55 protein-coding genes, 3 tRNA genes and 14 pseudogenes are annotated in these 54,899 nt (G+C 65.9%); 35 read left to right on the forward strand and 37 right to left on the reverse strand.

Annotated elements, in window-relative coordinates:
* The coding region (locus AC5FRZ_RS15915) for a GTPase (protein ID WP_493565133.1) at positions 1-84 on the reverse strand (84 nt) is incomplete at its 3' end.
* A gap of 202 nt (positions 85-286) precedes the next feature.
* Between AC5FRZ_RS15915 and AC5FRZ_RS15920 the strand changes: the two genes are divergently transcribed.
* The 9 genes and pseudogenes from AC5FRZ_RS15920 to AC5FRZ_RS15960 form a co-directional block, all read left to right on the forward strand.
* Positions 287-568, forward strand: coding sequence for a Gfo/Idh/MocA family protein (locus AC5FRZ_RS15920; protein WP_493565098.1), 282 nt, complete (start codon positions 287-289; stop codon positions 566-568).
* Positions 501-998, forward strand: a complete 498-nt coding sequence (locus AC5FRZ_RS15925; protein WP_493565099.1) for a hypothetical protein — start codon at positions 501-503, stop codon at positions 996-998. The genes AC5FRZ_RS15920 and AC5FRZ_RS15925 overlap by 68 nt, the downstream gene beginning before the upstream one ends.
* A 150-nt stretch (positions 999-1,148) precedes the next feature.
* Positions 1,149-1,430 (forward strand): Gfo/Idh/MocA family oxidoreductase, encoded by a 282-nt coding sequence (locus AC5FRZ_RS15930; RefSeq protein ID WP_493565100.1) that lies wholly within the window; start codon positions 1,149-1,151, stop codon positions 1,428-1,430.
* Positions 1,431-1,603: 173 nt separating this feature from the next.
* Positions 1,604-1,894, forward strand: coding sequence for a hypothetical protein (locus AC5FRZ_RS15935; protein ID WP_493565101.1), 291 nt, complete (start codon positions 1,604-1,606; stop codon positions 1,892-1,894).
* Positions 1,822-2,784, forward strand: a complete 963-nt coding sequence (locus AC5FRZ_RS15940) for a Gfo/Idh/MocA family protein (protein WP_493565102.1) — start codon at positions 1,822-1,824, stop codon at positions 2,782-2,784. The genes AC5FRZ_RS15935 and AC5FRZ_RS15940 overlap by 73 nt, the downstream gene beginning before the upstream one ends.
* Before the next feature lie 140 nt (positions 2,785-2,924).
* Positions 2,925-6,090 (forward strand): annotated as a pseudogene (locus AC5FRZ_RS15945) (PKD domain-containing protein).
* A gap of 70 nt (positions 6,091-6,160) precedes the next feature.
* Positions 6,161-7,442 (forward strand): annotated as a pseudogene (locus tag AC5FRZ_RS15950) (TIGR00341 family protein).
* A gap of 64 nt (positions 7,443-7,506) precedes the next feature.
* Positions 7,507-7,929 (forward strand): annotated as a pseudogene (locus AC5FRZ_RS15955) (SIMPL domain-containing protein); the annotation flags it as partial.
* 94 nt (positions 7,930-8,023) lie between these two features.
* Positions 8,024-8,122 (forward strand): annotated as a pseudogene (locus AC5FRZ_RS15960) (SIMPL domain-containing protein); the annotation flags it as partial.
* Between the two features lie 148 nt (positions 8,123-8,270).
* On the opposite strand, the pseudogene AC5FRZ_RS15965 reads toward AC5FRZ_RS15960, so the two are convergent.
* Positions 8,271-8,999: pseudogene (locus AC5FRZ_RS15965) on the reverse strand (DUF1028 domain-containing protein).
* A 106-nt stretch (positions 9,000-9,105) separates the two neighbouring features.
* On the opposite strand from AC5FRZ_RS15965, the pseudogene AC5FRZ_RS15970 reads away from it, so the two are divergent.
* From AC5FRZ_RS15970 to AC5FRZ_RS15980, 3 genes and pseudogenes are all read left to right on the forward strand, one after another.
* Positions 9,106-9,461, forward strand: a pseudogene (locus AC5FRZ_RS15970) (cell division protein SepF).
* A 93-nt stretch (positions 9,462-9,554) separates the two neighbouring features.
* Positions 9,555-10,517, forward strand: a pseudogene (locus AC5FRZ_RS15975) (ABC transporter ATP-binding protein).
* Complete coding sequence (locus tag AC5FRZ_RS15980; protein ID WP_015761596.1) at positions 10,514-11,281, forward strand: ABC transporter permease; 768 nt, start codon at positions 10,514-10,516, stop codon at positions 11,279-11,281. Before AC5FRZ_RS15975 ends, AC5FRZ_RS15980 begins: the two are co-directional and overlap by 4 nt.
* A 272-nt stretch (positions 11,282-11,553) precedes the next feature.
* Here AC5FRZ_RS15980 and AC5FRZ_RS15985 read toward each other — a convergent pair.
* A pseudogene (locus AC5FRZ_RS15985) lies at positions 11,554-11,944 on the reverse strand (DUF5611 family protein).
* A gap of 26 nt (positions 11,945-11,970) precedes the next feature.
* The gene (locus AC5FRZ_RS15990; RefSeq protein WP_493563565.1) at positions 11,971-12,864 is read right to left on the reverse strand and encodes a DUF7093 family protein; all 894 of its coding nucleotides are present in this window, start codon (positions 12,862-12,864) and stop codon (positions 11,971-11,973) included.
* 116 nt (positions 12,865-12,980) lie between these two features.
* On the opposite strand from AC5FRZ_RS15990, the gene AC5FRZ_RS15995 reads away from it, so the two are divergent.
* On the forward strand, positions 12,981-13,274 hold the full coding sequence (locus AC5FRZ_RS15995) for a DUF6432 family protein (protein WP_170092825.1): 294 nt from the start codon (positions 12,981-12,983) through the stop codon (positions 13,272-13,274).
* 85 nt (positions 13,275-13,359) lie between these two features.
* Here AC5FRZ_RS15995 and AC5FRZ_RS16000 read toward each other — a convergent pair.
* Positions 13,360-14,530: pseudogene (locus AC5FRZ_RS16000) on the reverse strand (MBL fold metallo-hydrolase).
* A 78-nt stretch (positions 14,531-14,608) separates the two neighbouring features.
* Here AC5FRZ_RS16000 and AC5FRZ_RS16005 point away from each other — a divergent pair.
* Complete coding sequence (locus AC5FRZ_RS16005; RefSeq protein WP_493565103.1) at positions 14,609-15,223, forward strand: transcription antitermination protein; 615 nt, start codon at positions 14,609-14,611, stop codon at positions 15,221-15,223.
* A gap of 125 nt (positions 15,224-15,348) precedes the next feature.
* Here the strand turns inward: AC5FRZ_RS16005 and AC5FRZ_RS16010 are convergent, their stop codons facing one another.
* Positions 15,349-15,636, reverse strand: coding sequence for a DUF7577 domain-containing protein (locus tag AC5FRZ_RS16010; protein WP_493563562.1), 288 nt, complete (start codon positions 15,634-15,636; stop codon positions 15,349-15,351).
* Between the two features lie 96 nt (positions 15,637-15,732).
* Between AC5FRZ_RS16010 and AC5FRZ_RS16015 the strand changes: the two genes are divergently transcribed.
* On the forward strand, positions 15,733-16,284 hold the full coding sequence (locus AC5FRZ_RS16015; RefSeq protein WP_493565104.1) for a DUF6735 family protein: 552 nt from the start codon (positions 15,733-15,735) through the stop codon (positions 16,282-16,284).
* Between the two features lie 12 nt (positions 16,285-16,296).
* Positions 16,297-17,034: an endonuclease NucS gene (gene nucS, locus AC5FRZ_RS16020; RefSeq protein ID WP_493565105.1), complete on the forward strand. Its 738-nt coding sequence runs from the start codon at positions 16,297-16,299 to the stop codon at positions 17,032-17,034.
* Positions 17,035-17,315: 281 nt separating this feature from the next.
* Here the strand turns inward: nucS and AC5FRZ_RS16025 are convergent, their stop codons facing one another.
* From AC5FRZ_RS16025 to AC5FRZ_RS16075, 11 genes and pseudogenes are all read right to left on the reverse strand, one after another.
* Entirely contained in the window at positions 17,316-18,062 is a 747-nt protein-coding gene (locus AC5FRZ_RS16025; RefSeq protein ID WP_170092819.1) for an MBL fold metallo-hydrolase, read from the reverse strand.
* A 52-nt stretch (positions 18,063-18,114) separates the two neighbouring features.
* Positions 18,115-18,498: a rhodanese-like domain-containing protein gene (locus AC5FRZ_RS16030; RefSeq protein WP_493565106.1), complete on the reverse strand. Its 384-nt coding sequence runs from the start codon at positions 18,496-18,498 to the stop codon at positions 18,115-18,117.
* An 87-nt stretch (positions 18,499-18,585) separates the two neighbouring features.
* A complete protein-coding gene (locus AC5FRZ_RS16035; RefSeq protein WP_493563559.1) occupies positions 18,586-19,155 on the reverse strand; it encodes an NUDIX hydrolase in 570 nt (189 codons plus the stop codon).
* Positions 19,152-19,694, reverse strand: a complete 543-nt coding sequence (locus AC5FRZ_RS16040) for an NUDIX hydrolase (protein WP_493563558.1) — start codon at positions 19,692-19,694, stop codon at positions 19,152-19,154. The genes AC5FRZ_RS16035 and AC5FRZ_RS16040 overlap by 4 nt, the downstream gene beginning before the upstream one ends.
* On the reverse strand, positions 19,691-20,128 hold the full coding sequence (locus AC5FRZ_RS16045) for a hypothetical protein (protein ID WP_493565107.1): 438 nt from the start codon (positions 20,126-20,128) through the stop codon (positions 19,691-19,693). The genes AC5FRZ_RS16040 and AC5FRZ_RS16045 overlap by 4 nt, the downstream gene beginning before the upstream one ends.
* A complete protein-coding gene (locus AC5FRZ_RS16050; protein WP_170092814.1) occupies positions 20,128-20,541 on the reverse strand; it encodes a DUF5809 family protein in 414 nt (137 codons plus the stop codon). Before AC5FRZ_RS16050 ends, AC5FRZ_RS16045 begins: the two co-directional genes overlap by 1 nt.
* A gap of 23 nt (positions 20,542-20,564) precedes the next feature.
* A pseudogene (locus tag AC5FRZ_RS16055) lies at positions 20,565-20,950 on the reverse strand (DUF5810 domain-containing protein).
* 34 nt (positions 20,951-20,984) lie between these two features.
* Positions 20,985-22,127, reverse strand: a complete 1,143-nt coding sequence (locus AC5FRZ_RS16060) for a M14 family metallopeptidase (RefSeq protein WP_493565108.1) — start codon at positions 22,125-22,127, stop codon at positions 20,985-20,987.
* Between the two features lie 51 nt (positions 22,128-22,178).
* Complete coding sequence (gene rimI / locus AC5FRZ_RS16065) at positions 22,179-22,670, reverse strand: ribosomal protein S18-alanine N-acetyltransferase (RefSeq protein WP_493563557.1); 492 nt, start codon at positions 22,668-22,670, stop codon at positions 22,179-22,181.
* 317 nt (positions 22,671-22,987) lie between these two features.
* Complete coding sequence (locus tag AC5FRZ_RS16070; protein WP_493565109.1) at positions 22,988-23,992, reverse strand: GNAT family N-acetyltransferase; 1,005 nt, start codon at positions 23,990-23,992, stop codon at positions 22,988-22,990.
* A 531-nt stretch (positions 23,993-24,523) separates the two neighbouring features.
* Complete coding sequence (locus AC5FRZ_RS16075) at positions 24,524-26,500, reverse strand: aconitate hydratase (RefSeq protein WP_493565110.1); 1,977 nt, start codon at positions 26,498-26,500, stop codon at positions 24,524-24,526.
* A gap of 263 nt (positions 26,501-26,763) precedes the next feature.
* On the opposite strand from AC5FRZ_RS16075, the gene AC5FRZ_RS16080 reads away from it, so the two are divergent.
* The 3 genes from AC5FRZ_RS16080 (at position 26,764) to AC5FRZ_RS16090 (ending at position 28,324) form a co-directional block, all read left to right on the forward strand.
* Positions 26,764-27,228: a deoxyuridine 5'-triphosphate nucleotidohydrolase gene (locus AC5FRZ_RS16080; protein WP_153554706.1), complete on the forward strand. Its 465-nt coding sequence runs from the start codon at positions 26,764-26,766 to the stop codon at positions 27,226-27,228.
* A 394-nt stretch (positions 27,229-27,622) separates the two neighbouring features.
* Positions 27,623-27,886 (forward strand): HalOD1 output domain-containing protein, encoded by a 264-nt coding sequence (locus AC5FRZ_RS16085; protein ID WP_372480071.1) that lies wholly within the window; start codon positions 27,623-27,625, stop codon positions 27,884-27,886.
* Between the two features lie 51 nt (positions 27,887-27,937).
* Positions 27,938-28,324: a methylglyoxal synthase gene (locus tag AC5FRZ_RS16090; RefSeq protein ID WP_153554704.1), complete on the forward strand. Its 387-nt coding sequence runs from the start codon at positions 27,938-27,940 to the stop codon at positions 28,322-28,324.
* Between the two features lie 84 nt (positions 28,325-28,408).
* On the opposite strand, the gene queC is transcribed toward AC5FRZ_RS16090, so the two are convergent.
* From queC to AC5FRZ_RS16110, 4 genes are read right to left on the reverse strand one after another with little or no spacing between them, the layout of a single operon-like run.
* Positions 28,409-29,107, reverse strand: coding sequence for a 7-cyano-7-deazaguanine synthase QueC (gene queC / locus AC5FRZ_RS16095; RefSeq protein ID WP_153554703.1), 699 nt, complete (start codon positions 29,105-29,107; stop codon positions 28,409-28,411).
* A complete protein-coding gene (folE, locus tag AC5FRZ_RS16100; RefSeq protein ID WP_493565111.1) occupies positions 29,100-29,726 on the reverse strand; it encodes a GTP cyclohydrolase I in 627 nt (208 codons plus the stop codon). The genes queC and folE overlap by 8 nt, the downstream gene beginning before the upstream one ends.
* A gap of 8 nt (positions 29,727-29,734) precedes the next feature.
* A complete protein-coding gene (locus tag AC5FRZ_RS16105; protein WP_170092803.1) occupies positions 29,735-30,511 on the reverse strand; it encodes a 7-carboxy-7-deazaguanine synthase QueE in 777 nt (258 codons plus the stop codon).
* The gene (locus tag AC5FRZ_RS16110; RefSeq protein WP_153554700.1) at positions 30,512-30,967 is read right to left on the reverse strand and encodes a 6-pyruvoyl trahydropterin synthase family protein; all 456 of its coding nucleotides are present in this window, start codon (positions 30,965-30,967) and stop codon (positions 30,512-30,514) included.
* Between the two features lie 79 nt (positions 30,968-31,046).
* On the opposite strand from AC5FRZ_RS16110, the gene AC5FRZ_RS16115 reads away from it, so the two are divergent.
* Complete coding sequence (locus tag AC5FRZ_RS16115) at positions 31,047-31,733, forward strand: hypothetical protein (protein ID WP_153554699.1); 687 nt, start codon at positions 31,047-31,049, stop codon at positions 31,731-31,733.
* 8 nt (positions 31,734-31,741) lie between these two features.
* Here AC5FRZ_RS16115 and AC5FRZ_RS16120 read toward each other — a convergent pair whose 3' ends face one another.
* Together AC5FRZ_RS16120 and AC5FRZ_RS16125 are read right to left on the reverse strand one after the other, a co-directional pair.
* Entirely contained in the window at positions 31,742-32,326 is a 585-nt protein-coding gene (locus AC5FRZ_RS16120) for a mechanosensitive ion channel domain-containing protein (protein ID WP_493565112.1), read from the reverse strand.
* 239 nt (positions 32,327-32,565) lie between these two features.
* The gene (locus AC5FRZ_RS16125; protein ID WP_493565113.1) at positions 32,566-33,585 is read right to left on the reverse strand and encodes an NADP-dependent oxidoreductase; all 1,020 of its coding nucleotides are present in this window, start codon (positions 33,583-33,585) and stop codon (positions 32,566-32,568) included.
* A gap of 140 nt (positions 33,586-33,725) precedes the next feature.
* On the opposite strand from AC5FRZ_RS16125, the gene AC5FRZ_RS16130 reads away from it, so the two are divergent.
* Entirely contained in the window at positions 33,726-34,262 is a 537-nt protein-coding gene (locus tag AC5FRZ_RS16130; protein WP_170092799.1) for a GNAT family N-acetyltransferase, read from the forward strand.
* A gap of 70 nt (positions 34,263-34,332) precedes the next feature.
* A pseudogene (gene trpB / locus AC5FRZ_RS16135) lies at positions 34,333-35,488 on the forward strand (tryptophan synthase subunit beta).
* 76 nt (positions 35,489-35,564) lie between these two features.
* Here trpB and AC5FRZ_RS16140 read toward each other — a convergent pair.
* The gene (locus AC5FRZ_RS16140; protein ID WP_493565114.1) at positions 35,565-35,807 is read right to left on the reverse strand and encodes a hypothetical protein; all 243 of its coding nucleotides are present in this window, start codon (positions 35,805-35,807) and stop codon (positions 35,565-35,567) included.
* On the opposite strand from AC5FRZ_RS16140, the pseudogene AC5FRZ_RS16145 reads away from it, so the two are divergent.
* From AC5FRZ_RS16145 to AC5FRZ_RS16160, 4 genes and pseudogenes are all read left to right on the forward strand, one after another.
* A pseudogene (locus AC5FRZ_RS16145) lies at positions 35,689-35,967 on the forward strand (pyrrolo-quinoline quinone); the annotation flags it as partial. The gene AC5FRZ_RS16140 and the pseudogene AC5FRZ_RS16145 overlap by 119 nt on opposite strands.
* Positions 35,876-36,790 carry an outer membrane protein assembly factor BamB family protein gene (locus AC5FRZ_RS16150; RefSeq protein WP_493565115.1) on the forward strand — a complete coding sequence of 305 codons (915 nt, stop codon included), beginning with the start codon at positions 35,876-35,878 and terminating at the stop codon, positions 36,788-36,790. The pseudogene AC5FRZ_RS16145 and the gene AC5FRZ_RS16150, both read left to right, overlap by 92 nt.
* 169 nt (positions 36,791-36,959) lie before the next feature.
* Positions 36,960-37,475 (forward strand): DUF6789 family protein, encoded by a 516-nt coding sequence (locus tag AC5FRZ_RS16155; protein ID WP_372480062.1) that lies wholly within the window; start codon positions 36,960-36,962, stop codon positions 37,473-37,475.
* Positions 37,476-37,529: 54 nt separating this feature from the next.
* On the forward strand, positions 37,530-38,249 hold the full coding sequence (locus AC5FRZ_RS16160) for a creatininase family protein (protein WP_153554692.1): 720 nt from the start codon (positions 37,530-37,532) through the stop codon (positions 38,247-38,249).
* A gap of 71 nt (positions 38,250-38,320) precedes the next feature.
* Here the strand turns inward: AC5FRZ_RS16160 and AC5FRZ_RS16165 are convergent, their stop codons facing one another.
* The 4 genes and pseudogenes from AC5FRZ_RS16165 to AC5FRZ_RS16180 all read right to left on the reverse strand — a co-directional run.
* Positions 38,321-38,776, reverse strand: coding sequence for a DUF5790 family protein (locus AC5FRZ_RS16165; RefSeq protein ID WP_372480060.1), 456 nt, complete (start codon positions 38,774-38,776; stop codon positions 38,321-38,323).
* A 98-nt stretch (positions 38,777-38,874) separates the two neighbouring features.
* Complete coding sequence (locus AC5FRZ_RS16170; protein WP_493563553.1) at positions 38,875-39,435, reverse strand: DUF7544 domain-containing protein; 561 nt, start codon at positions 39,433-39,435, stop codon at positions 38,875-38,877.
* A gap of 14 nt (positions 39,436-39,449) precedes the next feature.
* Complete coding sequence (locus tag AC5FRZ_RS16175) at positions 39,450-39,977, reverse strand: DUF7544 domain-containing protein (RefSeq protein WP_493565134.1); 528 nt, start codon at positions 39,975-39,977, stop codon at positions 39,450-39,452.
* Positions 39,960-40,298, reverse strand: a pseudogene (locus tag AC5FRZ_RS16180) (dihydroneopterin aldolase family protein); the annotation flags it as partial. The gene AC5FRZ_RS16175 and the pseudogene AC5FRZ_RS16180, both read right to left, overlap by 18 nt.
* Positions 40,299-40,388: 90 nt before the next feature.
* Between AC5FRZ_RS16180 and azf the strand changes: the two are divergent.
* Entirely contained in the window at positions 40,389-41,156 is a 768-nt protein-coding gene (azf, locus tag AC5FRZ_RS16185; protein ID WP_493565116.1) for an NAD-dependent glucose-6-phosphate dehydrogenase Azf, read from the forward strand.
* Positions 41,157-41,243: 87 nt separating this feature from the next.
* Here azf and AC5FRZ_RS16190 read toward each other — a convergent pair whose 3' ends face one another.
* The 3 genes from AC5FRZ_RS16190 to AC5FRZ_RS16200 are packed head-to-tail and all read right to left on the reverse strand — an operon-like array spanning position 41,244 to position 42,612.
* Positions 41,244-41,489, reverse strand: coding sequence for a DUF8593 domain-containing protein (locus AC5FRZ_RS16190; RefSeq protein WP_170092791.1), 246 nt, complete (start codon positions 41,487-41,489; stop codon positions 41,244-41,246).
* Between the two features lie 60 nt (positions 41,490-41,549).
* Positions 41,550-42,158: a DUF309 domain-containing protein gene (locus AC5FRZ_RS16195; RefSeq protein WP_372480058.1), complete on the reverse strand. Its 609-nt coding sequence runs from the start codon at positions 42,156-42,158 to the stop codon at positions 41,550-41,552.
* A gap of 37 nt (positions 42,159-42,195) precedes the next feature.
* Positions 42,196-42,612, reverse strand: coding sequence for an Ig-like domain-containing protein (locus AC5FRZ_RS16200; RefSeq protein WP_493565117.1), 417 nt, complete (start codon positions 42,610-42,612; stop codon positions 42,196-42,198).
* Between the two features lie 84 nt (positions 42,613-42,696).
* Here AC5FRZ_RS16200 and AC5FRZ_RS16205 point away from each other — a divergent pair, with 84 nt between their 5' ends.
* Positions 42,697-43,572 (forward strand): phytanoyl-CoA dioxygenase family protein, encoded by an 876-nt coding sequence (locus AC5FRZ_RS16205; protein ID WP_493565118.1) that lies wholly within the window; start codon positions 42,697-42,699, stop codon positions 43,570-43,572.
* An 11-nt stretch (positions 43,573-43,583) separates the two neighbouring features.
* Here AC5FRZ_RS16205 and AC5FRZ_RS16210 read toward each other — a convergent pair.
* A tRNA-Arg gene (locus tag AC5FRZ_RS16210) sits at positions 43,584-43,656 on the reverse strand.
* Positions 43,657-43,843: 187 nt separating this feature from the next.
* Between AC5FRZ_RS16210 and AC5FRZ_RS16215 the strand changes: the two genes are divergently transcribed.
* The 4 genes from AC5FRZ_RS16215 to AC5FRZ_RS16230 all read left to right on the forward strand — a co-directional run bounded on the left by AC5FRZ_RS16215 (position 43,844) and on the right by AC5FRZ_RS16230 (position 47,408).
* Positions 43,844-44,311: a hypothetical protein gene (locus AC5FRZ_RS16215; RefSeq protein ID WP_372480055.1), complete on the forward strand. Its 468-nt coding sequence runs from the start codon at positions 43,844-43,846 to the stop codon at positions 44,309-44,311.
* 147 nt (positions 44,312-44,458) lie between these two features.
* The gene (locus AC5FRZ_RS16220; protein ID WP_170092787.1) at positions 44,459-45,907 is read left to right on the forward strand and encodes a single-stranded DNA binding protein; all 1,449 of its coding nucleotides are present in this window, start codon (positions 44,459-44,461) and stop codon (positions 45,905-45,907) included.
* Between the two features lie 55 nt (positions 45,908-45,962).
* Positions 45,963-46,400 (forward strand): histone, encoded by a 438-nt coding sequence (locus AC5FRZ_RS16225; RefSeq protein WP_153554681.1) that lies wholly within the window; start codon positions 45,963-45,965, stop codon positions 46,398-46,400.
* Positions 46,401-47,408 carry a histone deacetylase family protein gene (locus tag AC5FRZ_RS16230; RefSeq protein ID WP_493565119.1) on the forward strand — a complete coding sequence of 336 codons (1,008 nt, stop codon included), beginning with the start codon at positions 46,401-46,403 and terminating at the stop codon, positions 47,406-47,408. It begins immediately after the preceding gene.
* Here AC5FRZ_RS16230 and cca read toward each other — a convergent pair.
* Positions 47,387-48,737 (reverse strand): annotated as a pseudogene (gene cca / locus AC5FRZ_RS16235) (CCA tRNA nucleotidyltransferase). The gene AC5FRZ_RS16230 and the pseudogene cca overlap by 22 nt on opposite strands.
* A gap of 92 nt (positions 48,738-48,829) precedes the next feature.
* Between cca and AC5FRZ_RS16240 the strand changes: the two are divergent.
* The 3 genes from AC5FRZ_RS16240 (at position 48,830) to AC5FRZ_RS16250 (ending at position 51,387) form a co-directional block, all read left to right on the forward strand.
* A tRNA-Asn gene (locus tag AC5FRZ_RS16240) sits at positions 48,830-48,902 on the forward strand.
* 124 nt (positions 48,903-49,026) lie between these two features.
* A tRNA-Ile gene (locus AC5FRZ_RS16245) sits at positions 49,027-49,102 on the forward strand.
* Between the two features lie 1,514 nt (positions 49,103-50,616).
* Positions 50,617-51,387 carry a hypothetical protein gene (locus tag AC5FRZ_RS16250; protein ID WP_493565120.1) on the forward strand — a complete coding sequence of 257 codons (771 nt, stop codon included), beginning with the start codon at positions 50,617-50,619 and terminating at the stop codon, positions 51,385-51,387.
* A 283-nt stretch (positions 51,388-51,670) separates the two neighbouring features.
* Here the strand turns inward: AC5FRZ_RS16250 and AC5FRZ_RS16255 are convergent, their stop codons facing one another.
* From AC5FRZ_RS16255 to AC5FRZ_RS16270, 4 genes are all read right to left on the reverse strand, one after another.
* Entirely contained in the window at positions 51,671-52,705 is a 1,035-nt protein-coding gene (locus tag AC5FRZ_RS16255) for an adenine nucleotide alpha hydrolase family protein (protein ID WP_493565121.1), read from the reverse strand.
* Between the two features lie 359 nt (positions 52,706-53,064).
* Entirely contained in the window at positions 53,065-53,469 is a 405-nt protein-coding gene (locus AC5FRZ_RS16260; protein ID WP_493565122.1) for a hypothetical protein, read from the reverse strand.
* A gap of 1 nt (position 53,470) precedes the next feature.
* Entirely contained in the window at positions 53,471-53,950 is a 480-nt protein-coding gene (locus tag AC5FRZ_RS16265) for a hypothetical protein (RefSeq protein ID WP_493565123.1), read from the reverse strand.
* A gap of 94 nt (positions 53,951-54,044) precedes the next feature.
* Complete coding sequence (locus AC5FRZ_RS16270) at positions 54,045-54,185, reverse strand: SAVED domain-containing protein (protein ID WP_493565135.1); 141 nt, start codon at positions 54,183-54,185, stop codon at positions 54,045-54,047.
* Between the last annotated feature and the right edge of the window lie 714 nt (positions 54,186-54,899).

Raw genomic sequence — 54,899 nt, forward strand, 5'->3', positions numbered from 1 at the left:
CTCGCGCATCAGCGTCGACTTGCCGACGTTGGACCGGCCCACCAGGACGATCTCGCTGTCCCGGTTCGGTCGCTGTTCGAACATACCCGCGGTAGACGGCGGAGCCTGAAATCCTCGCCGGTCGCGAACGACCGGGCTACTCGTCCCGGCCAGCGATCGGATTAACACCTGCTGTTGTTCTCATCGGTGGATTTAACAGTATCTTCGATGATACTCTCGATACTCGCAGTTGATCGCCGGGCCGCCGTCGCGACGAGTGGCGGTCGAGTCGGACACGAACACCATCATGGAGACAGTTACCATCGGCATCATCGGCGCGGGGAATCGAGGCGAAGAACACATCCAGAAGTATCGCGGCGTCGAGGGCGCGACCGTCAAGGCGATCGCGGACATCGACACGGCGGCCGCGGGAGAGCTGGCCGACGAGTTCGGGATTCCGGACGTCTACGAGGACTTCGAGGCGATGCTCGACGATCCGGAGATCGACGTAGTCAACGTCTGTGTCCACAACAACCTCCACGAGCCGATGGCGGTCGCCGCCTTCGAGGCCGACAAGCGTCTTCTGTGAGAAGCTGGCCGGCAGCTACTCCGACGCCAAGAACATCGTCGACGCGGCCGAGGCGGCCGACAAGCTCCTGGCGGTCCAGAACGTCGAGTTGCTGACGCCGGAGACACAGGCGGCACGGACCTTCGTCGAGTCGGGCGATCTCGGCGACGTGTCCTTCGCTCGGTCGGTGTACTCCCGGCGGCGCGGCCGCCCTACGTCGACGGCTACGGCACGCCCGCGTTCGTCTCGAAGGAGTCGGCCGGCGGCGGGCCGGTCTTCGACATCGGCACCTACAGGGATCGGTCGCAACCTCTACCTGCTTGGCAATCCCGCCGTCGAGCGCGTCAACGGCCAGACGTTCGACTACACTGAGGACAGCCTCAGCGAGGAGCGACCGGCGACAACGCCGATCTCTATCGAGAGCGTCTCGAAGAGTCCGGCCACGACGTAGAGGACGCCGGCACCGGCGCTGCTCGACTCGCCGACGGCTCTCGCCTTGAAGTGCGGGCCGCCTGGCACTCCTACCAGCCCGACGAGCGCGGCGTCGTCGTCGGCAGCAAGGGCGGGATCGCCCTTCGGTCCGGTCGAACTCCTGACGACGATGAACGACTACGAGACCACCGTCGAGATCGACGTGGACGGCTTCGAGGCCCGCCACGGACTGATCCGGGGCGAGAGCGGCTACGAGGTCGACGAGCGACCGAACCAGTACGACCACTTCGTCGCGGCCGTCCGCGGCGAGGTCGACCAGATCCGGACCGACGAGATCGCGCTCAACTCCATGCTCGTGATGGAGGGGATCTACCTCTCGGCCGAACAGGGCCGCGAGGTCACCGCCGAAGAGATCGCCGAGGCGTCGGTGTCACGATCCGTCGACCTGTAGGGTACGGCCACCGTTGTTTGGACTATCGAACGAATCTATTTACCGTGCCCCGTCGTACCGTGTGCCATGGCAACGAACAGACTCGGCGTCGGCTTCGTGGGTGCCGGTTTCATCACGCGGGAGTTCCACGCGGCGACCTTCGAACGCATTCGCGACGCGGACGTGACGGGGTCATGAATCCCACGGTCAGCAAGGCCGAGGCGGTCGCGGACGCCTGTCGCGAGGCCGGCAGTGGGGACCCGATCGCGACCGGCGACGTGCGCGAACTGGTGGCCCACGAGGACGTGGACGCGGTCTGGGTGACCTCGCCCAACCACACCCGCGTCGAGACGGTCGAAGCGATCGTCGAGGAGGTCCAGCAGGGCAGGGGCCGACCCTCGCAGGCATCGCCATGGAGAAACCGCTCGCCCGCACCGTCGGCGAGGCCCAGCGCATCGTCGACCTGGTCGAGGGGACCGACCTGAACCACGCCTACCTCGAAAACCAGGTGTACATGCCCGGCGTCGACCGGATGAAGGAGCTACTCTGGGACTCCGCCGAGGGTGCCGGGCGACCGTACCTCGCACGCTCGGCCGAAGAACACCCCGGCCCTCACTCCTCGTGGTTCTGGGACCCCGAACGGCAGGGCGGCGGCGTCCTCTCGGACATGATGTGTCACTCCCACAAGGTCAACAGACACCTCCTCAGTCGGCCCGGCGAAGACGATCTGGAACCGATCGCGGTGACCTGCGACATCTCGACGCTGAAGTGGGGACGGGACGACTACGCCGCCGAGTTGGCCGAAGAGTACGACGTGGACTACCACGAGTCGCCCGGCGAGGACTACGCCTCCGCGAGCGTCTTCTACGAGACCCCCGAGGGCGACCTCGTCGTCGGCGAGGCGACCAACTCCTGGTGTTTCGTCGGCTCGGGACTGCGCATCACGATCGAACTGCTCGGCCCGGAGTACTCGGGGACCATCAACACGCTGGAATCGGGCACCGACGTGTTCTTCTCGGACCGGGCCGCGGAGGAGCGGGCTACGTCGTCGAGAAGCAGGCCGCCGACCGCGGGCAGATGCCGGTCCTCCCGGAGGGCGCGACCTACGGCTACTTGGACCAGAACGAGCACGTCGTCTCGGCGTTCCGGGCCGGCGAGAACGCACGCCTTCGGGACGGACTGGACGTGGCGAAACTCGTCGCGGCCCCTCCTACCGCGGCCGAGCGGGGCGAACGCGTCGACTTCGACGACGCCGACCTCGCCGACTACGTCCCCGAACCGGCCCGCGGCGAGTTCGCGGCCGGCCCGGCCGGCGTCGAGCGGTGAGGTGACGGGCCGGCTGCCGAAGCCGACGCCACGTCTCAGCACGAATTAATTAAACTAGTAGGTGCACTAGTGATAAATCTATATATGGAAATATCCCGTAGCTGACGATAGAATCAAGGCTCCTGTTCGAAGAATCTGATGGTTGGTTGGGGGCATCGCAACGGAATCAGCACGCAGTTTGGGGATACTATGAGACACACACGACGCGATCTGTTACGGAAAGCATCGGCACTGTCGGCGCTCGCACTCGGTGCGAGCCGACCGCAACAGCACACTCGGGCCACTGCGACGCGCCCGACTGGGATTCGAACGCAACCTACAGCGGCGGCGATCAGGTCGTCTACGACGGCGCGCTGTGGACCGCCGAGTGGTGGACCCAGCGCGAACCCGACGCCGACCTCGGGGCCTGGACCCGCGAGCACGACTGTGACAAGGACAACGAGGAGCCGACGGCGTCGTTCACGATCGACGGCCGCTCGCCCGCGCCGGGCGAGACGGTCAGTTTCGACGCGTCGGCGTCGTCGGACCCGGACGGCTCGATCGCGTCCTACGAGTGGGACTTCGACGACGGGGCTCTGCCACCGGTGAGACCGTCACGCACAGCTTCGACGCAGCGGGCGAGTACACGGTCACACTGGTCGTCCGAGACGACGAGGCACCGGCCACGGCGACCAAGACCGTCACCGTCGGCGAGGGATCGAACGTGGCACCCGACGCCACGTTCACCGTGGACCCGGCCGAGCCCGCCACGGGCGAGACGGTCAGCTTCGACGCGGCCGACTCTTCGGACTCGGACGGCTCGCTCGCGAGCTTCGAGTGGGACTTCGGCGACGGCGCGACGGCGACCGGCGAGTCCGTCACCCACACCTACGAGACGGCGGACGACTACACCGTCTCGCTGACCGTCACCGACGACGACGGTGCCAGCGACTCCAACGACACCACCGTCACGGTCTCTGCGTCCGGCTCGGACGGCGGCAGCTGTGACGGCGTCGACGCCTGGGACGCGGACGGGACCTACAGCGGCGGCGATCAGGTCACCCACGACGGCGATCTGTGGGAAGCCAGCTGGTGGACCTCGGGTGACGAACCCGGCGCAAGCGAGTACGGCCCCTGGGAGAACGAGGGTGCCTGTGGCGAGGGCAACGAGACGCCGACGGCGTCGTTCACGACGGACGCGAGCACGCCCGCACCCGGCGAGGACATCACCTTCGACGCCTCTGCGTCCTCGGACCCGGACGGCTCGATCGCGTCCTACGAGTGGGACTTCGGCGACGGCTCGACGGCCACCGGCGAGATGGCGACCCACGGCTACGCCGAGGCGGGCGAGTACACCGTCGAGCTGACGGTCACCGACGACGCGGGCGCGACCGACAGCACGGCGACGACGGTGTCGGTCAGCGACGCCGACAACCCGACCCAGATCACGATCGACAGCAGCATCGACGGCTGGCTCGGTGTCGAACCGGCAGCCATCGAGGGCGAGCGGAACCCGACGATCTCGCTGACCGCCGGTGAGTCCTACGCGTTCACCTACAACAACGTCGACGGGATCCCCCGACCTCGTGATCCGCAACGCCGCGGGCGAGGAAGCACTGGCGACCGAGCGAGTCGGCCAGGACGGCCAGAGCCGCACCCTGGAGTTCGAGGCCACCGAGGAGATGGTCGAGTACATCTGTACGGTCCATCCGGAGTCGATGGTCGGCGACCTCGCGATCGACGGGAACGCCCCGCCGATGGCGGGCCTGACGGTCGATACGGCCAATCGGACCCCGGCCAGGAAGTCACCTTCGACGCCTCAGAGTCCTCGGACTCGGACGGCTCGCTCGCGTCCTACGAGTGGGACTTCGGCGACGGTTCGACGGCCACCGGCGAGACGGCCAGCCACACCTACGCCGAGGCGGGCGAGTACACTGTCGAGCTGACGGTCACCGACGACGGCGGCGCGTCGGCGGTGACCCGCACCGACATCACGGTCGGCTCCGTCAACGAGGGGCCGACGGCGTCGTTCTCGGTCGATCCCGCCTCGCTGTCACCCGGCGAGGAAGCGACCTTCGACGCCTCGGAGTCGGCCGATCCGGACGGTTCGATCGCCTCCTACGAGTGGGACTTCGGCGACGGTTCGACGGCCACCGGCGAGACGGCCAGCCACACCTACGCCGAAGCGGGGCTCTTACTCCGTCGAGCTCGACGGTCACCGACGACGGCGGCGCGACCGCCACCACGACGACGACGGTCCAGGTCGGCGACGGCAGCGACGTCACCGCCGAGACCACGCTCGAAGAGTTCTACCCCGCGTACGACGAGGACTTCAATCCGGAGTACACCGAAGGCGGCGTCCAGGGACTGCTCAAAAACGAGCGAACGGCGACGCCAGCGAGTACGGTGCCGACGTCGACGCGATCCAGAACAACGCCGGGGACGGCTCGATGCAACTCGGTTCGCTCGGCGACCGCGGGCTCGAACTGGTCAAGCAGTTCGACGCGGCGGGCGTGCCCCGAGAGAACAACGCGCGGATCATGCCCTGGGTGGTCGGACTGCCCGAGGAGACCGAACCGATCCCGTTCAACGACGGCGGCGGACGGGACGGCGGCCTGACCGCCGACGCCGGGCCGGTGTCGCCGGACAACGATCCCTCGGTGCTGATCCAGGACGCCTGGCCCAGCGGCGAGCGGTTCGACGACGACTACCTCCAGCCCGATCGGGTCGAGTGGAGTAGCGGCGTCAGCGACAGCCAGTACAACAACAGCGACAACCCGATTATCGAGGCCACGACGGAGAAGGTCCACCCGGTCACGGGCGAGACCCTCGGCGACGGCTTCACCGCCAACGCCCCGGTCGAGGCGACTGCCGAACTCCACGGCGACGGCTGGCTGTTCGACACGTCGCTGATCTTCGAGAACCGCACCGAGGTGCCGCTGCTGATCGACGGTGCGATCATGTGGTACGTCGCGCCGTCGAAAGAGGCCACGGGGCTGGACCAGTTCTCGTACGACAACGCACAGCGCAAGAACTTCTCGGTGGGCCACCCACAGCGCGACGTGATCGAGGTGGCGCTGCCCGACGGGGCCAAGCCGGGTCCCTTCGAGGGGACCGACGCGCCGCTGTCGGCGTACGGCATCCGGGTCACCCACCACGACAACCCGTACATGTACCGGGTCCTCTACCCCAACCAGAAGTTCTCGATGACCTACGGGAACGTCACGGGCCCCAGCCAGTACGACTGGCCCGTCGACGATCTGGTCGACGTGATGCTCGACACGCTGCACCTCGAATTCCGCACGCAGATGGACAGCCTCGAACAGAACACCGGCTGGTCGACGCACTCGACATGCGGAACCGCTACGGGAACTAGACGCCCACGGCACTCGCTCTCGACGCGCGGACCCCACCGTCTTTTGCTCCTCGGGCTCACAGCAGGTGACGTGCGACTCGTACAGGTCACGATACCGGCGGGCAAGCGCGACGCTATCCTCCAAGCTCTTGACGACGAGGGGATCGACTACGTCGTCAACGACGAGACGAGCGGTCGGGAGTACACCGGCGTCGCGTACTTCCCGCTGCCCAGTGCGGCCGTCGAGCCGGTGCTCGAACAGCCCGAGCGGTCGGGATCGACGAGGACGGGTACACGGTGATCGTCGACGCCAACACCGTCATCTCCCGCCAGTTCGACGAACTCCAGGAGCGGTACGACGAGGAAGAAGACGAGGACCGGATCGCTCGCGAGGAACTGACCGCCAGAGCCAGCGACATGGCACCCGCCTTTTCGACGTACGTCGTCATGACGGTCGTCAGCGCGCTGATCGCGACGGCCGGGCTCTTGCTCGACTCGCCCGCCGTCGTCGTCGGCTCGATGGTGATCGCGCCGCTGATCGGCCCGGCGATGGCGACCAGCGTCGGTACCGTCATGGACGACCAGGAGATGTTCCGACGGGGCGTCAAACTCCAGTTGATCGGGCTCGTGCTGGCCGTCGTCAGCGCCGGCCTCTTTGCCTTCCTCGTGCGTTCGGTCCACCTCATCCCGCCGCTCGCGGACGTCACGTCGATCCCGGAGATCCGCGAGCGCGTCGCCCCGGACTTCCTCTCGCTGGTGGTCGCGCTGGGTGCGGGGTCGCGGGCGTCGTCAGCCTCTCGTCGGGCGTCTCGACCGCGCTGGTCGGGGTGATGATCGCCGTCGCGCTGATCCCGCCGGCTGCGACGGTCGGCATCGGCATGGCGTGGGGCCAGCCACTGGTCTCGCTTGGCTCTGCGGTGTTGCTCGCCGTCAACGTCCTCTCGATCAACCTCGCGGCGCTCGTCGTGCTGTGGTACAAGGGGTACCAGCCGAGCCAGTGGTTCCGGACCGACGAGGCAAAGAGCGCAACGGCCTCCCGGATCGGCGTGCTCGTCGTCGCTATCCTGGTCCTCTCGGCGTTTCTCGGCGGTGTCACGCTCGATACGTTCGAGCGGGCAAACACGGAAGAGCAGATCCGGGCCGAGGCCGGCGGGATCGTCGCCGAGGCCGGCGCGACGTTGCTGGAGATCGAGGTCCAGCAGACCAACACCGCGGTGTTCCAGCAGCCGACCCGCGTCGTCGTCACGGTCGGCGTCCCGCCCGGCGAGGCGTTCCCGACGCTCGCAGACGACATCGACGCGGTGGCCGACCGGATCGCCGACCGCGACGTGACGACGGAGGTTCGTTTCGTCACCGTCGACCAGGCCGGCTGATCGTTCAAACGGCGTTTTGACCGTCCCCGAGGGCTTTGAAGGTGGGGGTCGTCGGTGACCGTGTATGCGACGTTCAATCCCCGCGATCGCCGTGCTGGCGACGCTCGTGCTCCTCAGTGGCTGTACGGGCGCGCTCGGTGCCGGCGACAGCGCACAGACAGCCGCCACCGACAACCGAACCGTCGACGTGGGCGCGACCGGCGCGGTCAGCGCCCAGCCCGACCAGGCCGTCGTGCGCGTCGGCGTCGAGACCCGCGCCGGCGACGCCGCGACCGCTCGACAGCAACTCGCCGACAACGTCACCCAGCTTCGAGATGCCCTCGCCGACGTCGAGGGCGCACAGGTGCGGACCAACGGCTACGACATCGGGCAGGACTACCGCCGCCCGCCCGCCGAAGAAGAGGATCCCGAGCCCCGATACGTCGCCCGCCAGTCCTTCGAGATCACTGTCAACGACACCAGCAAGGCAGGCTCCGTGATCGATACGGCCGTCGCCAACGGGGCGAACAATGTCGACAACGTCGAGTTCACGCTGTCGGCCGACCGCCGTGACGAGCGAAGAACAGGCCCTGGAGGGCGCGATGGACCGCGCCCGGACGAAGGCGACGACGATCGCCGAGCGGGCGGACCTGACGATCGAGGGCGTCGAGACCGTCACGACCGTCGACCGAGGCTACCGGCCCTACGCCGCCGAGGCGACGGCGACCGCGGCCACAGACGGTGCCAGCACCGACATCGACAAGCGGACCGGTCACGGTGACGGCACAGGTCCAGGTCACCTACGAGGCCGCCGAGTCGGCCTGACGCCGTCGTCCGACCGGCCACCGATCACGACCCGCTGCCGTCCGTCTCTTCGTCGGGACTCTCGTCCTCGTCGTCCGTTGTCTCTTCTGCTCTCGCGCGCCTGCTCGTAGCTCTCTCTGGCCAGTTCGTACGTCTCGCGCAGGTCCTCGATCAGCGTCTCGGTCGCGTCGACTCGCAGGTCGTCGTAGTAGGGATCTGCGGGCCGGTCTTCGGTCGTCGCGACCAGCAGGGCCGCGCTCTGGACCTGTAGCTCCGTGCGCTTGTCGCCCCGGCCGCGTGGCCCGCTTCGAGCGCATCGATCAGCCGCTCGGCCAGCGGCGCGTCGCCGTCGCGCCCGTCCTCGTAGGCCGCGGCGGTGTCTGTGAGCACGTCGGCCCCGGTCAGCAGGTTGCCCGCGACGGTGTAGTCGTCGCCGATCTCGTGGCCGAACCACTCGCCACACTCCGCGCCGGAGAAGGCGAACTCCCCGTCGGCGTCGACGCCGTGGAGCTGTCGTTCGGGCTCGCCGTCGTCTGCGTTGAGCAGCGACTGCAAGGCATCTTCGACGGCCAGCCCGTCGTCGACGTACTCGATCCCGCGTCGCCCGAGGTCGACGTTGACGCGGCTCTGTGTCGCGACCGCGCCGTTCTCGCTGACGAACGGACACAGCGTCCCGACCGCGGCCAGTCGGGTCGTCACCGCGACGCCGAAGCGGGTCTGTTCGTCGTCGTCCTCGTCGGTGTACTCCTCTCGGACGCAGATGCTGAAGGTCACAGGCCCCTGTTGGTCGCGACCGGCAAAAGCGGTCGGGCGATATCTCGGTGGCCGAATCGTTCCGTCTGACGTAAAGCCTAAACCACCGGCGACCCCCACAGTGGGTATGGGACTGATGAGCAAGATACTGGGCGAGTCGGGCTCTTCGCGGGCCACCGAGGACTACGTCGAACTGTCTGCCGACGACCTCGACGACGCGGTCGAGGTCGACCGACAGGTCCGAATCGCACGCATCGGCGAGAAACAGGACGTCGTCGAGATCAAAGACGCCGTCTACGACGGCGACATCGTCGTGGCCGACATCACGCGCCACAGCACGCAGGACCGCACGATGGAACACATCACCGACGAACTCAAACGGGTCGTCAACGAGGTCGGGGGCGACATCGTCCAGAAAGACGACGACCAGCCATCATCACGCCGGCCGGCGTCGGGATCAGCCGCGAACGTCTCGGCCAGTAACTCGCTCTTCCTTTCGCCGTCGTTCTGTCGCGTACGATCTACGCCACCGAGCGTTTCACGCCCCTTAACCGCCTCGAACGACTGGTGAGGGTAATGACTGCACCCGCAATTCGCACCCGCGAGTTGACGAAACGCTACGGTGACGTGCAGGCGCTGGACGGACTCTCGCTGACGGTCGAGTCCGGTGAGTTCTTCGGCCTGCTCGGACCGAACGGTGCCGGGAAGACGACGTTCATCAACACGCTCGTCGGACTGGTCGACGCCGACGGCGGCGAGGCGACGGTCTTCGGCCACGACGTCGAGGCCGACTACCGCGAGGCACGCGACGCCATCGGGCTCGCCCCCCCAGGAGTACAACGTCGACCGCTTCTTCCCGATTCACGAGGTCCTCGAACACAAGGCTGGCTACCACGGCGTCCCCGAGGCCGAGGCCGAGGAACGGGCCGAGGACGCCCTGAAGACCGTCGGCATCTGGGACAAACGCGACACTCGCTTCGACTGGCTCTCCGGCGGGATGAAACGGCGGTTCATGCTCGCCCGCGCGCTGGTGTCGGACCCAGACCTGCTGATCCTCGACGAGCCGACGGCGGGCGTCGACGTACAGCTGCGCCACGACCTCTGGGAGATCATCAACCGCATGAACGACGGCGGGACGACGATCCTGCTGACGACCCACTACATCGAGGAGGCCGAGCGCCTCTGTGACCGGGTGGCGATCGTCGACGACGGCCGGAAGGTCGAGGTCGCGACCCCCGACGAGCTGATGGAACGGGGCACCGACACGGTCGAGATCGGCCTCGAATCGCCGCCCGCGACCGCCCCCTCCCTCTCTGTCGAGGGCGCGCGAGACGCCCGCATGGAAGACGAGACGCTGCTCGTCTCCGCGGCCGGCGGGAGAGCTCCCTCGCCCCGGCGATCATGCGCGAACTGGAAGGGGCGGGCCACACCGTCACGTCGCTCGACGTGCGCCGGGCCTCCCTCGAAGAGGTGTTCGTCGACATGACGCGGGCGGACCACGGCGGCGACACCGAGGTCGAGATGGAGGTCGACGCGTGAATCGAACCGCCACGCAACTCCTGACGCTCGTCCGCCGGGAGGTGTTGCGGTTCGTCAGGCGGCCGTACAACACTTTCTTGCCGCCGATCATCACGAACGCGCTGTACTTCGCCGTCTTCGGGGTCATCCTCGGCAGCCGGATCGGCGAGATCGCGGGCGTCAGCTACATCCAGTTCGTCTTGCCGGGCCTGGTCGTCCTCGGCGCGATCTCGGACAGCTTCGAGAACGCGTCGTTCACGATCTTCCACGGCCGCTGGAACGAGTACATCCAGGCCGTCACGACTTCGCCGATGTCCCATCGCAGCGTCGTCGCCGCCTACGTCTCGGCCAGCGCACTGCGCGGGATCGTCACCTCGCTGTTGATCGTCGGCGTCGGGCTGGTCTTTACGTCGGTCTCGGTGGCTCACCCGCTGTACCTGATCGCGTTCGTCCTGGTCATCACGACGCTGTTTGGCGGACTCGGCGTGATCGGCGGGCTGTGGGCCAGCGACTTCGACTACCTGACGGTGATGAACCAGTTCATCCTCCGGCCGCTGGTGTTCTTCGGCGCAGTCTTCTACTCGCTGGAGGTGTTGCCGCCGCTGTGGCGGACCGTTTCGCTGTTCAACCCGATGGTGTACATGGTCAACGGCGTCCGGTACGGCATGATCGGCGTCACCGAGATCGAGCCCACGACCTCGCTGCTCGTGCTCACCGGGGCCGCCGTCGCCGTCCTCGCCGTCGACCTCGCGCTGTTCAAACGGGGCTACGGGCTCACCGAGTGATCTGCTCGCGGGCCAGGGCAGGGACTCGCGAGCGACGAGAAAGAGCGTCCCCCGATCGACGGGCGACGCCCCAAACTATGACAGGGCCGTGGCGGGCTGGCCCTACCCGCGCCAGCCGGCCACGCACGCGCTCTGTGCGCTGTGACCCGGATACTTCTCGATCGCCTCCGGGCGTGGCGTATGGTACACTTTGGCACGGGAGTACTTGAACCTGACGGGCAGCGTGGCTGTCCGCGACCGATCGATAGCGTGCGACGAGCTGAGAAGAGTCCTTAGACGCTGTCGGGCTTTTCGGCGTCGTCTTCGACGGAGCGTTTCATCGAGTCTCGGCGGGCCTTGGCGTCGCGCCCGGTCGCCTCTTCGAGGAAGTCGTTCTTGGCCGTGACGGCCTCCTGTGCCGCGTCGGCGTTGCCCTCGGCGATGACGTCCTCGGCGTCGCGCTCGTCGATGTGGAGCGCGAGCTTGTCTTTCTTGCCGCTGTACTCGACGGTGCCGGCGACGACGCGATCGAAGACCGGATTGTCGGGGTCGTCGACGACCAGCAGGTCGCTCCTTGCGTTCTTGCGTGTCGGTGATTTCGCCGAAGTAGTCCTCGACGAACGCCTCCATGTCGGGAACCCGATCTTCGAGGTGCTCGCCGCGTCGCATCTTGTACTCTCGCATAGAAGTCGATTTGTGCTGGCCCTGCCTTACTCTTTTCGCGTTTCGTCTTCTGGCTCGTGGACGAGTGTGCCGCGGTGACACTCCGGACAGAAGTCGCCACGCCGCAGCGACGAGGACTCGACCAGCGTCGTAAAGTCACACTCCGGACAGCGGAACTGGCCGTCGGGGACGGTCAGCGTCGTCGTCTCCGTGGCCTGCTCTTCGTCGTCCTCGTCGATCGTCCCGATCGTGTCGGGCTGCCACTCGTCGTCGCCCGTGTCGGGCTCTTCGGGCCACTCGCCGGGCTGGCGGCCGCCCTGCTCGACGGGATCGTCGTCGTCCTCGTCGATGATCATGGCGTCGTCGGCGTCGGGGTCGTCCGCGTCGATCTCCTCGGTATCGACGGCCGAGGACCCGCTGCCCAGTTGCTCGTCGCCGTCCTGCTCGTCGATCTCGGGGTCGACCGTGGGGTCGGCCAGTTCCTCGTCGACGGCCTCCTCGGACACCGGCTCGTCGGATTCGGCGTCGATGATCTCCGCGCCGGTATCGGGCTCTGCCTCGGGTGTCGATGGTGTCTCTTCGCCGCCGACGATCTCCGAGGCCGACAGCTCTTCGCCCGCCGCCGGAACGTCCTCGGTGTCGTCGGGCTCCTCGTCCGACGGCTCGCTCGCTTCGGCCCCGTCGGACTCGGACTCGCTTTCGGCGTCCGGCGTCGTCGCTTCGGCCTCCGACGCCGCCGTCTCTTCGGTCGTCTCGACGTCGTCGGGTGTTTCGATCGCCGTGACCTCCTTGTTCTCGGAGACGACGCGCTCGGTGCCACACCGCTCGCAGGTTTCGACCTCTCGGATCGTGATGACGACTTCGCTACCCTGCTCTTCGCGGTCGCGCTCGACAGTCGTTTCTCCGTACGCGTGCCCAAGCACGGAGCATTTGAGACCCATTGTCACGACATGGCCCGCTCCGAGTGATAAGCCTACTGCTTGGGACGACTGCGAGTTGCCCGCCCGACTTCTCGCTCGGGGACAAACACAAGGGGGTTCCACGACTATCTCCCGGTATGAGAGCGAAACCGGAGTACCGCGACCGTCCCGACACGCAGGTCGCGGTGCTGGATGCCCTCGCAGATCGCCCCGAGGACGGGATGACCGTCTTCGAACTCCGGTCGCGGGTCGACGCCGACATCGACCACCTGGAGGACGCCCTCGCCGAACTGAAGGCGGACACGCTCATCGAGGTGACACGGGACGGCGAGCGGACGGTCTTCTCGCCCCGGTCGGGCGTCGTCGGCGAGCACGAACCGACCGACGAGGAGTCACTCGTCGACGTGATCCGGCGTCGCTTCTCGCTGTAGCCCTGCTATACGGCTCCAGTGTCGTCGTTTCCGGGGACCGCACATCGTCTGCCATCGATCCGGTACGGACCGACGACGACCCCGATCAATCCGCCGTCGCGGCGCAGTTGTTCGGCCCCAGTTCCCACTCGAAGGCGTCGTCGTCGCTCGGCGTCCGTCGGCCGAGGTTGGCTGCGACGATGGCCTCGGCGTTGGCCGGACGCGGCGGGACGTTCTCCGTGACGCGCTCGACGAACGTCGCCTCGTCGACCGCGAAGGCCCACAGCCGTTCTCGGAGCTTGGCCCAGCGTCGCCGCGTAGCTGCCGTCGTCGTTCCGGATCGTTCGCTCGCCGACGTGACCCGGCGCGATCAGTGTCTCGTCGTCGAACGCGTCCAGCCGTTCGGTCAGCGTCGCGTACAGTTCTCGGGCGAACGCCGCCGCGTCGTCGCTCGCTTCGAGGTCGGGGCGGGCGACGCTCTCCAGAAAGAGGCTGTCGCCGGTCAGCAGTACGTCCCCGACCGCGATGCCGGTCATCCCCGTCGTGTGGCCCGGCAGCGCGACCGTCCGGAGCGTCGTCTCGCCCAGGCTGCGCGTCTCGCCGTCGGCAAGCGTTCCGATGTCGTCGACGACGCCGCGCTCGTGGGCTCTCGCGGGCAGCAGCGCCTCGCCGCCGGTCGCCGCCGCGACCGACCGCAGGCCGCTGACGTGGTCAGCGTGGACGTGGGTGTCGATCACGTACTCGATCGTCGCGTCCCGTCGTGTCGCGTCCGCGGCGTACCGATCGGCGAACGCGCGCAGCGGATCGACGACGGCCGCCACGCCGTCCGCGACGATCTGGTAGCCCAGACAACCCGAGGCCGGTCGCTGGTACTGGACGATCGTCGCCTCGTCCGCGTCGAGTTCGTGTGCCTCGTACACGCGCGCCCAGCCGTCCATCCCGCCCGCGAGGTTGTGCGCGTCGACGCCGGCCTCCGTCAGCAGCCCGGCGACGTAGGCACTCGCCTCCCCGCGGGCACAGACGACGGTGATCGGCCCCTCGCCCGCGACCTGTGCGGCCAGCTCGTCGACCGACCCGCTGACCTGTGCCTGCAGGGCCTTCGCGAACGAGTGCTGTGTCGCCGTCACCGACGGCCCGGCGATGTGCCATCGCTCGTACTCGTCGCGGTCGCGCACGTCGAGCAACCGAACCGCCTCGCCGTCGGCCAGCCGTCCGGCCAGCGTCTCCGGGGTGATCGTCGACGGCTCGACCGGTGGGTCGGGAAAGGACTCGGACATAGCCGTGCGTACGACCCCACGAGTGATAAGATGTGACACGGGCCCCGAGGTTAAGGTGTGTCGACGCGTCGTTCCGGTATGGACGCCGACACGTTCGTCGAGCGGGTCCGTGCGGACAGCGCGACCAAACTCGACCGGCTCGGTTCGGAGAAGGTACTGCTCGCGGCGACGGACGCGAATCTCGAACCTGCCGCCGTCCGCGCGACGCTGTCCGGACGCGAGGCGGGCCGTCGAGCGGTCTTCGACGCGTGGGCCGGCGAGGCAGACAGCCCGGCGGCGGACGCCTTCGAACGGGCCAGCGAGCGCGCGGCAACACGATACGGGACTCTCTCGGCCGACCTCGACGAGCCGCCGACGGAGACGGCGTGGCCGGTCGTCGAACACCTGCGAGGGCTCGCGGCCGACGCCGAGCGGGCGGGTGCGCTGGTCGCGACCGGTCTCGTCGGTGATCGGACGACCCTCCAGGTGATCAACTTCTTCGTCAACGAGGGCGACGACGCCACGGCCGACGCGTGTCGCACCGTCCGGTCGTCCCACGGCGAGGATGCCGACGACGGCGCGGCGCTAGTGGTCGCACTCGGAGTCGAGCCCGACCGCGCCCAGCGGGCGGCCGCCGAGACGATCGCCGTCGCGTACGACGACTACGCCCAGCGTCTCGACACCATGGGGCTGGACCCGCGACCGGTGTGTTGACGCGGGGCTCGGATTCGCCCGGAGCGCCACTTTCGGGACGGCGATCATACTGCCGGCTGTACCTTCGTGAAGAGCTTCGCCACCCCGGGGTGGCGAAATCGTTCACAGATGTACAGCCGGTCGTATCAGTAGGGCTGTTGTTGCTCGCTGGGGTGCTCGACGTGGAGCCGCGCACTCGGTAGCTCGGCGACGCACTGCCGACAGAAGCGGTACGCACGGTCGTTTTCGGTGCCACACTCCGGGCACCGACAGACGCTCCGGTCGGCTCGATCGGCCACTTCGACCGACGAGGTGTCGGACACGCCGTCGGCGGCCGGCTCGGATCGGCTCGACCGGTAGGCATACAGCAGTGTCAGAAGGTGCGCGAAGAGCAGGCCCGCGATCGCGGCGTACACCCACTCGGTCCCCAACATACGTACGACTACGACGGGTACGTACTTGAGGATTGTGCCATTCAGTGTCACGATCGGCGGCGCGGGTTTATCAGCGAACACGCGCCCAGCGACGCCATGGCACACCGCGCACTGGTCGCCTACCGGGACGGCGACGGCTACCGTCTCCACTACGCACACTGGGGGACGGGGCTGGCCGCTGCGATCACGCCCGAGACGCCGTTCGGTGGCCGACGGGACCGCTTACGGGTCCCGCCCGTTCCCGACCGGATCGCCCACCAGTTCGACCTCGCTTCGAGCCGGGACGACGCCGTCGGGACACGCGTCGATCCGCGACCGCTGGCCCGGCAGCTGGCCCCTGCCGACGTGCTGGCGGCCGTCGACCCGACGATCGAGTCTCTCGTCGTCGTCGGACCCGCCGACGAGACCAGCACCTACCTCGTCTGTCCGCTCGGTCTCGACGGCGGTGAGCCCCTCGCCGTCGCCGGCCCGACGGCCGACGAGGACCGGCTCCGTCGAACGCTGGTCACCGCCAAGGACCGACTCGGCGAGCTTGTCGACGCCGGGGAACTGTCTCCGGAGCGCGCACGCCGTGCGCTCTGGGAGACGCTCGCGCGACTGGCACCGCTGTACCCGATCGACGACGCGTCCTTTTTACGACCCGACTGACTACGGCCGAGCGTGACGACCCACGGGGACGCGACCGAGACGCTGTCTGACCCGGACGTCGACGCCGCCGGTGACCTCGTCGAGCGGGGGATCGACGCGGGAGCGCTGGTGACGCTGTTTGGCCGTTGTCGGGTCGACTACGACGGACGCGCGACGAGTACGCTGGGTCCGGGCGACCGCCACGTCATGCTCAAACCCGACGGGGCGGCGCTGGTCCACACCGACGAGGGCCAGCAGCCGGTCAACTGGCAGCCGCCGGGCTGTGAGCACGCGGTCCGCGTGGTCGAGGGCGAGTTCGTCGTCGAGAGCGAGCGGTCCTCGCCCGACGAACTGCTCGCGATCGCCTTCGAGTCGCTGGCCCACGTCGGCGTCTTCGACGTGACCGACCCCACCGACCTGTCGCTGACTGGCACGGAGGCGGATCTGCGCGAGCGGATCCTCGACGATCCCGACCTCCTCGAACCCGCGTTTACCCCGCTCGCGACGGAGCGGTCGACGCCCGCCGGTGCGATCGACATCTACGGCGAGGACGCGGACGGGCGGACCGTCGTCGTGGAGCTGAAACGACGGCGCGTCGGACCGGACGCGGTCGGACAGCTCGACCGGTACGTCCAGGCGCTCGGGCGCGATCTCCACGACGAGGCCGAGATCCGGGGGATCCTCGTCGCTCCGTCGGTCACCGACCGTGCCCGCGAACTCCTGGCACAGAAGGGACTGGAGTTCGTCTCGCTGGCACCGCCGGAGAACTGATACTGTCGGCTGTCACTGGTACAAGATCGTGGCCCGTCCAGCCAACGAACTCCTCGAAAGACGTGTAGCCGATAGTGTGGCTGTCTCGACGGGCTCTTGTGGGTATCGAGACTCCTCGACCGGGTACCGTCGCCGAGTCGATGCCGGCTCTCGAACACGCTGGCCTTTTTACCGGTGACCCGCTACCCCTCGTCGGTGGCAATGACGAAACGTTACCCCCTCTGAGCCCTTTCTGACGAGAGCTTTCACCAGAGCCACCACTCTCGACTCGCGAGGGGCGGTCACTGCTCGTCGAGTACGACCGGGACGCCAGCGGCCGCCACGTCGGCCGCGAAGGCCCGCGAGTCCGTCGCCAGCGTCGAGAACGTGTTGTAGTGGACCGGCATGACGAGGTTCGGCTCGATGGTCGCGGCCAGCCCCGCGGCCTCGTGGCGGTCCATCGTGAACCGCTGGCCGATCGGCGGGCAGAACAGCGACACGTCGACCGAGCGATGGCCCGGCAACACGTCGGTGTCCCCCGGCCAGAACGCCCGCGTCCCCTCCACGTCGACGAGGAATCCACAGCCGAATCCCTCCGGGTGGTAGGGAGTCCCGTCCGGGCGCGTGTGGGGGCCGTCCGGCTCGTTGTGGGCCGGCGTCGACCAGACGGAGACGCCGTCGACCGAGAGGCTCGTCGTCGCGTCGACCGTCCGCAGTTCGTAGGGTAGTTCGGTGATCGGCGCGAGCCCGCGCTCGCGGTCCTGCCCGTCGATCCCCTCGAAGGCGACGACGGTCGCGTCCTCGCTCGCCACCCGCTCGATGCCGTCGGGGTCGTAGTGGTGGACGTGGCTCACACAGATCACGTCCCCGTCCTCTGGCCGGTAGTCGCGTCCCGGCGGGTGGTTCAGTCCCTCCTCGTCGGGCTCCCACTCGCCGGTGAGGACGCCGTACCGTCCCGGGTCGAAGTAGACGACCGTCTCCTCGCCCGCGAGCCGGATCGTGGCGTAGCCGAGCCACTCGACGGCGAGCCCGTCGTGTCGAACAGTCATTGCCTACGGTACGGCGGGCAGAACACATAAGTCGGCCGTTGACTGGCCGGCGCTAGAACGGCGCGTCTGGCCCCTCGTCGGCGGGCGCTCCCGCGTCTTCCTCCGCCGTCTCCGCCTCGCTGCGTCCGCTCTCGATCGGCCCGTCCCACGCCGACAGGCCGGGGCCGAAGCTCTCGGCTCGGCCGGAGAACTCCTCGTAGGAGGCGATCAGCCGCGCGGCCTGGACGCTCGACTTTCCGTGTGGACAGACCGTCACGACCCGCTCCGCGCCAGCGAACTGCTCGATGTCGTCGACCAGTTGCTGGAGCGGGACGTTCTCGCTGCCGGGGATGTGTCCCCGCTCGTACGCGCCGGGCGAACGGATGTCCACGACGCGCGCGTCGGTGCCGTTTTCGAGTATCGCTTCCAGCTCCTCGTGGCCGATTTCCCCGTCCATTAGCGAACGCTGGGTGCTGAGATCCCTTACGCCTCACGGTCGATACTTGCACTGTGTGGCTGTTCTGGGAGCGTGCGTCGCCGACGACTACAGCAGTCCGTCCTCGCGAGCGAGCAGGATCGGCGTGAGCGCGAAGCCGTTGACCGGCCCCTCTCGGGACCGCAACACGTCGACGGCCTCGTCGACGGGGACCGTCAGGGTCTCGATGATTTCGCCCTCGTCCGGGTCGGGCTCACCCGCCACCAGGCCCGTCGCGAAAAAGACGTGCCGGACGTAGCGGGTCCATCCGGAGGGGACGTACGAGTCGACGTAGCTGAGTTCCTCGGCGCGGTAGCCGGTCTCTTCGCGGAGTTCGCGGCGGGCGGCCGCGATGGGTTCCTCGCCGTCGTCGATCCCGCCAGCGGGGAGTCCCAGCGACCGCAGCCGGAACCGCGGGCGGTACTGCTCGACGAAGACGAGTTCGTCGTCCTCGGTCGGCGCGACGACGATGACGGCGTCGGACGGCTCCAGCCAGTAGTAGTCCGCGAGCGCTCCGTCCGGCCGCTCGACCCGGTCGTAGCCGGCCTCGAAGAAGGGGGTCTCCCAGACGACGACGCTCTCTCGGACCGGCCACTCGGGATCCGGTCGGTCCCAGGGATCTCGTGGCTCCTCGCTCACAACAGCCCCTCCGCTCGCGCGAGCAAGATCCCCTCGATCGTGGCGTCGTTGGCCGGTTCGTTGCGGGCCACGTCCAGTGCGTCCGCGATGGGGACGGTCGTGACTGTGAGGAACTCGTTGTCGTCGAGGTCCGGCTCGACCGGTTCCAGTCCCTCGGCGAAGACGATCCCTCGCCGGTGTCTGAGGACGCCGGTCGAACACCAGAACTCCTCCAGCAGCGAGACGCCAGCGGCCTCGAAGCCGGTCTCCTCGCGGAGTTCGCGCCGGCCAGCCTCGGTGTAGGACTCGCCGTCCTCGACGATGCCCGCCGGCAGCTCCAGACACTGCTCGCGGATCGTCGGCCGGTACTGATCGACCAGGAGCAGTTCGTCGCCGCTGCGAGCGACCACGACGACGGCGTCGGGTAGCTCCGCCCAGTAGTACGCCTTCTCGCTCCCGTCTGGCTGTTGGACGCGATCGTAGCCGCCGGTGTACCAGCCAGTCTCGTACTCGGTCTCGGAGTCGACGATCGGCCACTCGTGGGTCGGCTCGCGTGTCATGGTCGGTCCTGTGTGACGCCGATACGATAAAGCGTCCCGTTGTGTGCCAGCCGCACCGACTCGCCGTCGGCCGCCCGTGGGTTGCGCTGGCGCAGCGCCGCCAGTTCGTCGAACGGCGAGTGCGTGAACGCGCCCTTGATCCCGACGGGGCCTCGCCAGTAGGGTTCGGAGTAGCCGGTCTGATTCGCGCCCGCGTCGGCGATGGCCGCCGTCGTGAACGGGTGGGTCCGTTCCGAGAGCGTGTCGCCACCGACGGCCGTCGCGTTCGGTCCGGCGGTGACGTTCGTCTCGTTGGCGTCGACCTCGCCGACCGGCGTCGCACTCACGTAGTAGGGATCGCCGCTGCGAAGCAGCGACGGCGCTGCCCCCAGCGCGAGCAGGAGGACCAGGACGACCCCGATGCCCAGCAGGAGATTCCGGGTGACCGTCCGCATCAGACCACGTCCTGGTAGATCCGAGCGACGGCCTGTCGACGCAGCGTCGCGACGGCGGCCGCTTCCTCCGCCTGGAACGTCGCCGCGACGGCCTGCTCGGCGAACGGCGGGGCGTGCCAGGCGACGTTCTCGACGTTGTCGGCACCGACGACCTCGACCTCGTGGTCGGCCGACTCGCGCCACTCGTCGAACGCCTCACGGGTACCCACTCGCACCTGCAGGGCCTCGCCGAACATGGCTTCGCGGGCCGTCTCGACGACGTCGCTGGTCACCCGCTCGTCGTACTCCTCGCTGTCGAACGCCATCGACTTGGCGACGGCCTTGACGACGACCTGTGCCGTCGAGCCAAGCGCCTCGTAGCGCTCGCGTGCCTCTCGGGCGGTCTCCGGTAGAAACGTCCCCTCGGTGTGCATACCCCCGCTTGGTCTGGCGGGGACTACTCGGTTTCGTCTGCCGACTCGGACCGCTCCGCGTCCGCCTCTCGCATCGCCTCGGTCATCTCGCGCGCTTCTTCGAGAATCTCGCTGCCTCGTCGTCGAGCTCCCCGCTGGCGCGCTCGCGGGCCTGCTGGGGATCGATGCCGTGGCCCTGTCCGTGCTGGTGGTCGTGGCCACCGGCCTCGAAGGGGAACTCCGTCTCCGCGGCCAGTTCGACGACCTCGGCGGCCAGTTCGTCTTCGCCGTGGTCCCCCCAGTCGGGGACGTGTTCGTCGAGCCAGTCCTCGTGGTCGCCGCCGCCGGTCAGCGCCGTGAACGCGAGGTGGTTCGCCAGGTGGCCGGCGTCGGCCTGTGGCTCCTCGCAGACGGGGCAGGCATAGCCCATACGGAACGAAAGCACACCCGGACCAATAGGCGTTTCACTCGATCGGTGCGACGAACTGCCGCGTCGCGCGGTCGGTCGCCCGACCCAGCCCCCGCCACCGGTCCGGTGTCGCCCGGTTCCCCTCGGTCCCGAAGTAGGGTACTTCGAGCGTTCGCGAGGACGTGGCTCCGGCACGGTCGAGAAACGCCGTGAACGTCGACCCGGCACTTCGCCCACCTGGCTCGGCGAACCCCGCGTCGGCCGCGAACGCCATTGTATCGTCGGTCCGATCACAGGCCTCGTCGAGGAATCGGGCGAACCGCCGGTCGGCCGCCGTCGCGTCCTCGGGCGAGCAGGCGAAGAACACGCGATCGTGCGGATCGCCCCACTTGTACGGCGAGTGGAAGTCGAGCGCGAGCGCGACGTCGCCCGCGAGGGTCTCCACGTACTCCGTGATCGCGGCCGTCGTCGGGTACAGCGGCTCGATGTCGCCGAGCACGCCGTTCGAGCGCCCGTAGTCCCGGTTGTGATCGTGAGGGAGTCTGGCCTTGCCCTGGTCGCCGCGCTGGACGCCGTCGAGGTCGACGAGTGGCACGACGTGGGCGCACCACTCCGACGGGGGGTCCGCTGCCAGTGCCCCGAGCCACCCTTCGAGCGCGTACGAGGCCGGGGACTCGCAGGCGTGGTGGCGGCAGGCGCCGACGACGTGGGTTTCCGCCGCTGTATCGCCGATCCGTAGGAGCGGCACCGCTCGGCCGTTCGCCGTCGTGGTCAGCCGCTCCCGGTGGACGCGTTCGTGCTGCTCGATCGAGCTCCACCACCGCTCGAAGTCCGCGCGGACGTACGGTACCGAGAACGCGAACGCGGCCCGCTCGTCGGCCCCGAACCCGTAGCGAAAGCCACGCCGGTCGTCGGTGGCGTCGGCACCGAGCCACGACCAGGTCCGCCGGTCCCGACTGACTGCTGGTCCCCAGGGCCCGACGACCTCGCGATCGAACGCGACGTCGACCGTCCGCTCGGTATCGCTCTCGACGGTGACGTTCCAGTAGAAGAACCACTCGTGGCCGGCGTCGCGGGGATCCGGTGCGAGTGTCACTGTCCGGTCTTCGATCGTCACGTCGGTCGCGTTCGCACCGGGGTACCCACCGACCACGCGGAGGCCGTCGTGCTCGGCGAGGACTGTCGCCTCGGTGTCCATGCGAAGCGTTCGTCGGGTGGGGGCGAAAGCGTTGGCGGTCTCCTCGCGGTCTCACTCCGGCTCCAGCGCCCGGATCATCACCAGCGCGTCCTCGCCGTTGCCGTAGTAGTTGGGGATCGTCCGGCGGTGTTCGAAGCCGAACGACCGGTACAGCGAGCGTGCGGCCGTGTTACCGACTCGGACTTCGAGCTTGACCGAGCCCGTTCCGGCGTCTTCGAGCACGTCGATGGCACGCCGGAGCAGTCGTCGACCGATCCCCTGCCCGCGGTACGCTTCCTCGACCGCGAGGTCCTTGACGTGGCCCAGCGGCGTCCCGTGGTTGGGGACGGTGTCGGCGACGACGTAACCGAGCAGTTCGGGCTCGTCGTGGCGTTCGTCGACGGCGACCAGAAAGCCGGGTTCGCCGACGTAGCTCTCGAACGCGGAGAACGGCCAGGGCTGTGGGAACGCGGCCGACTCGATCCGATGGACCGCCAGCAGGTCCGACCGCGTCGCGGGACGGACCGTCGGCGGCTCCGTATCGCTGTCGGGAACGGTCGTCACTGCCGCTCTCTACGTCGCGGGCTCACTAATGGATGGCGGCCTCGGGGTTCCCGGTGACTGATACTGCCGGCTGTCACTTCGTGACGAGCTTCGCCACCCGGGGTGGCGAAATCATTCACAGATGTACAGCCGGTAGTACGACAGACCCTCTATTCTTTGGTCCTGGGACACGGGACATGTTCGCTCCTGCGACCGGCGTGTACGTCTCACATCGTGCCAAAAAGCTCTTAACTATCAAGGACGCAAGAGTAAACGCACCCAACTGGGTGCTACCCCCACATCCCCCCAACCATCCCACCCCACTTTCGTTTTCGCCGCTAGAAGAAATCGCTCACGTACACGTCTCGCGCCCCGAACGTCCCGCTCAGCGCAGCCACGGCGTCGTCGGTCGCAGTGACGACCTCGCGGGCCGCCGCCGTCTCGATCGACAGCGTTCCGACGTACAACTGTGCCAGGACGGCCGAGTCGACCACGAGACCGGGCTCGTCGGTCGTCGCTCCGGGTTCGAGTCGCCGGCACGTCAGGTCCGGTTCGACTCGGAACTGCCCGTCGTTGCGGGACGCGAGCGGATCGGTCACCTCCACCGTCACCGCTTCGGCTGGCCCTCGCTCGGCGGGGAGCGTCTCGATCGCCGTCGGTACGTCGACGACGTACCCGCTCGCTCCCGGCTCGACCGACGCCTCGACGGCGTCGGGGTCGGCGGCCTCTCTGAGCAGCCGCCGTTCCCGCGGACACGCCCACTCCACGCGGTCGGCCTGTGGAGCGTGGCGTTCGAGGAAGCCAAGCAGCTGTCGGCGCGCCCGCTCGCTCCGGGTGGCCAGCTCCTCGACGGTCAGCGTCTCGGCGTCGCGGTCGAGCCTGTAGACGACGTAGCCCGCGGGCCCGTCGTCCTCGTCCGGCGTCCAGGTGTAGGCCCACGCGTCGTCGAGCACCCGCTCGCGCCACCACCGCTCGGTTCGTCGGAGCGCCAGCTCGTAGTCGCTGGCGTCAGCCTCCCACACCGCTTCGAGGCGTCCGAAGTCGTCCGGTCCGACGCGCTCGAAGCGTCCCGCCGGGCCGGGATCTGCCATCGCCGCCGGTGGGAAGGCGTAGGCCGTCTCGGTGTGGACCAGTCCCCACCCACGCTCCCGGTAGTAGTCGATCGACGCGGGCCACAAGACTGCGTAGGACAGTCCGCGGTCGGCGAACTCCGCGACGGCCGCACGGAGGAGTCGCCGTCCGTATCCCTGCCCGCGGTGTTCCGGCGGCGTGACGAACCCCCCTGATCCCGCCGATCGTCCGCCACGCGCCCGCGAGACGCACGTCGATCTCCAGCAGCGCACAGATCGAGCGGAACCGCCCGTCTTCGACGTAGGCCCACCGCTCGCCCAGCGCCCGCGGCACCGTCTCGTCCGGGTCGGGGACGCCGCCGTCGCCCCAGACGTGGTCCTTAATTCGCTGGTGTGTCGCCCGTTCGTCCTCGGTGACGCTGCGGAACGTGCCCATGGTGTCGAGGCGGCGGCGAGGTCAACAAGCGTTGGGATCTACCGATCCGTGGGCGTCTCGTCGCCGCATGGCCGTCGCTTCCCGTCACCGGACTCCGACAAAAATGTGCGCGGTTCGTGTCGTCCCGATCGGACGCGGTTCCTGGCTGCTCCGATCACGAGGGCGAGGTTCTTCGCTACGCTCAGAACCTCGCTCGCCTCACGGCGCGTGCGAGGCGGTTTCACCGCCTCGGCATCGCGGCGCAACGCGCCGCGCATGCGCCGTTCGGCTGTTGGAGACCCCTCGCTGCGCTCGGCGTCTCGCTGCTCGCGTGTCGCTTTGTTCCCGCTCGCAATAACGAGGTTCTTCGCTACGCTCAGAACCTCGCTTCAGTCGTCTGCGGGTGCCGCGCCGCTGTCGTCCTCGTACTGCTGTTTCGTGTGGGTGAGCTTGCCACCGGAGGCGAGGAACCGGCGCTCGCGCTCGGAGGCGTCCAGCGTGGCGCTCGCTTCCCAGTCGTCGTTGACACGGATGGTGAACTCCGTCTCGCCGGACTGGATGGCGTCGGCCACGTCGGTGACGATCTCGACGTCGTCGCCCTGCTCGATCTGCTCGTAGGTGTCCGCGTCGATCTCCAGGGGAACGATCCCGAAGTTGAAGAGGTTCGCCTTGTGGATGCGGGCGAAGCTCTGTGCGAGGACGGCGTCGATGCCGAGATACATCGGACAGAGGGCCGCGTGTTCGCGCGAGGAGCCCTGTCCGTAGTTCTCGCCTGCGACGAGGACGCCGCCGTCGTTGTCCTTGGCGCGCTGGGCGAAGGTGTCGTCGACACGCGAGAGCGTGAAGTCGCTCAGCTTGTCGATGTTCGAGCGGAACTTGAGGATGTCCGCCGTCGCCGGGATGATGTGGTCGGTGGTGATGTTGTCCTCCATCTTGAGGAGTGCCTCACCCTCGATGTCCGATCCCAGCGGGTCCTTCAGCGGCACGTCGCCGATGTTGGGGCCCTTGATGAGCTCGTCGTCGACGGCCTCGTCGGGCGCGATGAGGTCCGACTCGGAGTTGCCGATGTACTCGTCGGGCGGCTCGATGCCCGGCGCGTCCAGATCGCCGAGTTCGTCGGCGAGGTTGCGCGGGTCGACGATTTCGCCTTTGAGTGCCGCCGCGGTGGCGACCTCGGGCGAACAGAGGTAGACGGAGTCGTCCTCGATACCGGAGCGACCCTCGAAGTTGCGGTTGAACGTCCGCAGCGAGACCGAGTCCGAAGCCGGGACGTGGCCGATGCCGATACAGGCACCACACGTCGCTTCCGAGAAGTTGACGCCAGCGGCCATCATCTCCGCCGTCCAGCCCTCGCGAGCCAGCATCTCGGAGGCCTGCTTGGAGCCGGGCGCGACGATCATCTCGGTCTTCTTGTCGACGTTGCGATCCTCCAGCATCTTCGCGGCCGGGAGGATGTCCTCGTAGGCACCGTTCGTACAGGAGCCGATCATGACCTGCTCGACGTCGACGCCCTCGACCTCCTCGACGGGGACGACGTTGTCGGGCATGGACGGCTGTGCGATGAGCGGTTCGAGGTCCGAGAGGTCGACGACGATCTCGTCGGCGTACTCGGCGTCGTCGTCGGGCTGGAGCTCGACGTACTCGTCTTCGCGACCGAGGCGCGAGAGGTAGTCCTCGGTCTGCTCGTCGGTCGGGAAGATCGAGGTGGTCGCACCGAGCTCGGTCCCCATGTTTGTGATGGTCGTCCGCTCGGGGACGGTCAGGCTCTCGACGCCGGGGCCGGTGTATTCGAGCACCTTGCCGACGCCGCCCTTGACCGAGAGCCGGCGGAGCAGTTCGAGGATGACGTCCTTGGCGGTCGCCCACTCGGGCAGCTCGCCTTCGAGGCGGACGTTGACGACCTCGGGCATGTCGATGTAGTAGGCACCGCCACCCATGGCGACGGCCACGTCGAGGCCGCCCGAGCCGATCGCGAGTTCGCCCAGGCCGCCGGGGGTCGGCGTGTGGGAGTCCGAGCCGAGCATCGTCTTGCCGGGCGCGGCGAAGTTCTCCTTGTGGACGTTGTGACAGATACCGTTGCCGGGCCGGGAGAAGTGGGCACCGAAGGTCCCAGCGGCCGAGCGCAGGAAGCGGTGGTCGTCCGTGTTCTTGAAGTCGAACTGGTAGGTCTGGTGGTCACAGTACTGGGCGGCCAGTTCCGTCTGGACCTCTTCGAGTCCCAGCGCTTCGAACTGGAGCCACACGAGCGTTCCAGTCGTGTCCTGTGTCAGCACCTGGTCGATTTCGATCCCGATCTCCTCGCCGGGCGTGAGTTCGCCTTCGACGAGGTGATCGTCGAGGATTTTCTCCGTGAGCGTCTGTCCCATAACGTCCGTGAGTCGACGGCGCGCGCGTATAAATCCCGCGTATTCCCGCGAGTTTTCGAGCGGTGTCTGCCGAATTGTGGCCTTTTGCGCCGGTCAGCTTCCGTATCTACTCAGTTTCTCGCGACTCTCGCCGAGGATCTTTGCCGATCGTTCGATACTGCTCGGGAAATCCGAACCATTGTTCATCCGGATCCGTCTCGCGTCCCTCGGTTCGACGTGGCGGTCTCGGAAGGCTCATCACGCTGGTTACCGACCGATCGGGCATGTACAAGAGCGGACGTTTCGTCGCCGAGGCACTGGGTGACCTGCGACCCGAACAGGTCCAGCCAAACGGCGTCGACCTGACGCTCGCGGCGGTGTCCGAACAGGTCGAGCCGGGTCGGATCGAACGCGGCGACAAGCACGTCGGTGACCGGACCGAGATCGAGCCCGACGACGGCGTCTACCGGCTCGAACCCGGCGCGTACGTCGCCGAGTACGGCGAACGGGTCGCCGTCCCGGAGGGCCACGTCGGCTTCGTCTACCCGCGCTCGTCGCTGATGCGCAACTCCTGTATGCTCCACACTGCCGTCTGGGACGCCGGCTACGAGGGCCGCGGCGAGGGACTCCTCGAAGTCCACCACGAGATCGAACTCGAAGCCGACGCCCGGATCGCACAGTTCGTCCTCGCCGAGGCCGCCCACGAGGAGACCTACGAGGGTTCTTACCAGCACGAGAAGCTCGACTGATACTGCCAGCTGTCTCTATGGTGTCCGGTCGTAACTCGGTAGTTGCGACTCGGATCACAGACGGACAGGTGGCAGTATGGGATTGCCAGCTGTCCCCGTAGTGGCCGGTCGTGACTCCGACGGCGGGCGGTCGGCGAAAGAACTATGACGTGGTGCCGTGTACCGCACAACTGCATCACTTCGGAGGTGATGCCAGGGCAGCGGCTCCCGTACACTGCGAGAACGGCTGCCCCAATTCGTCAGTCTGGTCACTGGGTCGGCACGCGCTGTTCGCGGCCGACCTATTTTCGTTCGCCCAGTCACGACGCTCGACGGCGGTCTCGTTGTTTCCGGTTGTTTCAGAGCCAGAAACTACTCGTACTGGATTATATGTGTCGCGGCCGTTCGACCGCGTATGGACTCGGACGACAGTACAGTGTACATGATTCGTGGGGACACCGGGGACGAGTGGGTCAGTCCGACGCCGGCCGAAGACGTGATCGTCGAGTCGCTGCTCTCGGCCAGCGAGCTGACGGCGGCGGAGATCGGCGATCTCGGGCGCTACGTCGAGGCCGACGAGCTGGCCGCGGTCGTCAACGGCAGCGACGAGGCGATCACCTTCGCGGTCGAGGGCTACGACGTGACCGTCACCAGCGACGGCGACGTGACCGTCGAGTAGCCCCCGGCGGCGTGCATCACACCTATAGACGAGGGGCACCACCCACTCGCTATGACGCGCGTCGCGCTCATCGCACACGACGAGAAGAAGCCCGACATCATCGATCTGGCACGGGAGTACGAGACGCTGCTGGAAACCTTCGACGTCGTCGGGACCGGCACCACCGGCAAGCGCATCACCGAGGCGACGAATCTGACCGTCGAGCGCAAGGAGTCGGGACCGGTCGGGGGCGACACCCAGATCGGTGCCGAGGTCGTCGACGGTCGGATCGACGGCATCGTCTTCCTCCGGGATCCACAGACCGCCCAGCCCCACGAGCCGGACATCTCGGCGCTCCTGCGGATCTGTGACGTTCACGACGTACCCCTGGCGACGACCGAGACCGGCGCGGTGTACCTGCTCGACGGTTTAGCTGCAGCGGCTGGGTTCGAGCGGTGAGGCCGTCTTTTCGTCGCGCCTCCCGAACGACGCTTCGGCGTACGTCCGACAGAGCGGACCGTCAGCGCGAACGGCGACGGCGAATTACTCCGTGTAGTCGGGCCGTTCGGCGTACTCGACGGGGTCGCGTTCGCCGAGATTCTGGAACGCCTGGAGTCGGAAGGCACAGGCGTCACAGGTCCCACAGGCCGGGGGCGACTCGCGGTAGCAACTCCAGGTGTCCTCGTAGGGCACCCCGAGTTCGAGTCCGCGCTCGGCGATGTCGGTCTTGGACCACTCGACGAACGGCGCGACCAGTTCGATCTCGGTGTCTGGCTTCGTGCCGACCTCGATCACCCGCTGGAACGCCTCGAAGAACTGTGGGCGGCAGTCGGGATACCCCGAGAAGTCCTCGGAGTGAGCCCCGATGAACACCGCCGAACAGTCGTTGGCCTCGGCGTAGGAGACGGCCATCGACAGGAGGTTCGCGTTCCGGAAGGGGACGTACGAGGTCGGGATCTCGTCGCTGTCCAGATCGGCGTCGGCCACGGCCATCTCCTCGTCGGTCAGCGAGGAGGCCCCGATCTGCGTGAGGTGGCCGGTCTCGACGTGGAGGAAGTCGGCCGCGTCGACGTGGTCGGCAAGCGCCTCAGCACACGCGCGTTCGGTCTCCTCGGTCGCCTGGCCGTAGCTCGTGTGCAGGAGGTACAGCTCCTCGTAACCCCGTTCGGCGGCCTCGTATGCCGCGGTCGCGCTGTCCATCCCGCCCGAGGCCAGCACCACGGCGCTGTCGGTGTCACTCATGTTTCTTGACGGCGTCGGTGAACCGCTCGCGTTCGGTCGTCGTCGGCGTCCCGACGACCGAGCGAGTCGTCGTCGTGGTGGCCGTCTCGACGCCGCGCATGGCCTCGCACATGTGGGTGGCCTCGATCTCGACCAGCACGGCCGCGGCGTCTAGCTCGGCGGCCAGTCCGTCGGCGATGTCACGCGTCAGTCGCTCTTGCATCGAGGGCTTGCGGCCCTGCCAGCGGACGTACCGGACCAGCTTCGAGAGGCCGACGACCCGCTCGTCCGGTCGGTAGGCGACGTGTGCCGTCCCGTGGTAGGGCAGCAGGTGGTGCTCACAGAGGCTGTAGACCGGGATACCGGTCTTGACGACCAGCCCCTCCTGATCGGCTTCGAAGGTCCGCATCGTCGGCTTCTCGGCCTGGCGGTTGGCCTCGCTGAACGTCTCGAACAGCGCGGGCACCCGGCGCTGCCAGGTGGCTTCGAGGCCGTCCGCGGTCGGGTCCTCGCCCATCGATTCCAGCAGGAGGCGGGTGCCTTCCTGTGCTTTCTCCCAGTCGATACCCTCGCCGTCGGGGACTGCGGCCGGAGCGTTCGTCGCCTCGGTCGCGTCCTCCATCGTTGTCTCGTCGGTCATGATGTGTTTCAGGTGCCCGGGGCGTCGTTCCAGAGGTCGACGTGGAGTCGCGGCGTGTATCGGTAGCCACGTTCCAGCGCGAGGTCGGCCACGACCCCGCGCGTCTCGTCGAGGTCCGAACGCGTCTGCCCCTCGGGCATCAACAGCACGTCTGCGTCGTCGATCGTCGTCTCGGTTCGCTCTCGAAGCTCCTCGACCGTCCGGTCGATCTCCGCCACGTCGTCGGGACCGGTGACGACGAACTTCAGCTGGGTCGGGTAGCGCTCGACGAGCGTCGCCAGCGCCTCGTGGTCGAGGCGGCGCTGCTCGTGGCGCTGCTCCCAGTCGCCCTCGCCGGTCGGGTCCCGCTCGGGGGTCGGCGTCGAGGACGCCAGCTTCGGGCTGACACTCGCCAGGTCGATCGGCGCGTCGACGGCGACGGTCCCGTTGGTCTCGACGGTGGTGTGGTACCCTCGCTCGTCGAGTCGCTCCAGCAGGTCGAGGGTCTCCTCGTGGATCAGCGGCTCGCCGCCGGTCACCACGACGTGGTCGGCGTCGTAGCCCTCGATCTCGGCGACGATCTCGTCGATCGTCAGCCAGGCGTGGCTGGGCTCCCAGGAGGTGTGATAGGAGTCACAGAACCAACACCGGAGGTTACAGCCACTCGTCCGGACGAACACCGACGGGACCCCCGCCAGCTTCCCCTCGCCCTGGAGCGAGTGAAACAGCTCGTTGATCGGCAGGGCGTCGGCCTCTGGCGGCGTCTCGGCCGCGCCCTCCGCGACCGGATCGGCGTCGACGGGCATCTACGGCCCCGCTGCGAGTTCGCCCGTCTCGCGGACGGTCACACCCACGTCGCTGACGGTGTCCGGAAGTGAGTCCGCGAGTCGCTCTTCGAGGACGATCGCCATCACTTCCGCAGTCGGCGGGTGGTCGAGCACGACCAGCGCGTCGCCGTCGCCGCTGCGCTCGAAGGCGTCGACGAGGGGATCGCCCGCTTCGACGAGGAAGCGGTGGTCCCAGTCGTCGATGGCGTCGGTCACGTCGCCCTTGTCGACGACCCACCCGTCCGTCGTGAGCGCCCCGGTCACCCGGACCGTCACCTCGTAGTTGTGGCCGTGGGGCCGACTGCACTTCCCGTCGTGGTGCATGATCCGGTGGCCCGTGCTGATCCGGATGGGACGGTCGCCGCCGACGACGAGTTCTCGCTCGCCCGCGTCGGCGATCGCGTCCGACCGCTCGGTCGATAATCCTTCAGCCATACCTGGGTATTACCCTGGGGGTGCTTAAAACGTCCGAACCGCCGAAACCGATAGGGGGATCCGGCCCTCACGGGACAATGTGACACGCGCTGCCGTCAGGGACGGGTTCGAGCGGTACGTGAACGGACTGGCAAGCAAGACGAGCGACGCCTTCAGTATCTCCCGGGCGTTGCGCAGCGCCACCGGTCCGGAGGGGGCGGTGATCGATCGCCTCCTCTCGCACAGCGAAACGGTCGACCGGAAGATCGTCCAGCCAGAACTGCAGTCCTACCGGGACGCGATCCTCCACCAGTTCGACGCGGTCCTCTCCTATGCCGCCAGCGACGACGACTTCGAGGCCTTCGCCGACGAGATTCTGGCCCGCGACCTCTACTGGGACGCACTCCGATCCGACATCTCACCGGACCGCAAGCGCGAACTCCGCGAGACGCTGCTGGCTCGCCAGCGACGCATGGGCGACGCCGTTGCGCCGCTGGTCGCCGCCGACGCGGAGTCGCTGTGGGCCGCCGCGGCGACCGCCTACGACTGGGAGGCGACGACGGACCTGATCGACGCCCAGTTTGCCTTCACCGAACCGCTGCACGCCTCGCCCGAGGCCTACGCACTGACTATCGACATCGACCCCGGCGACCTGCTGGGCGGGCTGGCACGCGCGCTCCCGTCGATCACGGTCGACTACACCGACGAGGCGCTGCGGGCGATGACCCAGGCCGAGGCGTTCGTCGTCGATCGAGCGAAAGCCGACGCCGAATCGCACTTCGCGTAGTCCGCGCCTCAGCGGTCCGCATCGAGGTCCTGGTCGGCCCGAGCGTGGCGCGTCCAGCGCTTCTCGACGTCGCGGTTGGCGACGACCACGAGGTTCCCTTCGTCGGTCTCGATCCGGGTCTTCCGGAGGTCGATACTCACGAGCCGGCCCGTCACCGACGCGGTCTCGACGCGGTCTCCCTCCGAGAAGTCCTCGTCTTGCAGGAGGTACACCCCTGCGACAGTGTCGGCGATCATCTCCTTGAGTGCGAACGCGACACCCAGCCCGATGAAGCCGCTGGCGGTGCCGAGGCTGGCAGCGACATCGCCCAGCCCCACGACCTTCAGGAGCCCCAGGATCGCCCCGAACCACAGGAAGATCCCGACGACGGTGACCACGAGGTCGACGATTAGCTGCTCCTCGTCCCGGTAGAGCCGATCGACGACCGACCGAACGACCGCCAGTACGAGCTTGATCGTGAGATAGGCGAGCACGAGAAAGAGCAGTCCCGACAGCAGCCGCGGCACTGCCACGACGATCCCGTCGACGAACTCCGAGAGGATGGCGCTCGTCGACGGCTCGACGGTCGGCGCTTGCGTCGCTTCTTGCAACATGGCCTCGACTACGCCTCACGCCCGAAAGAGCGTGGGGGTGTCGGCGAGCGAGCCGCCTCCTCATACTACCGGCTGTAAATCTGTGACCGATTTCGCCACCCCGGGGTGGCGAAGATCGTCACGAAGTGACAGCCGGCAGTATCACGCGACGCCAGCGGCGCACGCTCCGTGACGGTCGGCACGGTCGCGCGGTGGTCGTGACGAGAGCGCGAACCGCTGTCCGGACGACTGCGGCTGTGTCAGGCGTCCCGCTCGGCGACTTTCACCAGCTGCTTGCCGATGTTCTCGCCCTCGAAGAGGCCGAGGAAGGCGTCGGGGGCGTTCTCCAGGCCCTCGGTGACGGTTTCGCGGTACTGGACGTCGCCGGTCTGGACCCACTCGCCCAGCTGCCGGGTCGCGGCCTCGAAGCGGGGCTGGTAGTCGCCGACGAGGAACCCCTCGACGGCGGCGCGCTTCTCGACCAGCGTCGCCAGCTTGCGCGGGCCGGTCGGGAGTTCGGTCGCGTTGTACTGGGAGATCTGCCCACAGACGGCGACGCGAGCGTCGACGTTGAGTCGGGTGAAGACGGCGTCGGTGATCGGGCCGCCGACGTTGTCGAAGTAGGCGTCGACGCCGCCGGGGACCGCCTCGTCGAGTGCCGCTCCGTAGTCGTCGGTCGTCTTGTAGTTGATGCCGGCGTCGAAGCCGAGTTCGTCTTCGAGGAACTGGACCTTCTCGTCGGAGCCGGCGAAGCCGACCACGTCAGCGCCCTGGAGGCCCGCGATCTGGCCGGCGACCGAGCCGACCGCGCCCGCCGCGCCGCTGACGACGAACGTGTCGCCCGCGGTCGGCTGTGCGATCTCCTTGGTCCCGAAGTACGCCGTGCGGCCGGGCATGCCCAGCACGCCCAGCGCCGTCGAGATCGGGGCCAGCTCGGGGTCGATGGGGTACAGCTCCGTCCCCGGCGCGGTTGCGTAGTCGGCCCATTCGAGTTCACCCGTGACGACGGTCCCCGCTTCGAGGCCCGCGCCGTTGGACTCGACGACTTCCCCGACGACGGCGGCCTCCATCGGATCGCCGACGCCCCACGGATCGGCGTAGGACTCGCGGGCGTCCATCCGACCGCGCATGTAGGGGTCGACCGAGAGGTACAGCGTCCGGACGAGTGCTTCGCCGGGGCCTGGCGTCGGCACGTCGCGCTCTGCCAGCTCGAAGGTGTCCTCGTCCGGTCGTCCGTCGGGTCGCTCCGCAAGCAAGAAGACGCGGTTGGTGTCTGACATCGGCCTCACTTCGGCGGGCACCCGGAAGTGGCTTCGGACACCGCACGTCCGTTTGTGTGCGTTGTTGGGCGCGAAGTGAATCACTATCCAGCGCCAGCCGGCAGGCTGAAGCCACTCGCCGAACACCCCCAGACAGAGCGATGGCGAGCGAGCTGACCCTCCGACAGTACGACCCGCGAGACGCCCACGCCGTCTGGGAACTCCACGAGTGGGCGATGCGGGTCGCCGGCACCGATCCGGCGGACGTGCCCGGAACCGACGATCTCCGGGCAATCGAGACGCAGTACCTCGACGCGGGCGGGGAGTTTCTGGTCGGTATCGGAGACGGCGAAGACGACAGCGACGCCGCCGTCCCAGAGACGTTCGACGGACCGGTGGTCGCGATGGGCGGGCTCTTGCCCTCGGAGTCTGGCCACGACGACGAGCGGACGGTCCCCGGCGCTGCCGAACTCCACCGGATGCGCGTCGCCCCGCCGATGCAGGGCCGTGGCCACGGCCGAGACCTGCTGGCGACTCTCGAACGACGGGCGGCCCAGCTGGGTTTCGAGACGCTGCTGGCGACGACGGCCGTCCGGCAGGAAGCGGCGGCACGGTTCTACCCCGCTGCGGGCTATCGCGAGGTCGACCGCTCGGTACAGGGCGAGTACGAGCTGATCCACTTCGAGAAGACGCTGTGAGCGCGCCGCCGTCGCGGCGGGCTGTCTCACGATAGAAGATTTAAGACCGCGGGCGGTAGAGGGTCCGCATATGTCTGACGGCGACTTCGCGGGGTACGGCGGCCGCCACGTCCCCGATCCGCTGGTAGCACCGCTCGAACAGCTCGCGACGACCTACGACGACATTCGAGAGACGACGGCGTTCCAGACGGAGCTCCGGGACCTGCTCGAATCGTTCGCCGGGCGACCGACGCCCCTGTTTCACGCGGAGACGCTCAGCGACCGCTGGGGTGCGGAGATCTTCCTCAAGCGCGAGGACCTGCTCCACGGCGGGGCCCACAAGATCAACAACACGCTCGGACAGGCGCTGCTGGCCAAACAGGCCGGCAAGGAGCGACTGATCGCCGAGACCGGCGCGGGCCAGCACGGCACGGCGACGGCGATGGCCGGCGCGTTGCTGGACCTCGACACGGAGATCTACATGGGCAAGAAAGACGTCGAGCGCCAGCGGATGAACGTCTTCAGGATGCGCCTGATGGGTGCGCAAGTCAACGAAGTGACCCAGGGCGAGGAGGGGCTGGCCGAGGCCGTCGACGTCGCTCTGGAGGACTTCGCTCACAACGTCGACGACACCCACTATCTCGTGGGCAGTGTCGTCGGCCCCGACCCGTTCCCGCGGATGGTCCGGGACTTCCAGAGCGTCATCGGCGAGGGAGGCCCGCGAGCAGTTCCGCGAACGCACGGGTGAGTTGCCCGACGCCGCGGTGGCCTGTGTCGGCGGCGGATCGAACGCGATGGGGCTGTTCCACGCCTTCCGGGACGACGACGTGGCCTTCTACGGCGGCGAGGGCGGCGGTGAGGGCGCGGACTCGGAGCGCCACGCCGCGCCGCTCGCGGCGGGCTCCGAGGGCGTCCTCCACGGGATGAAGACGCGGGTCATCGACGACGACGTGTCTGTCCACTCCGTCTCGGCGGGCCTGGACTACCCCGGCGTCGGCCCGGAACACGCCATGTTCCGCGAACTCGGCCGCGCACAGTACCGCGGAATCACCGACGAGGAAGCGCTCGACGCGTTCCGCGAACTCTCCGAGTCCGAGGGAATCATCCCCGCACTGGAGACGAGCCACGGCCTCGCGCTCGCGAAGCAACTGGCCGAGGACGGCGACCACGAGACGATCCTCGTGAACCTCTCCGGCCGGGGCGACAAGGACATGGCACAGGCCGCAGAGCAGTTCGATCTCGCCTGATACTACCGGCTGTCCGTCTGTGCAGCATTTCGCGACCCCCCGGTCGCGGTTCCGCTGTTCGATTCCGCCGGATTTATCAAAATATTATTTCAAGCGCTAGTATGGATCGACGGACGTTCCTGACGACGACCTGCGCTGGCACGGCGGCCCTCTCTGGATGCCTGTCGGCGCTTCCGTGGACGAGCGGAGGGAACACGCCACTGCCCGAGGTCCCCGGCGGTTCCTGGACACAGCACGGGGCGGACGCCGCCAACACGTTCGCCCCGGCCGTCTCCGCGCCCTCGCGGGCGGCCTTCGCGTGGACGTCTTCGGCGTTCACGCGCTGGGACCCGGTTATCGCCGACGGCACGATCTACACCACGAACTTCGATCCCAGCAACGACGGCAGTGCCATCGCGCTCGACGCACAGGACGGCACCGAACAGTGGCGAACGACGCTCGGCAGGGAGGGTCGTCACGGACGCGCCCTCGTCGACGGCCGGTTCGTCGTCGCACACGACTCCGGCCTCGTCGCCCTCGACCGACAGGGAGGGAGGCGTCGACTGGGAGCGCGCCGTCGAGGGGATCGACACGTCGCTTGCGCAACTGCTCGCCGTCGCGGCGTCTGGGACGATCGTCGTTCCGTACGCCGACGGCCTCAAGGCGTTCGGGGCGACGGACGGCGAACGGCGCTGGAAAGCGCCCGAACTGCCGGGCCAGCGGGTCACACCCGCCATCGCCGACGGGACGATCTACGCCGTCGGCAGCGTCGACGGGACAGACACGCTCGCCGCGCTCGCGCTCGCCGACGGATCGGTCCGCTGGACGCGCTCGCTCGACGGACGAGCCCCGAGCGCGCCGGTCGTGACCGACCACGGCCTCCTCGTCGTCGACGACCGGACGCTCGTCGTCCACGACCGGGAGACGGGCGACCGCCGCAGCGAACTCCACTCGTTCGACTACGACGGGACGACCTTCGACGCGACGGTCGCTACCGACGGCACGACGGCGTTCGTGACCAGCGACGACGGACTCACCGCCGTCGACATCGCCGACGGAACGACCCGGTGGCACTACGACGAGTGGGTGTACACCGACGGCTTCTCGGTCGGGACCGAGACCGTGGTCGCGATGGCCGACGGCGGCGAGTCCACCGACCGGACGATCACCGCGTTCGACCGCGAGACGGGCGAGGCGCGCTGGGACTACGTGATGGACGGCTTCCACACGCCCTCGATCGGACCGATCCTCGCCGACGGTGCCGTGTTCTTCGCGACCAGCAGCACCGACGGCCTCGTCGCCATCGGAGACGTTCCGGAGTGACACCGCCGATACGTTGCGGGACGACTCGCCCTTCCGGGTGACGACGCGGGCCACAGACGAACGGCCGACGGTCCGACCCCTTCGAACTCTCGCGCCCGATCTCCGGCAAACTCGTGAACCGTCTAACACGTTCGGGGGATTTTTACTGCTTGGTACGGTATACCACGGCATGTCTGGTCCATCGCACGGCGTCGACGATCCGGTCGACGAACTGAGCGAAACCGAGGAGTTCGACAGCCTGATCGGTATCGTCGGCGACGGCGTCGTCGGCGCGGCGGGCGGGCTCGTCGGGACGGCGCTGTCGACGGTCGTCTTCCTCATCGCGGAGAGTCTCGGCGTCTTCGAACGGTCGGCGTTCGCGCTGCTGACCGAACTCGTCGGTATCGAGGAACTGGTCCCACCGATCCTCGCGGGCTATCTCATCTTCCTCGCCGGTGGGATGGCCCCCTGGCCGCTGCTGTACGCCTCGCTGAAGGGGTACCTGCCCGGTCGTCGAGACCCCGTCAGCGGCGCGTTCTTCGGGTTCGCGATCTGGACCGGCTTCGTACTGGGCTTTTACACCGGCCAGTCCGGCCTCGCGCTCGTCGGCTACGCCGTCCTGACGCTGCTGGCACACGTCGTCTACGGCGTCGGCCTCGGACTCGTCTTCGAGTACTTCCGGACCCGGCCCAACTCGATCGTCTGATCTCGCGGCGGCCGAGAGCGGTACGCTTGTCTCCCTCGCCGGCCACACACGCGTATGCACCTCTCCGAGGCCACCTGGACCGACGCCGCGGATCTCGACACGGACCTGGCCGTCCTCCCGGTCGGCAGCACCGAACAGCACGGCCCCCACGGCCCGCTGGGGACCGACGTTCTCACGGCCGAGGCCGTCGCCGAAGCCGGGGCCGAGGCCTACGACGGCGAGGTCGTCGTCGCGCCCGCGATCCCGGTCGGCGTCGCCGAGGAACACCGCCACTTCGCTGGGACGCTGTGGGTCGGCGAGGACACCTTCCGGGACTACGTCGGCGAGACGATCGCGAGCCTCGCCAGCCACGGCTGGGATCGGGTCGTCGTCGTCAACGGCCACGGCGGCAACGTCGACGCGCTCCGGGAGATCTGCGGGCGAGTCACCCGCGACGGGACGGCCTACGCGGTCCCGCTGACCTGGTTCGACGCCGTCGACGCGCCGGACATGGGCCACGGCGGCCCGGTCGAGACGAGCCTCCTCCTGGCGACCGACCCCGAACTCGTCCGGAGCGACCGCCTCGAAGCCAGCGCGGCCGACGCCGCCGACTCGTGGGGCGAGTTCGAACACGGCGTCAATCTGGCCTACGACACCGACGAGTTCAGCGAGAACGGGACGGTCGGCGATCCGCGAGCGGCGAGTGCCGACCGCGGCGCGGCGTTGCTCGACGCGGCGAGCGAGGCGCTGGCGGACGTGCTGGCGAGTGTCAGAGACCGCGATAGTACCAATTGAAACGATCGACACACCGATCGCACTGCTGTCGTGCGATCGGGTGTGCATCGATTTTCACTGGCTACTATAGCCTAGGCTTCTGCCTCGGCGTCTGCGTCGGCGTCGGCCTCGGCGTCGTCGGTCTCCTCGTCCGCGTCTTCGGCGAACTCTTCGAGGGTCCCCCGGAGCTGTGGGATCGTGCTCGTCAGCTCGCCCACCTGCTCGCGGGCCGTCTCCACGTCTTCGAGCAGCGTTTCGAGCGCGGCGATGTCTTCTTCGAGGTCACCGGCGTCCTCGAAGGCGTCGGCACGCTCGCCCATCGTGTACCACTTCTTGGCGTCTCTGAGGTGTTCTTCGGCGTCTTCCACGTCGAGTGCGCCTTTCAGTGCGTTGAGCACGCCCAGCGTGTTGTCGGCGTCGACGTCCCAGATGTCGTCGGCCACCGGGAGGACCGCGCGTGCTTCGTCGAGTGAGGCCTCGACGTCGTCGCGCATCTCGGAGGCGGCCTCGCCGAACAGTTCGTCGTCGTCGAGCGTCGATTGGCTCATGGTCACGTGTTCACACGGCGGGGAATTAAAAGCCCGCCTGAAAGTGAAAGTGTAACCGCAAGCGGGTAGCGGTCCAGGTGCGACGAAACCGAAAGACGCTACCGGACCGTGGTTTCGTCGGCTCGCAACTCCTCGCGAACCTCGGGGATCGGGTCGAGATCGTCGTCGACGCCGCCGAGCACCAGCATCGCGTAGTAGCGCAGGAACGACTGGAGCGGTGCCTGTACGAGTCCGCCCACGAGCAGCGCCACCACGAAGAAGGCCAGTCCGAGCACGGCATAGACCGCGATCGCGGCCGTACTGAACGCCGCGAACGTGTAGACGCCGAAGGCGACGAGCCCGAACGGAATCGCCACGAGCGCGAGCGCGAACAGCATGACGATGCTGCCGAGGATCCCGACGCCGATCCCCAGTAACACGCTGACGACGAGGTAGACGAGGTACTCCGCGAGGTTACTGGTGATCGACGACCACAGCCGACTCCAGGCAGCGAGCAGGCCGCGGTCCTCCGCCAGCATGATGGGGACGACGAACACGGTCGTGAACCCGTTGACGATCCCGGTGCCGATCACCAGGAGCACGATCAACGGGATCGCCAACGCGAACAGGCCCAGCGACGCCGCGACGTTGTCGACGCCGCCAGCGACCAGCAGTCCCACCAGGAACAGTCCGACTACGAACACCCCGCGGCGAGGACGATCGCGACCTGAAAGCCAAGCAGCCGGAGGCCGTTGCCGACGTTGCGCGAGAAGTACCGCCGGACGTGGACCTCGCGCTCGAACAGCGACTCGACGAAGACGAACTCCATGATCGGCGAAGCAAACAGCAGCAGGAGGGCAAACAGGACGGCAACCCCGATGAGAGCGACGGCCCCGAGCCCGATCGCGGCGTCGGGCGTCACGCTCCCTGCTCCGGCACTCGGCGCGGTCCCGAGGTCACCGTTGCCGGCGAACTGCGGTACGTTGCTTGCGTTGTTCAGGACGCCACCGCCGCCGGTGACGAAGAACATGATCACTGCGAGACGAAGCCACGTTCCGCGATCGAAGGGGAGGAATCCCTTCGTGGCCTCGATTGCGTCGTCGATAGCATCCAGGGCAGCGTATCCCATGTACGACGGTACAGCGACGACGGCACTAAAATTATCGCTTTTCGAACACACCTCGCGGACGCTACTCGGGGCGGCCACGTCGTCGACCGCCATCAGCGGATAGTCGCCGTCCATCCGCATGCTCGTCTCGACGGCGACGCCCTCGTAGTCGACCGTCATCTCTACCTCGGCGAAGCGACCGGTGAACTCGGTGTAATCGGCCGACTGCGCCTCGATCTCGGCACGGAGCGCCTCCTCGCGGATCTCCACGGACACGTCCTCGCAGTGGGGCTGGTTCTCGATGGCCTCGGCCATCGCCGCCGCCAGCGAGTCGGCGCTGTCTGGGCTGATCGGCGTCCCCGCGAACTGGTGGTACAGCGAGCCGAACTTCACGCCCGCCTCGAAACACGCGACCTGTGGATCTGTCGGGTCCATACCCGTCGGTGGGGGCGACCTGACGAAAGACTGTCGAGAGAGCGCCGAAACCGCAAGGTACGTATCGCCCCCGCCGTAGCATCTACCTGAATGAACGAGCCTGTTCTGCTCACGGGCGCTGGCGGTGCGGTTGGGGAGGCTATCCTCGGTGGGCTCGAAGACGACTACGAGTGGAAGCTCATGTATCACAGTCCGCCCGTCGAGGAGCCCGATCACGACTACGTCGTCGGTGACGTGGCGAACGACGAGGACGTTCGGGCCGCCGTCGAGGGCGTCGGGGCGATCATTCACCTCGCCGGGGATCCACGACCCGACGCGCCGTGGAACTCCGTGCTGGCGAACAACATCGACGGCACCCAGAAGATGTACGAGGCGGCCATCGACGAGGGCGTCGAGCGGTTCGTCTACGCCTCCTCGAACCACGCCGTCGGGGCCTACGAGGACGAGCGCAAGCCCGACCTGTATCGTACGCACGACGACTTCCGTCTCGACGGCTCCGAGTTCCCCCGCCCGGGGAACCTCTACGGCGTCTCGAAAGCCACGGGCGAGGTTATCGGCCGGTACTACCACGACGAGTACGGGATCGACGTGTGCAACGTCCGCATCGGCAATCTCACGAAGGGACACCCGCCGATCGACTACGAGCGCGGGCAGGCCATGTGGCTCTCCTACCGCGACTGTGCCCACATCCACGACCGGGCCCTCGTCGCCGACTACGACTTCGAGATCGTCTACGGCATCTCCGACAACGACCGCAAGTACTACTCGCTGGAGCGAGCCAAAGAGGTGCTTGGCTACGAACCGCGGGACAACTCCGCGCACTTCGACGGCGGCGAGCGGGTCGAGACCGACGGCTGAAGCCTTCTTTTCGCTCCCGGTGACCGACGCTGATGGTCACGACGCTGGAACGAGACGACCTCTGTCACACAGCTCGGCGCGGCGGGCTCACAGATCGATCGCGACGCGCAACTCCGTGTCGGTGACCGTCTCGACGGAGTCGGCGGGGACCTCGATGTCGTCTTCGTCGGCGTCGCCGAAGCCAAAGCCCTGGATCACGCTCTCGGCGATGCCGGGGTCCGGCTCGACGTAGGCCACCTGCTCGTCGGGGTCGACTTCGGTGACGACGCCGATCTGCTCGGCTTCGTTGTCCATCAGGAACTTCCCCTCGTCTGCTGTCGATAGAACTGACATAGCATCTGTACTGCATCGCCGTCCTACAAGAATCTTCTCGAAGGGGAGAGGGCGGCAGTATCACTCGAACAGTCCGTCGACGTCCGATTCGCGGTGTTCGCGGCGCTGGACGTGTTCGCCGAGTCTGGTCGCGACGATCGGCCGGCGGTCGGGTTCGCGCACGAACGCGAAGATCAGTCCGGTGTAGGGACCACTCTCGTCGGCGGCGACCTCCTCGCGGGCGTACTCGATGCCGGCGTCGACGGCGTGCTCGTCCTCGCCTTCGGCCAGGACTCTCGCGGCGACGGCCGTCGCCGCGAAGTCAAGATCGTCGTAGGTCAACCGCTGGCCCTCGTAGACCAGCGGCGGTGCGTCGTCCGGTGTCACCTCCCGCGGGGCCGTCGCGACGCGACCGAGGAACGACCGGACGGCGTCCAGTTCGATCCCTCGATACGTCGCCGGCAAGTCGGCGAGGTACGCCCGACCGCTCTCGGCCAGTCCCGTGGCCCCGGAGTGGTTCTCGTCGTCGAGGTGGTGGACGACCGCGGTGAACTGGATCAGCCCGTGGAGTAGTCGCTCGTCGTCGGTCCCCTGGGACAGGTCGAGCCAGTGGTCCTCCCAGGCGTCGTGGGCCGCGTGGTACCGGCCCTCGTTGTAGATCGCGACGCCCGCCCGCAGGTGATCGCGCATGCACGGGCTTCGATCCCGGCGGGCAAAACGCCTGGGTCTACTCCTCGATCAGCACCTCGACGTCGCCGCCGAGTCCGACGATCACGTTCGACCCCTGGCGCACGTCGAAGGCGTCGATCGGGAGCGAGACGGTCCGGTCGGGGCCGTCCTCGACCGACACCGCGAGCTCGTACTCGCCCGCCGTGTCGATACCGGGGTCGAGTTCTCGCCGCTCGTCTGCGTCCAGCGACACCGTCTCCTCGGAGATCGTTTCCCCGCCGCGCGCGACGGTCACGGTGACCGTCGCCTCGCCGCTCCCGTTCGCGAGCACCAGCAGGATCGGATCGTCCGGTGGCGGGGTGGGACTCGTCGTCGGTTCGGCGGTCGGCGTCTCGTCGGGTCCGGGCGACTCGGCACAGCCGGCGAGGGTCGCGACGCCGAGACCGGCCGCTCGGAGGAGGGCACGTCTGTTCACGCCGGTCGATCCGGCCGCCCGGACAAGTGCTTTCTGTGGGCCGGGACCGCAAGCATTAGTTGGTGGTACCACAGAGTCGACAGCATGTCACTCACCGACGCGCAGTTCGAACAGTACCAGCGAGACGGCTACGTCGTCGTCGAGGACGCCCTCGACGCCGAGACGGTCGACCGCGTGAAGCGTCGCCTGCGAGCGTACACTCACGGCGACCGCGCCGTCGAGGGGTTCCAGTCACAGATCGAGCCGGCCGTCGAGCGCGGCGAGATCGAAGTCGGGCACACGGGCGACGCGGTACGGAAGTTCGAGGGGCTGGGCATGGTCGAGACCGACGACGTGTTCCGCTCGGTCGCCCACGACGCCACGATCACGGACACCGCCGCCGAACTGCTCGGGCCGAACCTGAAGCTCCTGCGCAGCGCCGCGATGTTCAAACCACCGGCGGTCGGCAGCGAGAAGGGATTCCACCAGGACGCGGCCTACTACCCGATCCAGCCGATGGACCACGTCACCGTCTGGATCGCGCTGGACGAAGCGACGACCGAGAACGGCTGTATGAACGTCGTGCCGGGCGCGCACACGGACGGCCTGCTGGGCCACGAGGCCGCCGACTACGACACGGACATCGTCATCGCCGAGGACGACGTGGACCGCTCTGACGCCGTCGCCGTGCCGATGGAACCGGGCGACGCACTCTTCGCTCACTGCCTGGTTCCACACTTCACCGCCCCCAACACGACCGACCAGTGGCGGCGCGCTCATCGTGTCCTACATGGACGCCCGCTCGCGGTTCACGACGCCGGCCGAGGACCGGCCCGACTGGGTGGACTCCGTCCACATCCGGGGCGAAGAGTTCCCCGGCTGTGTGTAGGTGGTTTCTCTGACCGGCAAAACGTCCTGACAGCGATATCGCCCGTCACTTCTCGTCGTCGCACGAACGGACAGTCGTCACTCGCAGTGTAGTGAAAGGAAAACGTCCGGACAGCGATTTGAACGCTGGTCCCTGGCTCCGCAAGCCAAGAGGATAGTCCACTACCCTACCCGGACTCACTCTAACCGAAGAGGGAGTGCTGTAAAGGGGTTACGGTTCGATCGGGCACTGCGGGACGGTACCACGAGTGTCGTCGCCGTGGCGTCGTCGACGCGACTCGGAGCGTCCCACGGCCACGCGGCGAGGGCGTCCACCGTACGAACGACCACAAGCTAATTACTTTCAGCCGTTCTCGTGGTGAACGTGAACCGTCGAACGACACTGATCCGGCTCGTCGGGCTCGGGGCGGCGGGGCTGGCGGGCTGTGTGTCCGGCAGCGACGGCGGTGACCGGCGACAGCGGACGACCCAGACAGCCATGACTCCGACACTGGACGACGCGACGATCGTGGTACAGCGCAACGACTGTGGCCAGACGACCAGCGACGCGACGGTGTCGTTCGGGGAGCACGTGGCCGTCTCGGGAACGATCTGGGCTCCGGACCCCGGCTGGACGGCAGTCCTGTCGGCGGCCAGCTACGACGCCGACGACGACGAACTGACCGTCGCCGTCGGTGTCGAACCACGGGACGACAGCGGTCCGGTCGTCCAGTGTATCGCCGAGATCGAGTACCGGGTCACGGCGACCTTTTCCGACGGCCTGCCCGGGAGCGTGACGGTCACACACGAGACCGACGAGGGCGTGGCGACGGTCGCGACGGCGACGGCGTGACCACCCTGGCGGTCCGTGCGTTTATCCCGGAACGCGACCCATCGCCGCTATGCTACCGAGCCGAGGGGCGGAAACCACCGGACGCGAGCGGTGCGTTCTCGTAACGACAACGCTTAAGCGGCGGCCAACCTTGCCTTGTGTACATCAATGGGTGCGATAGGAGACATCTACGCGGACCTCGAGACGGACGAGGTCTCCGAGGAGGAGTTCCGCGAGGCCGTCGAGGAGAAGGTCGAGCAGATGGGCGGGCTCGCAGACGAGGAGACCGCCGCGATGTTGCTCGCACACGAACTCAACGAGAACGAGGTCAACGCGGTCGCCGACATCGAGCCGGGGATGAACGAGGTGAAGTTCATCGCGAAGGTGATGTCGGTCGGCGATCTGCGCACCTTCGAACGGGACGGCGACGGCGAGGACGAACCCGACGAGGGTCGCGTGATCAACGTCGAGGCGGCCGACGAGACGGGCTCGGTCCGGCTGGCGTTCTGGGACCAGGAAGCCGAGTCGATCGACGAAGGACAACTCGACGTGGGCGACGTGTTGCGCGTCGCCGGCCGGCCCAAGGAGGGGTACAACGGGCTGGAGGTCTCCGTCGACAAGGCCGAACCCGACGAGGACGCGACCGTCGACGTCGAGCCCGGCGGGGGGTCGACCATCGACGCCCTGAGCATGGGCCAGTCCGACGTCGACGTGCGCGGCGTGGTCCTCGACACCGACTCGATCCGGACGTTCGACCGCGACGACGGCAGCGAGGGCCGGGTCGCGAACCTGACGATCGGCGACGAGACCGGTCGGGTTCGGGTGACCCTGTGGGACGACCGGGCCGACCGTGCCGAGGAGATCGATCCCGGGACGGCCGTCGAGATCGTCGACGGCTACGTCCGCGAGCGCGAAGGGAGTCTCGAACTCCACGTCGGCGACCACGGTGCCGTCGACGAGATCGACGAGGCGGTCGCCTTCGAGCCCGACGCCGCCGCGATCGAGCACGTCGAGATCGGCGAGACCGTCGACATCGCCGGCGTCGTTCGCTCGGCCGATCCGAAGCGGACGTTCGACCGCGACGACGGCAGCGAGGGCCAGGTTCGCAACGTCCGGATTCAGGACGCGACCGGCGACATCCGCGTCGCGCTCTGGGGCGAGAAGGCCGACAAGGAGATCGCACCGGGCGACGAGATCCTCGCGGCCGACGTGGAGATCGACGACGGCTGGCAGGACGACAAGGAAGCGTCGGCCGGCTGGCAGTCGACCGTGGTCGTCCTCGACGGTGCCGCCAGTGCTCCGGGCAACGGCGGCGCTGGTGGCGGGGGACAGGCGACCGGAGCCACGAGTGCCGACGGCGGCAGCGCCTCGGCGGGGCTCGACGACTTCGCCGACGGGGGCACCGCCACGGCGACCGACGAAAGCGACGACGAGACCACTGCCGGCGAGACGATCGAGTTCACCGGGACGGTCGTCCAGACCGGCGACCCGGTCGTACTCGACGACGGCGAGGAGACGATGAGCGTCGAGACGGCCGAACGCGTCCAGCTCGGTCAGGAGGTCACGGCCCGCGGGACCCTCCGAGACGACCGACTCGACGCCGACGACGTGTTCTGACGCGCCGAGCGCAGTTACGGAAACTCTTAAGGCTGCGACAGTCCCGCCTTTGTGTATGAGCGTCGAGCTACCGTTCGCGCCGGTCGATTCGGTGATCCGGCGGAACGCGGGTGGGTTGCGTGTCAGTGCCGAAGCCGCCGAGGAACTGGCTCGCCGGATCCAGGAGTACGGGGCACGACTGGCCGCCGCCGCCGCCGAGACGGCGACGGCGGACGGACGAAAGACCTTGATGCCCGAGGACTTCGACGCCGAGGGCGTCCGAGACAAGGACGAACTGGAGCTGCCGGTCGCGCCGGTCGACCGGATCGCACGGCTCGACATCGACGACAGCTACCGGGTCGCGATGGACGCCCGGGTCGCACTCGCCGACATCCTCGAAGCGTACGCCGACGACGTGGCGGCCGCCGCCGCGACGCTCGCCCGCCACGCCGACCGGCGGACGATCAAGGCCGAGGACGTCGAGACGTACTTCGAACTGCGGCAGTACTACTGAATGAACTTCGGCTACCGCGAGGTCTGCCTCGACCACGACACGGGTCCGCGCCACCCAGAGAGTGCCGACCGCCTCCGGGCGATCAGGCGGGGTCTCGCGGAATACCACGGCGTCGAGTACGTCGCCGCGGGCGACGCCGACGAGGAACTGATCTGCAAGGTCCACGATCCCGACTACGTCGCGGAGATCAAGACGTTCTGTCAGGATGGTGGGGGCAACTGGGACGCAGACACCGTCGCCGTCGAGGACACCTGGAAGGCCGCACTCGCCAGTGCCGGCCTCGCCGAGTGGGCGGCGCTCTCGGCGCTGGAGGGCGACGACGGCCGCGAGACGCCGTTCGCGCTGGGCCGTCCGCCCGGCCACCACGCGGTCGCGGACGACGCCATGGGCTTTTGCTTCGTCGACAACGCCGTCGTCGCGGCCCAGTCGGCACTCGACGAGGGTGCCGAGGGGGTCGCGATCTTCGACTGGGACGTCCACCACGGCAACGGGACCCAGGACATCTGCTACGACCGCGACGACATCTTCTACGCGTCGATCCACGAAGACGGCCTGTACCCCGGCACCGGCGACGTCGACGAGACGGGAACCGGCGACGGCGCGATGACGACACTCAACGTCCCCTACGACCCCGGTGCCGACACCGTCGACTACCTGGCTGCCGTCGACGAGCCGATCGCCCCGGAGATCGAGTCGTTCGATCCCGACCTCCTGCTGGTCAGCGCCGGCTTCGACGCCCATCGCCACGATCCGATCTCCCGGATGCGGGTCTCCTCGGAGGGGTACGGACTTCTCACCCAGCGGATGCGCGAGCTCACCGACCGCTGTGACGCCGGCCTCGGTTTCGTTCTCGAAGGCGGCTACAGCCTCGACACCCTGACCGACAGCCTCACCACCGTCCACGAGGTCTTCGACGGCTACCAGCCCTCACAGCCCGACGGGTCGGTCAGCGAGGACGCCCGCGACGTGCTCGACGCCCTGGTCGATCAGGGCTTCGGGTCGACGTAGTCCGCGAGTTCGACGCCGAACTCGCCTGCCAGGGACGCGACCGCCTCGCCGACCAGTACCTCGTACTCCGCTTCGAGCGCCGACGCGACGTGTGTCCCCAGCGCCACGTTCGACAGCGCGTCGCTTCGCAGGAACGCCGACGCCGTCGCGAACTCGCGGTCGCGTTCGACGACGTAGCGATCCCCGTCGACGTACGGCCCCGTCGCGTCGGCGGCGGCGTACTTCTCGTAGAATCCCGCTGCGTGGTCCCGGACGTGGACCGGCGGCCCCTCGTGGCGCTCTATCGTGGGCCGCTCGGCTACTTCCAGTTCCGCCAGCAAGACGGCCGTCTCGTCTGCGAACGCCGTCGAGCGGAGGACGTCGAACCCACGTCGATTCAAGGCGTCGGTCACTCCCGACAGCGACCGTTCGAGCTGGGGCCAGAGCTGATCGTCGACGAGATCCGGCGCGTCGAACCGCACCGCCACCGGCGTCGTCCCCGCCGCTCGAACCACGCCCGGACTGTCTCGGCGTCGACGGGCTCGGGCTCGCTGGACTCGAACAGGTCCGCTCGTGGCTCGGCCACCAGCTCGCGTGCGTAGTGCTGGAAGGTCGCCAGCTGCGTGGCCGACAGCACCGCCGCGACGTTTCGCTCCGGGTCCGTGGGATCGATCACGACGAGCGGATCGTCGAAGCTCTCCTGCCCGTGGTCGGCCGGATCGAACGCCACCGGCGGCGTCCACGCCGCCGCGGCCTCGACGAGCGGCCGGAACCCGTCGTGTTCGAGCACGAGCAGCCCGTCAGGTAGCCGGAGAACCCCTCCGTCCTGAGGTCGCTGCCGTAGACGCCGATCGCCTTCATGAACTGCTTGCAGACCCGCACGTCCGCGGCCAGCGTCTCGTCGAGTCGCTCGGCGAGATAGCGCGTGTGAAACGGCGTCCGGTCGACCGCCGACTGGATCGCCGCCGCGTCGGCGACGTCGTAACACGGGACCAGATCCACGTCGTACCCGTCGACGGTGCCCTTGACGTAGGGGTGTTCGGCGTACTCCTCGTGGCCCGCCGGCAACACGGCGTGGCCGACCGAGAGCCCGTACTCCTCTAACTCCTCGCGGTCGAGTTCGGGCGGGAAACAGACGAACAGGTCCAGGTCCCGATCGCCCGCCGTCCACGTCCCGCGCGCCGTCGAGCCCACCCGCACGACGTGGGCGTCGACGGGCAACGACGCGATCGCGTCCTCGGCCCGCTCGGTGAGTCTGTCCGCGACCGCCTGCAACGCCGCGCGCTCGTCGTCGCTAGGGGGTCACCGCTCGCGAACCCGCTCGACCACGGCGTCGACCTCGTCGCTCATGCCCCCGGCTTTGCGAGGAGTGCGTGAAAGCGTGTCGATGGACGACGGAAAGCGAAAGTCCTATTTAACAACTCGGGCTATGGTGGGACAGAGCCGCCGTAGCTCAGTTGGTAGAGCACCACGCTGTTAACGTGGTTGTCCCAGGTTCGAGCCCTGGCGGTGGCGCTTCTCCCGTCGTCGACTCCCCGAGCCAGTCGCTCAGCTCCGTCGAGCGGCCCGTGGCGAGTGTCTCGCCGCTGCCGCAACGAGACGGTAGAATTTTGTCGGCCGGTGGGATACGAACGTACCAGGGCCCTTAGCTTAGTCTGGTTCAAAGCGATCGGCTCATAACCGATTGAGCGGTGGTTCAAATCCGCCAGGGCCCATCCACAGTTTGCAGGGTTCGTGGCCGACGGTTTCGTGCCACACAACGTCTGATACAGCCGTTTTCTCGATTCGGGTGGGGTCCAGGTCGCAGGTCGCGTCTGGAGTTCATTCAAACGATGGTTGCGCGCCGCTGTCGTCATGCCTTCGCTGATCGCTGAAGGCAGGGTAAAGTCACAATGGCTGATTAGTTCTCACACATTAGATTTCGAAGGAGTGTTTCAGACTACGTTATCTACCAATACAAGAGAGTGCTCTTGATTTGAGTCAGCAAAAAGTATGATGAACTATCGCAGTCAGCAACTACTAATAGATGGTAACACAATGTCATACACCATCTGCTGAATACGATTGCTATGCTCGCACATTTTATTTCACCGGAACAACTTTTGGCCATTCCACTCTACGTGATAACATGACGGGGCTGGGCGAGACGATTCTCGACAGTGCGCGTTCAGTTACACGTCGAGTAAAAAACTCGAATCCGTGCGGGACATCGTACTCGACATACGGGACGGCAAACAGTGGGCAGAAGACCAAATCCAGATTGGTATCGCTCTCGCGGTAGAGAAGTGGATTGGGTTCTGGTACGCTTTCCTGCTCACAATATTCGTAGGTTGGGGTGGCTTGATGCTGGTCGAGGCTACGAGACGGGCCAGCAGTGTATCCGTAATAGCCGACACAGCTCCGTGGCTCGTCTCTCATATTAGCACTCTCGGGTTCATTACAGTATTTCTAGCCGGCATCGGAATGTTCAGTGTAGCGACCGTTTCCGTGGTTCGCCTGGTACTGTGGGTTCGTGACGTGACGAAGAACTACTGGAACCAGCATACCCCTCGACACCCCGAATCGGATACGGAGTCAGTTACTCCCCGTGGCCGCCGTCGGAGGAAGAGGTGAATAAAGCGCGGGAGAAATTCCGCAATTTCGCTGGAAAAGGTACTCTCCTCTTTATGATTATCATGCCGACCCTCCTCTGGCTGGAGTTGAATTATCCGAATCAACTCCACGCAGTCGTCTCGAATCCCGAGCTATCGTCAGTTGGCGATGTAGTGAATGCAGCAGTATGGGTAATCAACATTGAGGGCTGTTCGGTACGGTTTCGACTAGCGTCTCTCAGGCGTGGGTCATCTACTCTATTCTACTCTTCATCATCCCTGGAATCTTTCTCTCGATTGCTGCACGGAATCTGTTATTCCTCTCGGAAGGGTACGTACGAACCAGGATTGAGAAGGTAGCAGAGCGAGGTCTTCTCAGTTGGTCTGGTCTCAAGCTCACCGGACTGTTTGTCGGGTTCTCACTCTGGGGCGTCGGTATTCTGTATCAGGTCTTCGCCGGCCTGTGATCTCCTTTCGGCCCCCTGGTTAACTGAGTCACCGCGTATGTACTTCAGCAGTTCTTCGTTATAGCCAGTTATAGTTCCTTAGACGGCTTGATAGTGTAGATGAATTTTCTATGTATAGAATACCCAACTTGAACAATATTATTTACCCCCCGCTGCGTAGAGGGTTTGGCTGTGTCCGTCACAGATAAACTATCTGACCTTCTCCAGATAGACGCTGAAGACCTCCATGAGACTGCAAAGAAGGGCCTGTGGCTATCAGTTTTCACTGGACTTTTCGGAGTGGTTATTTCTGCTATTTCGCTCCTAATAGCGTTTACAACCGTGCTCTCACTCGGAGGGGACGAAGGGGCGATTATTTCGTGGATTGTCTCAAAGGGCATCATGCTGGTTGCCACGCTCATACTAATTGTCCCGATGGTTCGAGGCCTTCGATGGGTTTCTAAGCGCGTCAATCGATCCTCAACTTACGCCTGGGGTATACTGGACCCGATATTCGCCACCCTCTGGGTCTTAATGGGCGTCTTCGGGATGCTGTTTGCTCTATCTAATTTCACCACAGACCCAAACATTCAGACACCCATTGGAACGATTCTGATGATGGGTGTCTACTTCGTATTCGCTGGAATTGGGACAGCATCAGCGATGGCGTGGTTATTTGCTGGAACTACACTCGTGATGTACTCCAGGGAGCTTGATATCGATTCTATCGTCTCGAGGATAACGCATTTCCTTGACTTCCTCTGGTCATGGACTAATTATCCAAAATTGTGGTATCGATACGCGAAAGTAAACAGAATGACGCTTGGAGGCGCCCTATCCCAATTGTTCCGGCGTGCTGGCGGCGAAGTGGAAGCAGAACTAAAGACAGTAGAACCAGTTAAGGAAGAATCTGCTTCAGAAGTAGAGAAGAATACCTCAACTGAACCAATAGATGAGACCTGATACGAGATCTGTTTATCAGCAACCCTGATTTATAGTTGCCAGGATCATTCGAAAGTTCACTCAATCGGGACAATTGGTTGCGATATTGAATGACGATGTCAATTCCCTCACTGCTGATGTGTGGAACGCTAAGCTCTACCTAGTTGAATTTGAGTCATACAGAAGTGAGACTCCCGATGCCATGACTGCGACCATCGATCAACGATTCACTGTAGATTTGATCTCTGGTGAACTCCTGTCTCTTCAGGTCACAGTATCGCTTCTACGGAGGGGTTCCTTTCTGCTAACTCTTCGAATGTTTGTGTAAATTCGATGGCGAATCGAGAATGTAAATCGTAGGTCTGTTCCGAGGCGAGTTTAGGGTATTCCGTGACGACTGTGGAAGTGCTTTTGTCTCGGAGGAGGCGACAGAGATGTGAAATTTCGCCCAGTGCGAGGAAGAAGGTGTCACGATCGTTTCGATGGGGAGTTCAAATGGGGTTTTGTCTGGGAGTTCTCGTCCCTCGAAATCAATTGTACTCCAGTCACAGATGCTCAAGTCTTTGGTAGATAAGTCGAATCTGCTGGTGAGGATAGCAATGTTGCGGATGATGCATGGTACACATTGGCCACAGTTGTCGAGTTGGTACTTTCCTTGTCTTCCGTGGTGTGGGCAAGAGACTGTAGTTCGAATAACCGCTTCGTTAGAAATACGATTTACGACCTCACGTTTGGTATCGTTGAGGAACGGGTTTTGAACGGTCGTATTCCAGTTTAGTTCCTCGGTTAGTAAGGTGTTGAACAAGTCGATTGCAACTGGTGAGACGGTTCGGGTAGTGTGCCAACCTTCGTTGAGAATGGCAAATCGCGCCATTAGTCCGGTTTCGAATGCGCGGATTTCTTCGATGCGGTGAGCGGTTGCGGTGGCTGCGGCAAACACCCAGTGGAGGAATCCGCGAGAAAACGTCGTGTACTCGTTTGTTTCTTCTTCGTAATCGAGCTGGAAGATGTGAGGTCTCACATCAAGTAGTCTTTGCAGTTCCTCGTGACGGGCTCCGAGTCCACTCCCATAATTTAGACTCACGTACTTGCTATTGATATTCTCAGCTTGGTTCTGATTGACTCCGCCCGCGCTGTCTAATCCATCAGAGAACAGGCTCACCGTGTCCTTAGTGGGCGTGGGGGTATCGAAAAAGCCGTTAGTCTGGGCAGTGGCTTTGGGCTGCTGAATGAGATCGTATTGAATGACATCATAGGTCATATGCGAGACCATTGTCGACAGCAACTCCTGTGCTCTAGACGTCGTCAGCGAGTCGGAGAATACTGGAACTTTAATCACGATTGAACGCGTGTTGAGACGCGCATCAACGTCGTCTACATCGACTCCGGCAATGATTTTCTTTCTAAGTACCGATCAACACCGAACGTTGCGACAGCGATCTCGACCAGGTCCAGCACATCGTCAGGGATGTATCCGTCAAACTGATTCTGCAGTTCGGCGAGATCGTATTTGATTTGGAAATCAGAGTCAGATTGCCGACTGTTGGTATAGCTCACGACAGACCCGACCGATGTCATTCCACTTGTCTCGGGTATGTCCCGTCACGCCGGGCTTCGAACTCATTACTCCGTTGGATGTAGACACGTTCGGTACTGCTCATTTATTGTCCCCCTTCGGGCTGCTTGATTCAACATCGTTTAAGAGCGGATTCCATCTGTCTTCCAGTCCTCAAAACAACGGTGGACAGCCTCCACAAACGCTTCCTGATGTGTATCTATCGCCTCAATGTCCCCTTCAGTGATAGCCGGTCCGAGAATTGGATCGTCGGTGAGTTCTTCTACGAGTTCTCGGGCACGTACTTCACATTGGTCGAGCAGATATTCTCGGTGTTTAGTAAGAAGTTGACCACCGTCTTCTGTAAAGTACAGTTGTTCTCCGACGCCCTCAATCTCGTCTGTTGCGGATTTGAGTTCTTGTTTCACGAATCGGTAGAGTAACTGCCGAAAGTAGACTGTGAAGAAGCCTTCTGGTCCGTGTGCTTCCATAAATTCCCGAAGATTATCCTGCTGATCTTCTACCGAAAGGTCAAAATCTTCACTCATTTCACTCTTTATCCGATTGATTTTGTTTGGAAAGCGCGTCGGCTCCGTTCGACATTACGGCAGCGAGCGTGTCTTCTGTTGCCTGTTCGGACGGCATTTGCAGATTCTTATTGGCTGCGTCGACACCTTGACTCACAGTCTCGCGTTCAGCTGCCGTGGTAACCGCGTTCTGCGCGATAGTAACAGTAGCTTCTGCTGATTCAGAACTGAGTTCACTCCCAATGACGCTTTGACCGGCTGCGCGTACGCCTGCTTCTACCCCATCACTGTTCGCTGCGTTGGCAAACGCGTAGGCATGTTTCAGATTGCTGTACATCGGTACTTTCGCTGGGCCATTCGGCTGCGTAGCGAGTAGAACTGTGATGCCGATATCAGCAGCACGTTTCATATCCTCATTCGATATCGCGGTGTTCATATCCTCCTTTGCCCGTTTTTGTAGCGAGTCCTGTGCTGTAGATGTTGTTGTCGCTGCACTACCCATAATCCTAAAACAACAATCTACCGACCTAAATATTGTTGTTGAATAGTAGGGTATGGCGCTTGGTGTAGGTACTTCGCTCTCGAACGTAGAGTGGTTATTGTATCAAAATGGCTGGTTCGTATCGCCTGGGTTGATGGTTGTCATTAAGTGCGTATGTTTGGATTGCGGGTAGCGTATTGGTGTGTTGACCAAGTAAAAATGACAATCCGACAGGTGAGCTTTGGAAGATGTGGATTTTTCAATATTTGGTCTCTTATTCAATTCATCTCGAACGGTTTTGAAACACATTCGAAATTTTGAGTCCCTCTGCCGGAGTTATGTTTTGGTCATAGTTAGTTCGCGTAATCTCTATCTCGGTGTTGAAATCGGGAGGTCACTTGCGGTGTTTCCGACTTCTGTACGAACCTCGTCAGTGAGGCTCAGGTAGACTCCCAAGTCCGTCTTGCTGGAGTCTTTAAGCTTTGAGTTGATACTAACTTTGGCATCGACGGAGGGCAGTGACATCCCACGTTATTTCGTTGAAGTTCGGGTCCTGCTGGGTCCACCTGGCATGGATCCCCGAGTCATTGGGTATTGACACCCAACGGTGAATGCGATTGGCAATCGTGTTCGGCCGGTGAATTCGATTACCTTGTTTTCAGCATAATCAGCGATATGGTTAGTCAGCCGCACAATTGTCTTTCGTATACTGTCGTTCCACGTCTTTTCGTTTGGAAGACGATTGTCTTCGAAGTGGCGAGATAGGTCGGCGTGAAACCAAAGTTTGTCGGTGGGGTTTGGCGACTGGTATGAGTTGATCGAACATCGGATTGTGTCCGTGTCGAATTTACTGTTTACAAGCGCAGCGAGCCGTCTCTGAATTACTTCGTCGACAACTTGATTATAATTTGTCAAGCCGTCTACGCTTATTTCGAGGGCGTGAAAGAACCACTCGGAGAAGTCGTCGACA

This window comes from Halomicrobium sp. HArcht1-1, from assembly GCF_058933285.1.

Bases quoted from the DNA above. Each gene is read 5' to 3' on its own strand.
- AC5FRZ_RS16265 (WP_493565123.1), bottom strand. From the start codon at position 53,950: ATGGGTAGTGCAGCGACAACAACATCTACAGCACAGGACTCGCTACAA.
- AC5FRZ_RS16025 (WP_170092819.1), bottom strand. From the start codon at position 18,062: ATGACTGTTCGACACGACGGGCTCGCCGTCGAGTGGCTCGGCTACGCC.
- AC5FRZ_RS16075 (WP_493565110.1), bottom strand. From the start codon at position 26,500: ATGGGACAGACGCTCACGGAGAAAATCCTCGACGATCACCTCGTCGAA.
- folE (WP_493565111.1), bottom strand. From the start codon at position 29,726: ATGACCGACGAGACAACGATGGAGGACGCGACCGAGGCGACGAACGCT.
- AC5FRZ_RS15940 (WP_493565102.1), top strand. From the start codon at position 1,822: ATGGAGAAACCGCTCGCCCGCACCGTCGGCGAGGCCCAGCGCATCGTC.
- AC5FRZ_RS15930 (WP_493565100.1), top strand. From the start codon at position 1,149: ATGAACGACTACGAGACCACCGTCGAGATCGACGTGGACGGCTTCGAG.
- AC5FRZ_RS16090 (WP_153554704.1), top strand. From the start codon at position 27,938: ATGACGCGCGTCGCGCTCATCGCACACGACGAGAAGAAGCCCGACATC.
- AC5FRZ_RS16175 (WP_493565134.1), bottom strand. From the start codon at position 39,977: ATGGCGGTCGACGACGTGGCCGCCCCGAGTAGCGTCCGCGAGGTGTGT.
- AC5FRZ_RS16220 (WP_170092787.1), top strand. From the start codon at position 44,459: ATGGGTGCGATAGGAGACATCTACGCGGACCTCGAGACGGACGAGGTC.
- AC5FRZ_RS16040 (WP_493563558.1), bottom strand. From the start codon at position 19,694: ATGACACGCGAGCCGACCCACGAGTGGCCGATCGTCGACTCCGAGACC.
- AC5FRZ_RS16085 (WP_372480071.1), top strand. From the start codon at position 27,623: ATGGACTCGGACGACAGTACAGTGTACATGATTCGTGGGGACACCGGG.
- AC5FRZ_RS16010 (WP_493563562.1), bottom strand. From the start codon at position 15,636: ATGTTGGGGACCGAGTGGGTGTACGCCGCGATCGCGGGCCTGCTCTTC.
- AC5FRZ_RS16030 (WP_493565106.1), bottom strand. From the start codon at position 18,498: ATGGACGGGGAAATCGGCCACGAGGAGCTGGAAGCGATACTCGAAAAC.
- AC5FRZ_RS16190 (WP_170092791.1), bottom strand. From the start codon at position 41,489: ATGTCAGTTCTATCGACAGCAGACGAGGGGAAGTTCCTGATGGACAAC.
- AC5FRZ_RS16005 (WP_493565103.1), top strand. From the start codon at position 14,609: ATGGACGCCGACACGTTCGTCGAGCGGGTCCGTGCGGACAGCGCGACC.
- AC5FRZ_RS16155 (WP_372480062.1), top strand. From the start codon at position 36,960: ATGTCTGGTCCATCGCACGGCGTCGACGATCCGGTCGACGAACTGAGC.
- AC5FRZ_RS16080 (WP_153554706.1), top strand. From the start codon at position 26,764: ATGTACAAGAGCGGACGTTTCGTCGCCGAGGCACTGGGTGACCTGCGA.
- AC5FRZ_RS16230 (WP_493565119.1), top strand. From the start codon at position 46,401: ATGAACTTCGGCTACCGCGAGGTCTGCCTCGACCACGACACGGGTCCG.
- AC5FRZ_RS16060 (WP_493565108.1), bottom strand. From the start codon at position 22,127: ATGGACACCGAGGCGACAGTCCTCGCCGAGCACGACGGCCTCCGCGTG.
- AC5FRZ_RS16045 (WP_493565107.1), bottom strand. From the start codon at position 20,128: ATGCGGACGGTCACCCGGAATCTCCTGCTGGGCATCGGGGTCGTCCTG.
- AC5FRZ_RS16130 (WP_170092799.1), top strand. From the start codon at position 33,726: ATGGCGAGCGAGCTGACCCTCCGACAGTACGACCCGCGAGACGCCCAC.
- AC5FRZ_RS15920 (WP_493565098.1), top strand. From the start codon at position 287: ATGGAGACAGTTACCATCGGCATCATCGGCGCGGGGAATCGAGGCGAA.
- AC5FRZ_RS16195 (WP_372480058.1), bottom strand. From the start codon at position 42,158: ATGCGCGATCACCTGCGGGCGGGCGTCGCGATCTACAACGAGGGCCGG.
- AC5FRZ_RS16015 (WP_493565104.1), top strand. From the start codon at position 15,733: ATGGCACACCGCGCACTGGTCGCCTACCGGGACGGCGACGGCTACCGT.
- AC5FRZ_RS16165 (WP_372480060.1), bottom strand. From the start codon at position 38,776: ATGAGCCAATCGACGCTCGACGACGACGAACTGTTCGGCGAGGCCGCC.
- AC5FRZ_RS16225 (WP_153554681.1), top strand. From the start codon at position 45,963: ATGAGCGTCGAGCTACCGTTCGCGCCGGTCGATTCGGTGATCCGGCGG.
- AC5FRZ_RS16120 (WP_493565112.1), bottom strand. From the start codon at position 32,326: ATGTTGCAAGAAGCGACGCAAGCGCCGACCGTCGAGCCGTCGACGAGC.
- AC5FRZ_RS16110 (WP_153554700.1), bottom strand. From the start codon at position 30,967: ATGGCTGAAGGATTATCGACCGAGCGGTCGGACGCGATCGCCGACGCG.
- AC5FRZ_RS15990 (WP_493563565.1), bottom strand. From the start codon at position 12,864: ATGGGTCTCAAATGCTCCGTGCTTGGGCACGCGTACGGAGAAACGACT.
- AC5FRZ_RS16260 (WP_493565122.1), bottom strand. From the start codon at position 53,469: ATGAGTGAAGATTTTGACCTTTCGGTAGAAGATCAGCAGGATAATCTT.
- AC5FRZ_RS16205 (WP_493565118.1), top strand. From the start codon at position 42,697: ATGTCACTCACCGACGCGCAGTTCGAACAGTACCAGCGAGACGGCTAC.
- AC5FRZ_RS16125 (WP_493565113.1), bottom strand. From the start codon at position 33,585: ATGTCAGACACCAACCGCGTCTTCTTGCTTGCGGAGCGACCCGACGGA.
- AC5FRZ_RS15995 (WP_170092825.1), top strand. From the start codon at position 12,981: ATGAGAGCGAAACCGGAGTACCGCGACCGTCCCGACACGCAGGTCGCG.
- AC5FRZ_RS16050 (WP_170092814.1), bottom strand. From the start codon at position 20,541: ATGCACACCGAGGGGACGTTTCTACCGGAGACCGCCCGAGAGGCACGC.
- AC5FRZ_RS15935 (WP_493565101.1), top strand. From the start codon at position 1,604: ATGAATCCCACGGTCAGCAAGGCCGAGGCGGTCGCGGACGCCTGTCGC.
- queC (WP_153554703.1), bottom strand. From the start codon at position 29,107: ATGAGTGACACCGACAGCGCCGTGGTGCTGGCCTCGGGCGGGATGGAC.
- azf (WP_493565116.1), top strand. From the start codon at position 40,389: ATGAACGAGCCTGTTCTGCTCACGGGCGCTGGCGGTGCGGTTGGGGAG.
- AC5FRZ_RS16160 (WP_153554692.1), top strand. From the start codon at position 37,530: ATGCACCTCTCCGAGGCCACCTGGACCGACGCCGCGGATCTCGACACG.
- AC5FRZ_RS16105 (WP_170092803.1), bottom strand. From the start codon at position 30,511: ATGCCCGTCGACGCCGATCCGGTCGCGGAGGGCGCGGCCGAGACGCCG.